Raw genomic sequence first — 57671 nt, forward strand, 5'->3', positions numbered from 1 at the left:
TCCTGAAAATGAAAAATGAAAAAAATACGCCTTGAGATCAAGTCAAGAAAGAAAAAAAAGAACCTGAGTAGTTACAACAAAACATGAGATCTGTAATTTTTATAATCATCACATTGTGTACTGAATAATGGCTATTCACAAGAAAAGTACACATTCAAGGATACAGATGGTAAACACATCAATGCACATGGAGGTGGTATATTATTTCACAAGGGAACGTATTATTGGTATGGTGAAATAAAAGAAGGTGAATCTTACAGTATGCCTTCAGGCTCACGTCGCGTTGATGCTGGAGGGGTATCTTGCTATTCATCCAAAGATTTAAAAAATTGGAAAAATGAAGGTGTCGTATTGGCTGCAAACACAACTGACCCTAACCACGATTTACACATATCTAAAGTTATTGAAAGGCCAAAAGTAGTCTACAATAAGAAAACTAAGAAATATGTGATGTGGATGCATGTCGACTCTGAAGACTACAGTTATGCTCGTTCTGGTGTTGCCGTTAGTGATAAAGCAACAGGACCATTTACGTATATCGAAAGCGTGCGACCGAATGGCTATATTGCACGAGATATGACGTTATTTGTAGATGATGATGGTAAAGCGTATCATTTTTTCTCCTCAGAAGACAACAAAACAATGCATATTGCTTTATTATCCGACGATTACCTTAAACACACAACTACTTATAAAAGAATTTTTATCGAGAAAAGTCGTGAAGCCCCTGCTGTATTTAAATACAAGAAAAGGTATTATATCGTGACATCTGGCCTTACAGGCTGGCACCAAAATGAAGCTAATTATGGCAGTGCGGATGAAATATTAGGCGACTGACAAACTATGGTAATCCATGTAAAGGCAAAGACGCTCATATCCCCTACTATGGTCAAGGTACTTTTGTAATTCCTGTGAATGCTAAAAAAAATAAATTCATTTTCATGGCAGACAAATGGAATGAACGTGACTTAAAATCCTCGACTTACCTTTGGAAAACATTATATGTCAATAACAAGAATGAAGTTGTTATAGGTGAGAATGAAGAATAATTTGACTGTTTAATTATATGTAAATCGCAGAGCTAGACGTTACGTTTACGCTCTGCTTTTCTTTATAATCAGCTACAGTAAAACACTAAATTTTTGTTAAATAAATTTAAATATGATTTCTATTTTGTATATTTAAATAATTAACATGCGGAAGTTATGCTCCGTTATTCCACACAGTCAAAAATTAGAATGACTCAAACAATTAAATTCAACCAGAAAAATTCATTATTCTCCAAAAGTCTTAAACAGAAAACGAATAATTATTTCAGTAGTAACTTTACTAAAAAAACAGGCAACAGAAGAATTTTCATTAAAGCATCTGTCCTCTTAATTTCATTTGCTGTATTATATAGCATTTTAGTCTTTTTCCAACCGCACTGGTTAATCAGCATTCTACTCTGTATGATCTTCGGTGTCAACCTAGCCGCTATTGGATTTAATATCATGCATGATGCGGGACACAATTCATTCTCAGAAAATAAAAGACTGAATACAGTCTTATCTTATAGCCTAAATTTGCTGGGTGGTAATATATATTTTTGGAAATTAAAACATAATATTGCGCACCATACTTATACTAACATTGATGGCGAAGATCATGATATTGAAGTTAAATTCATGCGTATACACCACGACCAAAAGTTAAAGAAACATCATAAATACCAACATTTATATTTTCTAGGATTGTACAGTATTTCGTATTTGGCTTGGATATTCTATCAGGACTATGAGAAATATTTTAGACAGCGTATGTCTCCAAATGCGGATAAATTTAATTTCCCATTGAAGGAAAAAATTATTTTTTGGTCTTCGAAAGTATTTCATTTTATCTTATTCCTTGTTATCCCTATCATGGTATTGGGATGGACAAAAGCGCTATTGGGATTACTAATTTCAGCTATTGTTTGTGGATTATGTTTGGCTATTGTATTCCAGTTAGCCCATGTGGTTGATGGCACTCACTTCAAATCAAACGAGGTGGTAGAAGAAGAATGGATGATTCATCAATTGCAAACGACGGCTAATTTTTCGACGAAGAGCAAAGTTTTGACTTGGCTTTTGGGCGGATTAAATTTCCAGGTTGAGCATCACTTATTTCCTAAGATAAGTCACGTACATTATCCCGAATTAAACAAGATCGTTCGAGAAACTTGCCAAGAACACAACATTCCTTATATAGAATACAAAACATTTTGGCAGGCATTCATGTCGCACATACGCGTGATTAAATTCATGGCAAAACCGACAGCCGCCTAAAAACTCAAAGGTATTAAAGAAATCAAGCTTTAATACCTTTTTTTATCCTATCACTTTTTATGCGGTTCAAACTTGACTACTAGGTTATCTTTTGGCTCTAAACTATCTAAATAGTCGTATATAGCTTCCAAATCCGACACTTTCATACCACCATACATCGTCCAAGGCATAGGTGTATTCCAGTCTGTCGCTTTTAATTTTTCAGCTGCATATGTGCTGTCAACATAATGTTTAAAGCGATTTACAAAAGTTTCCTTTGTCCAAGACCCAATTCCATTTGTCTTGTGCATGGTAATATTTGGTCCACGGACTATACCTGCAGGTTGCTGAAATTCCATACCTCCACCGTATTCTGTACCCTTTACCAACGCACCTTTATCAGTTTGGCTATGACAATCCACACATCCGGCTGCATTAATTACATAAGCTCCATATGCTACACTATCTGAAGGACTAGGGATTTCTGTTAATGAAGCAATTTTAGGAGAAAGATTGACCAAGATATTCACTGGAAAGTCTAATTCTCGCTCTGGAACTTCTGATTCTATATGTTCGAGAGTACGCAAATACGCAATTATGCTATAAATGTCTTCTGTGTCCATAGTGCCATAATTGTGATAAGGCATCACCGAGAACATAGCCTTGCCGTCTTTATTGACACCAGAAGTAATTGCTCTAAAAATTTCTCCATCAGTCCATTCGTTTAAATTGTGTGGCGTGATATTGGGTGAGTAAATTGTCCCTGGAAAACCCATATCAGTACTAAAGCGCTCACCACCTGCCCCTAAATCACCTGCTAAGGGCGCAGAAAATCTTGTCCAATCTCGAGTGCTGTGACAATCCATGCATACAGTGACGTGGTTTGCCAAATATTTACCGCGTTGGATTAGTTCCGCTGTTGAATCAACCGTTAATGTAGGTGCAGGTCCGACATTCGGTAAAAAATAAATGAGATACGTACTCGCAAGGATGAGAATAAGGAGTACAAAGCCGATTACGGCTAATAGTACTTTTAAAATTTTGTTCATAATTTAAGGTTAGATGGTCAGTCGATTAATTAAGCTAACAAAGTAAATTTACTAAAATAATTATATTATTAATATTTTTTTTAATATATAATTAATTTAGTGAATAATTTTCATTTACTATCTCCTTAAATAAAGAAGCCCTATTCGATGAAAATAGGGCTTCAAATTATATTATATAAGTATAACTTATACTTCTAATAATAAACGAGCTGGGTCTTCTAATAGTTGTTTAACACGAACTAAGAAACTTACTGACTCACGACCATCGATGATACGGTGATCATATGATAACGCGATGTACATCATTGGACGGATAACCACTTGACCGTTTTCAGCGATAGGACGTTGCACTATATTGTGCATACCCAAAATTGCTGATTGAGGAGCATTAATAATTGGAGTTGACATCATTGATCCAAATACACCACCATTAGTGATAGTAAATGTACCGCCAGTCATCTCATCAATAGTCAATTTATTATCCCTTGCTTTAGTCGCTAGAGCGATAATTTCTTTTTCAATTCCTTGCAAAGAAAGTTTGTCCGCATTACGAATAACTGGAACTACTAAGCCTTTTGGCGCAGAAACAGCAATAGATACATCAGCGAAATCAGAATATACGATTTCGTTTTCTTCGATACGCGCATTAACTGCAGGCCATTCTCTCAATGCTGTAGTCACAGCTTTAGTAAAGAATGACATGAAACCAAGACCTACACCGTGTTTCTCTTTGAAAATATCTTTGTATTTAGCTCTCAAGTCCATGATAGGCTGCATGTTCACTTCATTGAATGTAGTCAACATAGCAGTTTCGTTTTTCACAGAAACTAAACGCTTAGCGATAGTTTTACGTAAAGAACTCATTTTCTCACGACGCTCATTACGCTCACCAGTTACTGCAGGTGCTGCAGCCGGAGTTACTGTAGCAGGTTTTGCTTCTGCTTTAGGAGCTGCAGGTTTAGCTTGTGCTTTCTCTGCATCTTCTTTAGTAATACGTCCGTCTTTACCTGTACCTTTTATAGTCGAAGCATCAATACCTTTTTCTCTTAAAATTTTTGCCGCAGCAGGAGAAGCTGTACCAGCCGCGTACGAGTCTGGATCTTCTGATGCTTCTTGCGCTTTAGCTGCTGGAGCAGCAGATTCTGTAGCTGCAGGAGCCTCCGCTTTTGCGTCACCAGCAGGAGCATCACCATCTTCGATGGTACATACTACAGCACCGATCTCTAACGTATCGCCTTCTTGTGCGATGATACGTAGAATACCAGCTTTCTCTGCAGGTAATTCAAATGTAGCTTTGTCTGATTCCAATTCAGCGATGTTTTCGTCCATTTCGACGTAATCGCCATCTTGTTTTAGCCATTGGGCTAATGTTACTTCGGTGATCGATTCACCAACGGTAGGGACTTTGATTTCTAAGCTCATGTGTTTATTCTTTAAAACCAACGTTGCAATAGTTCTCTATTACAACGCAGGTCTTTTATTTTTGTTTATGCAAATGCTTTATTAATAATTGCTTCTTGTTGCGCAACATGTTGTTTCATATAACCAGTCGCAGGACTTCCACTTTCGTTTCTTGCGATAACGTCGGTGAATTCGATATCAGTTCTTCTAAATTTGCGGCAAAAATGAGGCCATGCACCCATGTTTTCATTTTCTTCCTGCACCCAAATGAACTCCGTAGCTTTGCTGTATTTTTTATGAATAGCTTGTAATTGTTCTACAGGAGAAGGATATAATTGTTCGATACGAACGATAGCAATATCAGTGCGTTTTTCAGCTTGCTGACGATCCAACAATTCGTAATAAATTTTACCTGAACAGAATAATACACGTTTCACTGAAGCCGCTTTTACTGAAACATCATCAATTACTTCTTGGAAATTAGTTGTTGTAAAGTCAGCTAATGGTGAAACTACTTTAGGGTGACGCAATAAACTTTTTGGTGTGAAAACTACCAAAGGCTTACGGAAGTCACGTACCAATTGACGACGCAACAAGTGGAAATAGTTAGCTGGTGTAGTACAGTTTGCAATGATTAAATTATCATTTGCACACAATTCTAAGAATCTTTCGATACGACCCGAAGAGTGCTCTGGACCTTGACCTTCCATACCATGTGGAAGCATCATAACCAAACCATTCGAACGTTTCCATTTCGTTTCGCCAGAACTTAAATATTGGTCAACTACAATCTGTGCACCGTTATAGAAATCACCAAATTGTGCTTCCCAAACTGTCAAAGCTTGTGGATTTGCCGAAGCATATCCGTATTCAAAACCTAAAACACCATACTCTGATAGTAATGAATTGTAAATATTGAATTTATCTCCACCTTTGATTTGAGCCAAAGGTGCATATTTCTCTTCTGAATCTTCTAAAGTCAATACCGCATGACGGTGTGAAAATGTACCGCGTTGAACGTCCTGTCCAGAGATACGAACACGTTTACCTTCATTTAACAACGTCGCGTATGCCATCAACTCACCCATCGCCCAGTCGTACGAATTTTTTCCAATCATAGCTGCACGATCTTCGTACAATTTTGAAATCTTACGGAAAATCTTCTTGTCTTTTGGCAATGATGTAATTTCTTTGGCTAGCGATAAGAAAGTCTTGTCGTCTACTTTTGTGTCAACTGGAACGAAAATATCCGCTTTTTTAGCTGGACGTAATCCTTTCCATGCACCGCCAAACATTGGAACTTCTTCCACTAAAACTTCTACAGCTTTCGCTTCTTCCAATTGTGTTTGCAAATAGTCTTTGAATTCTTTCTCAACTTGTTTAGCATATTTAGCATCAATAGAACCTTCTGCTTCTAATTTTTTCGCATATACATCTTTTGGATTTGGATGCTTTTCAATTAGTTTGTACAATAATGGTTGAGTGAACTTTGGCTCATCCGCTTCATTGTGACCGAAACGACGGTAACACAATAAATCAATAAACACATCAGTTTTATATTTTTGACGGTATTCTACCGCTAAATTGATTGCATATACTACCGCTTCTGCATCGTCACCATTCACATGGAATACAGGTGAAGACGTGATTTTCGCTACGTCAGTACAGTAAGTTCCCGAACGCGCATCTTTGTAGTTCGTCGTGAAACCTACTTGGTTGTTGATTACAATGTGAACAGTACCACCAGTTTTGTAACCGTCCAATTTGGACATTTGAGTAACCTCATATACAACACCTTGACCTGCAATAGCTGCATCACCGTGAATTAAGATGGGTGCAATTTTTGACGAATCACCATCGTATTTCATGTCAATCTTAGAACGAACCATACCTTCAACGATAGGATCAACTGTCTCTAAGTGTGAAGGATTTGGTGCTAGTGACAAGTGAATTGTCTTACCACTGTCCGTTGTGATATCAGAAGAATAACCTAAGTGATATTTAACGTCACCGCCAAATTGTAATTCAGGATCTTCTTGTTTATACATTTTACCTTCGAACTCAGATAAAATTGTTTTGTAAGGCTTACCCATGATGTTTGCTAATACATTCAAACGACCACGGTGCGCCATACCGATCATAAATTCTTGAATACCTAATTCAGCACCTTTTTCCATTACTGAATCTAATGCAGGCACCAAGCTTTCTGCACCTTCCAAAGAGAAACGTTTTTGTCCTAAGAATTTTGTTCCTAAGAAGCTTTCAAAAACAACAGCTTTATTGATTTTTTGTAAAATACGTTTCTTTTGCTCTACAGAATATTTAGGTTGGTTACGATCCGCTTCCATGCGCTCTTGCAACCATTTAATTTTTTCTGGATTACGAATATATTTGAATTCAGCACCAATCGAACGACAGTATGTATCTTCGATTAATTGGCGAATATCTCGTAATTTTGCTGGACCAATACCGATTTCAATACCTGCATTGAAAACTGTATCCATGTCTGCTTCTGACAAACCAAAAGTTTCTAATTCTTTGCCCGGATAGTATTTACGACGCTCACGAACAGGGTTTGTTTGGGTGAATAAGTGACCACGATCTCTGTAACCATGAATCATATTCAATACATTGATTTCTTTTAAAGCGTGCTCTGAAACATTCTCATCCTCAATAACTACGCCCTCAGAACTCTGACCAAATTCAAAGCCTTCGAAAAATTTTTGCCATCCAAAATCTATCGAATTTGGATCTTGTTTGTACGCTTGATATAAGCCATCAATATAACTTGAATCGGCATTACTCAAATATGTAAGTTTGTCCATTATAATATTACAGTCTATATAATTCGCCAAATTTATGAATTAATATGCAGTTATTTGTATTGAAATTGAAGATTTTGGAGCAGAAAAAGCAAAGTTTTAACTGTTAAAATATTTTTGACTTTTATGAATAATTTTTAGCTTCAAACTTCCTGTTCTTTGGTCTTTTTTATCCTTAACCAGTCCGCATATGACTTATTGTTTTTCAAACTTGTCCCCTCACCTGCAATATGCGACCAAAAACCATAAATAGTAGCAGGCGCATAATCCACCAATTGCTTTTCGAAAAACGCTGCTCCTGTCAACCAAGGCTGCTTAAGTTCATGGATAAAATATAACGCTAGATACTCACGTTCTGCACGAGTAATCATACCTTCATTATTTAGACGATCAATCAAAGAATTAATCTCCGAGTCTTCGGTTTTCCCATCTACAAATGACTCAATCGCCTGCGCATCATCTTCACGTTGTTCAGAAGATTTGAAATAACAGTTGGTAAATTTCTTAAGCATGAAACGGTAGTAATCGCGCCAAAGTAAACCTTCGATGACCAAACTCAATTTTTTCTTATTTTGTGTATTTTGATGTGCTATAAAGAAATGAAAAGCTTGTGCAGGCGACAATACGCCATGTGCTAAATATGGTGACAAAACCGTGTACAAATCTTTATGTTTATCTGGTTCTACCAACACCGCATGCATCGCTTTTTGAGCTGCCAATTCACCATATGACGCCAAATCATCCTTCACCTGAAATGGAAATTCAGTTTTCTCCAAATGTGGTGGTATAGCTATTTGTTTTACATCAGGAAGACAAGCACGAACAAAACTTTCTTTAGCTACTTTCTTCTTAAAAGTATTGAAATCATTAGGGATGTCCTTTATTGGGAAAGGTAAGTCTTCTTTATGGTACATGGTATGACCAATAAAATGCTTTAAATTGCGCTTCACCTGCCATAGTGACTCCTCGACAAGCTCAGAAACACGTGTCTCACGACGTGCTACTTCACGGTGATGATACACTTCATCCACTTCATACTTTTGCACCAATTTAGGGATGATTTCTTCGGGATAACCTTCATAGGTCAAGAGGTCACCACCTACAGATTGTAATTTTTCTTTTAAGGCCGCGACAGAATGCACAATATAATCGTGTCTTAAATCGCCTGTATTAGAAAACCCCTGTTTTCCTACGGCATAATATCGCGGATCGAAAATATAAACAGGAATTACAAAAGTTGATTTTTCAACGGCTGAAAATAACACCTCATTATCAGATGTCCGCAAATCGTTTCGAAACCATACCAATATAACCTTTCTGCTCATCATAAAATCGTGCGAAGTCCCTCTTAATTTAGAATGTTAATGCGTAAAGATATTGTATTTATATGTATAATCGAACTTACGTAGACCAATATTACACTATTCTAACAATAAAAAAATTAAAACAATACGTTATTTAAATCGGTTATCTAAGATAAATAAACAATTTCCTAACTTCGAAAAATGAATGTTATTACCTGTGGACTTAATTCATATCTTGGCAAAGCTTCATTGCAGTATCTATATGATGTCAACTTCCAAACGCACGGAATTGTTCGCGATCAAAACTTATTAATAAGTAAACTGAAAAGACCTACGCAAACACATCTTTATAATTTTGATATAGTACGCTACACTCCACACAGCATTAATCTTAGTCTACCTGCCTGTAAATTGGCTATTTATTTCACACAAACCCCAGAGCTTAATGACATTGTTGGAGCTAATTATGAATTGTTGTCCATTCGGAATTTCATTCAGTTTTCAAAAAGAAACAATTGTAACCGCATCATCTATGTAGGCACGATCTATGACAGAAAATTCTTATCAGAAATAGAAAAGCTCTTTATAGAATTTGAGGTGAATTTTACTATTATCCTTAAAGATGTTGCCATTGGCGAAGGAACTTCTTTTAATGATTTTATGGACAAAATGCTTAAGAATAAAGTTATCTTTCTTTACAAACCACAAAAAAACGTGAGTTTTAGTCCTATCCATTTAGAAGATTTTATGAATTGGATCAAAAGTGTAGACTGGAATTCCAATTACAGCAATGAATATGTAGAATATACAGGCGCTAACCGAATGGAGATTGAACAAGTTATGAATCTTTACCAAGAGAATATTCCTGCCAATAAGAAACATAAGATTATCCCTATCGCGAATAAAAGAATAGCTAAGATTTTCAATAAATATTTTTCGGGGGTATCGTATGATCAATATGCCGAATACATCTCTGAGATTAGTGATCGCTCGGACACTGAGAATATCAAATCTGTCAAAAGTGACATAATAGTATCATCTTCCACTGTCAGGCGCTTTTAAGAGAGTCCATAAGTACATATAAAGTTAAATAATCTCTTATTTTTGCAATTCACAAACACTTCGAAAATTATGGGATACCCAAGTTTAGCAGCATGTGTAGCTGACTTAGAGAAACACGGACATTTGGTACGAATCAAAGAAGAAGTAAATCCTTATTTGGAAATGGCAGCCATACACATGCGCGTTTATGATGCGCAAGGACCAGCTCTATTGTTTGAAAATATAAAAAGCTCTGAATTTCCTGCTGTTTCTAACTTGTTTGGAACACTTGATCGTTCGAAGTTTATGTTTAGAGATACGTTGGATCACATCAAAAAATTAGTTGATGTGAAAATGGATCCCACCGCAGTATTAAAAAATCCCTTTCAATATATTGGTTCTTCTGCTGTTGCATTAGGAGCCTTACCATGGAAAAAGAAATCTGGAGCTCCTATTCTATACGGTAAAACGCAAATCAGCAAGCTACCGCAAATAGTAAACTGGCCAATGGACGGTGGCGCATTTGTGACTATGCCGCAAGTATATACCGAAGATGTGACCAAGCCAGGTATTATGAAAGCGAATTTGGGTATGTATCGCATTCAACTTTCGGGTAATGAATATATCCAAGACCAAGAAATAGGTTTACATTACCAATTACACCGAGGAATCGGTGTTCACCAACAAAAAGCGAATGAATTAGGCAAGCCTTTGAAAGTAAGTATTTTCGTAGGAGGCCCTCCTTCTCACCCACTTTCAGCCGTTATGCCTCTGCCCGAAGGGTTATCTGAAATGATTTTCGCGGGTGCACTAGGAAACAGAAGATTTCGCTATTTCTACGATGAAGAAGGTTTTTGTATTTCGGCAGATGCTGATTTCGTAATCACAGGAACTGTTTATCCTAGTGAGAACAAACCCGAAGGTCCTTTTGGTGATCACATCGGTTACTACAGTTTGATTCACGATTTTCCGTTGATGAAAGTTCATAACGTGTACCACAAAAAAGATCCAATTTGGTCATTTACGGTTGTCGGACGTCCACCGCAGGAAGACACAAGTTTTGGCGCATTAATTCATGAGATAACAGGTTCAGCCATTCCGCAAGAAATAAACGGCTTGAAAGCTGTTCATGCCGTTGATGCCGCAGGTGTGCACCCTCTTCTATTTGCTATTGGACGTGAATCATATACACCCTACCAAACTGTTGAGCGACCGCAAGAGATATTAACTATCGCAAATCAGGTGCTAGGTAAAAATCAATTGAGTTTAGCTAAATACTTAATCATAGCAGCAGCGGAAGATAATCCTAATTTGGATATTCACGATGTGAAAGGATTTTTCACTCATATTCTGGAGCGCATTGATTTAACACGTGATTTACATTTCCAAACGAACACAACCATAGATACATTGGATTACACGGGTGATGGCTTGAATGCTGGATCGAAAGTTGTATTTGCGGCGGCTGGTTCTAAAAAAAGAGAATTAGCAATAGAGCTCCCAGCAGGATTTGAACTTCCACGACCTTTTAATAAGGCAAAATTAGTATTACCGGGAATTATTGCCATTGAAGGTGCTAATTTTACTTCTTATGACAATGAAGAGAGAGTATTAGAAGCTTGGACGAACGCAGCTAAAGACATTAACTTTGAAGGAATCCAATTGATAGTCTTAGTTGACAATGCTGATTTCACAGCTGCTAATGACAATAACTTTGTGTGGGAAACATTTACTAAGTCAAATCCTGCATATGATATTTATGGTATTAAATCGTTTACCAAATTCAAACATTGGGGATGCGAAGGGCCTGTAATTATTGACGCAAGACGCAAACCGCATCATGCACCAGACTTAATAAAAGATGAAACTGTGGAGCGAAATATCGATAGATTATTTGCAAAAGGTGGTTCATTGCACGGAATTGGATTATAAAAAACAAATAACAACAACGCCAGCAAAATTTTGCTGGCGTTGTTGCTTTTATGCAGATTGTTAAATACTGTGAAAATAAAAAATCATATTTTCCTATTTCATAATTTTAGGTAAATAACCTAAGTATGAAAGTCTACTGGTTTGCATACCGACAACTCCTATTTATTAATATTGCCATTTCTGCTGTATTAAGCTTTGGTTCGAGTGTATCTTTCCCTTTTGTGTTCGCCTCATTTGGTTACATCTGTACAATTTTGTTACACCAATTCTTCTATAAAAATTCTTGGTTTATGTATTTAAATATTGGGTATACAAAAACTAGTATATTGATGGGAACATTTTTCATCAATCTTTTTATATCTATCGCATTATCTCCTATATTATGGATTCTATAGAAAAACAACTATATGTAGATTCTGTAGAATTTTCCTACAACGCTCATGTCCCCATATTGACAGGAGTACATATTCAATGTGATATTGGCGAAATTGTAGGTTTGTTGGGTAGAAATGGTTGTGGTAAATCCACTTTAATGAAAATTATTTTTGGTCTGGTAAACCCTAAAAATGCTTTTATCCGGATAAATAATAAAAGATATAAAAAAGGGTATTTGTCCAAAAATATTTGTTATCTCCCCCAACATAATTTCCTGCCAAACTATTTAACTATTTCAGCGGTGATAAGATTAATGGTAAAGGATCTTACTAAGCAGAATGCCTTACTTGAACAGGATGAAATTATTAGCAAAATTCGACATCAAAAAGTAGCTGATTTGTCAGGTGGTGAAAAACGTTACGTAGAATTAATGCTGCTATTGCAGCAGGACGCTGATTTCTATTTATTAGACGAACCATTTTCAGGTGTTTCACCCTACGTACAGGCTCAAATCCAACAAGTAATTTTAGCAAACAGCAACGATAAAGGATTTATTATTTCAGATCATCATTACCACACGGTTTTAGGTATTGCCACGCGAATAGTACTCTTACAAAACGGTGGATGTCGAAAAATTGAATCCAAAAAAGATTTGGAAATGTTTTATGTACCTGAAGGAACATTTGATGAATAACATATCGAATAGATTTATTTAAATTTAATCAGCAGTTATAAATAAAAAACAAATGAAAATTGTCTTATATATTTTAATTAGTACATCTCTATTTTTAAGCTGTACAACAGAAAAACATGTATTAATTGAAGGAGACCTTTATTTCAAAATTATTAATTATCCGACTTTTTATGGTGCACCAGATAGTCTAATATCCAAATTTGTACGTGAATTACAGACTGTAAACAAGGACTCACTAAAAGAACAAGATAAGGAACAATGGAACTTGCTTAAGTTTATGTATGAAAAAAAGTTAATGGAAAAACCCTATATCAACCTTAAACAAGATAATGGTGAGATTGCTATGCTTTATCTCGACTCTACCGATTTTGTCAAATTAAAGAACTATAACCGTCACGATTTACTTAGAGAAAATAAAAAGATTAGAATAATCACAAAAGCTTTACCTGTAAAATTCGAGTCTTGGACTGCATATGAAAATTTGGATATAATTTCCATAAAGAAAACTGATGGAGAGACGGAATGGATGAAATAAATATAAACAAATCATTTTTAAAATATAAGCTTCAGCCTCTTGCCTTGTTTTTCTTATATTCGAAACATTTTTAGTAATATCCTAGAACATAAAGAGAGTCATGATAAAAGCAATAATTATGGTTGGACTTGGAGGTGCACTTGGCAGTATTTTGCGCTACTTGACAGCTGTACTTTTAAATAAGCATTTCCAATCTGCTTTCCCATTAGCAACATTTGCTGTTAATATTTTAGGATGTTTAATCATAGGCGTGTTATTAGGACTTTTTGAAAGACAGTATTTAACAAGCCCTGATTTTAAGTTATTATTGATTACAGGTTTTTGTGGTGGCTACACCACATTTTCGGCATTTTCAGCTGAGAACATACAATTATTAGAGTCGGGACAAACTTTGACAGCCTTTCTTTATATTGGAGCAAGTATTTTCATCGGCTTGTTTGCACTATGGCTTGGACTTAGTATAGTTAAATTGTCCTAAAAATAACTATCCATTTAATAAGGGAACTTTTTCTATTTTTGTCTTAAAGACAAATAAAATGACGCTATCCAAATCCGCTGTTACAACATTATTTCTATTTACCGTTGCATTTGTTCATAATTTATTTGGGCAAGAAGTGGGGACAAAAGTTGATTTTTTGGGGTATGCGGACAATAGAGAATACAAAGCACCATATACAACAGACAAAACGTTTTTCGGAGCCATTATTTCACCTCAAATCTACTTAAAGCTGGATCAAAATCACAAAATCATAGGCGGTATCCATTACAATCAAGACTTTGGCATCAACTCTGAGAATAAAAACAAAGTAAACCCTATTGCTTACTACAATTTTAATTCAGAACGAATAGATTTTGGAATTGGTTTTATACCGAGACACGAAAAACTTAAGAATATTCCATTACTTGTTTTATCAGACACATTGAACTATGATCGACCTAATCTAGAAGGTATGTTTTTCAATTACCGCAACACAAACGTTTCGCAATCCATATTTATAGATTGGTTGAGCAAACAAGGTGCTGAAAACAGAGAAAGATTTATTGCAGGCATCAGCGGAAATTACAAATTTGGCAAAGCTTATTTTGCAAACGATGGTACACTTTACCACAATGCACTTACCAACACCAATAATCCAGACGAGCACATCCAAGATAATGCTGTATTAGTATTAAGATTAGGATTGGATTTTAGTGAAAATACGCTTCTGGATTCACTGACAATTGATGCCGGAACAGTTTTAGGGTTTGACCGTGTACGCACAGAATATTCCAGCAACAGCAAAGCTTTCATCAGTAATATTCAGTTGACCTACAAGAAATTCTTTATACACAATACCCTGTACTTAGGGGAAGCAATTAATCTACCTTATGGCGATTCTTTTTATCACCGCGACAGATACAACCGTCTTGACTTAGGTTGGATTCCTTTCAAAGGCAAAAATATAGATGGCAAATTCACGGCATCATTTCATTTCCGAGACGGCGGAATGGACAATCAACAAGCCTTCACACTACGTTACCGATTTGATCAATCCCTCTGGCAGAAATAAAAATTAAGCTTTCTAAAACCAAATCCAACATCTCGTTATTAATTAAATAACAATAATTAATGACAAAGCACTTACTTTAAAAATTGTATTTTAGTAAGAATCAATACTAGTAGATATGGATGGAATTCTCGATAGACAAAAAGCAAAATTGAAGAGGGCTGCCAAGCTCATGCAGATATTGACCAAATATGGTTTCGAAGATTTCAAATCCAAATTAGACAGCTCGAATAGTACGACCAGCAATGGCGATAAAGTCACGCAAGATGCAGCTTTTTACGAACGTGTTCGACGTGCTATCGAAGAATTGGGACCTACGTACGTAAAGTTTGGGCAAACACTTTCTACTCGGGAAGATTTGTTCCCAACGGCTTTAATAAAGGAATTTAAGAAACTACAGGATAATGTCCTTCCTGAGGAAATTGATTTGATCAAGCATTTGGAAGAAGAATTGGAAATTTCCGCAGCTGATTATTTTACGGAAATTGAAAATGTACCTATCGCATCTGCATCTATCGCACAAACCTACAAAGCAACTTTGCAAACTGGCGAAGACGTTATTCTAAAAGTAAAACGTTCTGGAATAAAAGAAATCGTGCGCGCTGATTTGCTATTGATGAAGGACATCATTGAATTACTTACGAATTACTATTCTGTTGTTCGTGAAATCAACTTGATGCATGTTTTCGATGCTTTTGCCAAAAGTTTACAAGAGGAACTTTCATTTAATAATGAACAGAAGAATATTCAACTGTTTGCACGCAATTTCAGAGGAAATGCAGACATCGAGACGATGAAAGTTTATCCGGAATTGAGCAATGATAATATTTTATGTATATCATTTATTGACGGAGTCAAAATCAACAATAAAGAGGCTATTACAGCTTTACACCTTGATCCAGAGTCGATATTAGACAAATGCTTTAATTTGTATTTGACACAAATGCTGGAACATGGATTATTTCATGCAGACCCTCATCCAGGCAATATTTTAGTAACTAGATCTGGTCAAGTTTCTTTTATAGACTTAGGCGCTGTCGCCAAAATGTCTCCACACGACAAGGAACTTCTGGAAGATTTTGTGGTATATTTTATTTACAAAGACGCTACTCGCCTAGTCAATACATTAAAGAAAATGGCTTTGCATGTAGACATCAAAGATGAAAAACTACTTATTCGGGCTTTTCAAGAATTGTTGGATATCATTAATACGCATTCACTCGAAGAACTAGACATTAAAGCACTGTTTAGTAAATTTTCACACTTGCTGAATGACAACAATATTATAATGCCAGAGCACATTTACTTGCTCGTAAAGGGTATTGTACTGATGGAAGGAATAGGACGAGAATTGTCACCAAGTCTCAATATTGTCGACAAAGTAAAACCCTATATCACAAAAATTGCCACCCAACGTATTTCACCAGAGAAACTGTTGGAAGACAATATCGGTACGCTGTGGGAGATGCGTCGATTGCTGCACACTGCTCCACAATCACTCTCTTCCATGGTCGATAAACTCAATCAAGGCGAATTTAAAGTTGCTGTAAATCATCGTGAATTTGAAAAATATAGAACACAGGAACTACGTAATAATTCGTTGAATAGATTGATATGGGTGTCTACTGCGCTTTTTATTGGCGGTTGTTTATTGGTAAATACCGCACAAACTTCATATTACGGAATCGCGATCATATCTTGGATTTTATGGATCTTATCACTATTAATATTTGGGTTAATGCTCTTAAAAAAATACAAGTTGAATAGTTAATTCACTACACTAAACAGTTGTACTACTTCTTATTTATTTTATATTTTTTGAGGATGGTATTAAAATTTCGATCGTTTATGTAATGTATAAAATGGTGCGATCTCAATCCTGAAAAATCTGTTCTATTCAAGAATTTATAAGACTTGGACAACTCTTCGTAAGAATCACTTTTATACCCCAAATCAGTAGGATTTAATTTATTTGACAACCATCCCACCACTTTTTTCAACATCAAATCTGTTTTATTGGTGGAAATATGAAATGACTTCAACTGAGGAGTGAACAGAACATTATATATACTGTCATCATGTTTTATTTCAAAATCAGCCTTGCCTATCGCGGGTGCCAAGGCAATAGCGTAGATTTTATTTTTCTGATTACGGATAAGGTCATTTTGAAGACTAGCGGTATCCACATAATGGTTTTCGGCGATATCAGACATTTTAGTACTATCGATTAGCGCTGAGCTCAGTGCAGACATTATCACCGAAGCTCCCCGACTATGTGATATCAAATACACTTCTTTATTTGACATCGTATTCAGTATTTTGCGCAAAGCAAATTTACCGACGTACTGGGAATAATCTGAAGCTGTAAACCATGTTTTCAAACTTGAAAATGGATTTTTTGTATACAATCCGTCCCAATAAAACTGAATGACTTCATCAGAATTAGTTAAATTTATTTTTTTCTGAATACGTTCATAATTTCGTGTTACTTCTTTTGCTTTGGCATTGAAGCCATGAATTAAAATAAAAACTCGCTTTTTGGATTGTAAATGATTCCTCAAAAGACGTAAATATTCCATCTCAAATTTTTCCAAATCTTTCGACAAGGATTTTTCTTCAGCTAATTTACTCAAAGAATACGCATTCTTTCTTCCATTTCGTGGAGGCACACCATAGACATTAGTCCAATCTTTTGGATAAAAAGAGCCATACTGATCTACAAATGCAATAGTCGTTCTTGGTGGAATCTGACGATTCGGATTTGCAGAAATAGGCGCATTATGCTGAATGCCACATGAATTACAAGCTAAAAAAAGCAGGAAATAACAGAAAAATCTCATACAATGTAGGTCATAAATAGTCAGATTTGTTCAAAATCCAACTATTATACAAATAACAATAAAATATGTTTTGAAAAACTTTATGCAACAATGATGCATTTAATTTGCAACATTGATGCATTTGTTTTAATTTTGCAGCATAGTTGCAACATAAACAAACAGATGATTCGAGTTTTACTTCTTTCCTTATATACGTTTTTACTACCATTTGGAGCATTAGCGCAAGATAAAATCAATATTTCTGGAAAGGTATTGAATGAAAACACACAAGAAATCGTTGTTCACGCTTATATAAAAATTGGGAATCAAATCACGGTTTTATCAAATCATCAAGGTGAATTCCATCTGAATAACTTGCCCAAAGGCACTTTAAACTTAGATATTTCACACGTTGCCTATTTACCACAGAAACTAAGCATTGAGCTCAATAAAGACAGCATTTTTAATATTTACCTGACACCCAAATCAATTGGTCTGGATGCTGTAGATATTCAAAAAACAGGCTTAACAAATTCTACACATAGCCTCCAAGCCGAGCAACGCATAGAGAGTCAAGGTAAGAACTTAGCAGAAGCTTTATCGGATATTTCGGGCGTGAGCATTTTACGCACAGGAGCAACTATCGCTAAACCAATGATTAACGGTTTATATGGCAATCGTATCATCCTACTTAATAATGGTACACGACATGAAAGTCAGCAGTGGGGATTGGACCACGCTCCAGAAATTGATCCATTTGCACATCAAAAGATTTCTATACTCAAGAATGCTGAAGCACTTCGCTATGGTGCAGATGCATTAGGTGGATTGGTTAAATTAGAGCAAAACGATATTATTAAAGATAAGCTAATAGCCGGTGCTGTTAATATTGGAGCAAATAGTAACGGAAGAGGTGCGTATTTAAATACACAATTAGAGGGAACTAAACAGAATTTCTCTTACCGTGCAGGTATTACAGGAATAATGGCTGGAAATTTAAAAACACCTGATTACTATATCGCTAACACAGGAAAACAAGAATTAAATGGCAACTTATTGTTAGGATATAAAAAAGAAAGGCATGATTTTTCGGCTTTTTTCAGTCATTTCGGAACAGAATTAGGCATTTTTCAAGGTGCACATGTCGGCACTAAGGAAGATATCTTTGCACGCATTGCTCACGGAAAACCTTTTGATACGTATGACTTTTCTTATGAAATTTCTGCGCCAAAACAGCGCGTATCACATCAACTTGCTAAACTTGGTTACACTTATAATCTTGATGATAACCAAAAAATTGAAACGTATTATAGTATTCAACAAAATCATCGTCGTGAATATGACCTCCGTCGTGTCCAGTCTGACGACACGCCGATGGCGGATATTGTGTTAACAACACAACAAGCGGAAGCAGTTTATAAAAATAACTATAGCCAAATCGGTATTTTTGGATCTTTGCAAATAAACAATAATACAGCAGGCACAGGTACTACGCCTATCATTCCTAATTTTGACAACCATAATATTGCATTGTTTGCAAGTCATAAGATTAATTACGGACGAAACCACGTAGAGATAGGCGCACGATACGATTATAAATACTTCGATGCGGCTGGTTATCGTTTTGCATACGATCAAATGAATTCTGATGGATCTATCCCACAGTATTTGCTAAAAGATCAAAGACATTTTAATAATTTCTCGGGAGTTGTTGGAAACTCATTAGCAATCAATCAGCATTTGACGTGGAAAAGTAACTTGTCATTGGCGTGGCGCGCACCTTCAGCAAGTGAACTGTATAGCGATGGAATCCATCACGGTACTGGGACTTATGAGATTGGAAACATTAATCTGGAGTCTGAAAAAGGCTTGAAATCGTTGAATACTGTACAATATAAGAATAAATGGCTTGTAGTTAATGCTGATTTATTTGGTCAATTTATTGACAATTATATATACAGCCAACCTAATCCTGACTCGGTCAGACAAACTATTCGTGGTACCTTCCCTATTTTTCAATATCAACAAGACAATGCAATTTTTTACGGACTAGATTTGCAAGCAATACTTAATCTGCACAAGAATTGGAATTATGAGCTGGCATTCTCTTCTGTTCGCGCAAAGAATACTTCGAAAGATACCTACTTACCTTATATCCCTGCGGACAGAATCCAACAAGCTATTGCTTATAGATTTATGGTGAAAGACAATGACGCTTACTTAAAAATCAAACATCAATACCAAGCGAAGCAAGATCGCTACGAACCCAATTCTGACTTTGCAGCACCTCCTGCAAGCTATCATACATTTGATATATTGGCAAATATGAGTTTCAGAACATCTAATGCAAATAAGATAGGCTTGCTTTTTTCTGTAGAAAACATTTTCAACACAGCATATAAAGACTATTTAGATAGATTTAGATACTACACACATAGTCTCGGCAGAAATACATCTCTAAAAATTAATTATACATTCTAATACGTACATATTATGAAAAATTACATTTTACTAGCCCTAATTAGTGTTTTTACTTTTTCATCTTGTAAAAAAGATGATCCAGTTCAAGAAGTAGATCAAGAGCAATTGAGTACAGCTACACTTATCTTTACACCTGTGGATAAAGAAATTAAAGATGGTAAAACAGTCTACACTCCTAAACAAGATGAAGAGGTACATACGATGAAATTTGAAGGACCGACGTACTTACCAGAAGTTGGCGCACATTTGCACTTACATGTTGGAGAAATATATAAATTAGAATTAAAAACTACGGATTTTGCAGGAAGAGCTTCTGAACAAACATTCTTAAACCGTCATGAAAATCACCAGGCTTTCTTGGTTGGTGCAAATAACACAGAATTAGAGTTGGAATATGGAGATGAAACCAACGTAGGTATTACCGCTTACATCACGGTGAAAAAAGAAAAAGATTCATTTGTGCTCAACTACGTAATGCGTCATTTGAGACCAAATGTGAAACAAAATATCAAAGCAACAGATTGGAACAATGCGAACTACACGCAATTCACAGGAGACAATGATTTAGACTTAAAATTTGAAGCACACTTCGTAGAAGAGGGACACGGAGATTAATATCAAAAACTAATTTGAGTTTCGCATAAAATTGATACTTTTGCGAAACGCCTGCGTAGTTCAATGGATAGAATATCAGATTCCGGTTCTGACGATGTGGGTTCGAATCTCGCCGTGGGCACAAAAAGAAGCTCATTTACGAAAAGTAAATGAGCTTCTTTTGTTTTAAAATAAAGTGAGATTGGATTATTTGGTTTGGTTATAACCAGCCTAATAATATATAAGTATTAAGTAAAAAAGGGTTTTTCATTATGAAAAACCCTTTTACAATTCTTTAAAAAAGAAAAAGCCTAAGAAATTCGAGCGAATTCTTAGGCTTAAAAAACCTCTTTATGAGGTAAATCAACCTAAACCTCAACAAAGGTAATAAAATAATTTATTAAGTTCCAAATACTTACTGCAAAAAATATTATTTATTTAACTATAGGTTCATTAATATTCTGGTTATCAAGCAAATAAATTAATAAAAAAAGGTTTTCAAACGGGGAGAATGAAAACCTTCGATAACCAATTATAAACCTAAATTATGATACACCAAAGATAGTGTACTTTTTACACATATGCAAGTCATTTATAGAAATATTTTTGAATCGAAGATTTTTTGTCACAAAATATACGCTAACAAAGTACTCGCATGAAGAATACACAGACTGAAAATTTCCAAGTTCATCCTAAAATAATGGGTCTAAAAGCTAAAATCAACGATTTATGGTTCATGCAATATTGCTTTATTGCAAATTAAATTTGAATAATGTAACCAAATTCATAATGTAACTATTTTGATACAGTTTAAAATTCATTGCGGGTCACTAAAACTTTTCGACTGTTTATTCTCCTAATGATTCCGTATTTTTGTAAAAAGGAAAACAATCATGTTCACAGGGATAATAGAAACTTTAGGCATAGTAAAAAATATACAACAAGATCAATCTAATATTCACGTTACAATTGAATCATCGCTATCAAATGAGCTAAAAATAGATCAAAGTGTATCACATAATGGTGTTTGCTTAACTGTTGTAGAAATCAATACAAATACACATGTTGTAACTGCTATAGATGAGACTTTACAAAAGACAAATCTTGGTTATTTGCAAGTGGGTGATGTAGTGAATTTAGAGCGTTGTACACAAGCTAATGGACGTTTTGACGGACATATCGTACAAGGCCACGTGGATCAGACTGCTGTATGTATCGAACGCATCGACCAAAATGGAAGTTGGTTGTTCACTTTTCAATATGATCCAGCATTGAATAATATTACAGTGGAAAAAGGATCGATTACGGTAAACGGTATCAGTCTTACTGTCGTAAATTCTCAAAGAGATAGATTTTCGGTAGCTATTATTCCTTATACCATTGAAAACACGAATCTGCAAAATGTAGATGTCGGTACAACTGTTAATTTAGAATTTGATATTGTCGGAAAATACGTTTCAAAAATAATGGCTCTTAGAGGATAAGAGCCATATTATTTATTGTAAGTACGACCCTTGTCGCATCAAGAGTGCGCGATATTTGTTGAAAACTGCTGATTTGGAAATGAAGCCCAAATAATTTCCATTTTTATCAATCACAGGCAAAATCCACACATCTTCACGATTCATTTTCTTCATCACAATATCCATGTTTTCATCTTCACGAACAATATCATTCGGTTTTTGCGCGAGTGCTGCGAAGTTCCGATTAACACCTTCCTCCTCACCTAGTAAGATTGAAAACAATCGTTCACTGTAGATTATACCTAAGAATTTCCCGTTAGGCTCTACAATAGGAAAAATATTTCTTTTGGAATGAATAATATCTGATTTACGAACTTCTGGTGTTTCATCGGGAAATAGCTTAACAAAGTTTGTTTCGATGACATAGCGAAGCTTCATCATGCTCAATACTGTTCTGTCTTTGTCTTCATACGAGATTAAGTCGCCCGAATCGGCCAAAACTTTTGTATAGATGGAATGTTTCATACCATTTCTATTGATTAGGTAAGAAATTGAAGCTACAATCATCAGCGGAACCATTAATGAATAACTTCCTGTCACTTCAGCAATCAGAAATATTCCCGTCAAGGGAGCGTGCATAATACCACTCAATGCACCTGCCATACCTGCCATCACAAAATTTGGAACATTCAGTTCAATAATTCCGGTAAGGTTAATACCATATGCAAAAGCAAACCCCAGAAGTCCACCCATTACTAGACTTGGACCAAAAACTCCACCATTACCCCCACTATTGACTGTAATCAAAGCAGCTAATGATTTTGCAAACAGCGTAAGTGTCGTATAACAGACTATTACCCAACCAATATTTCTAAAATCCGAAAACAAACTATTCTTAACGATAGCATCAAAATGCCCGTTCAAAATCTGTTGTATTGTCAAATACCCTTCTCCATATAATGCAGGAAATATAAAAATCAGTACACCCAGCGACACCCCACTCACCCATACTTTCATATAAGGATTGGCAATAGAGCCTGCCCATTTTTTGACGGCTTGACTGAGTTTTGAAAAGTATATCGTATATATACCGACAATTACAGCCAGTAATAAATAAAACAATAATGCATTAACATCCCAATCGGTTACCGTGGTGTAAAATAGGGGCTCATCGTATAGTATTTTAGAAACAACAGCCGCCAAAGCTGAAGCGATCAACAACGGTATCAAAACTGGTATGGAAAATTCTGTCAAGAGAATCTCAATTGAAAATATCATTCCAGCCAACGGACTATTAAATGCGCCTGAAATACCTGCCGAAGCACCACAAGCTAATAGCATTGTCACTTCCTTATAACTTAATCCAAAGAAACGACCTATATTCGAACCAATCGCCGCACCACTATGCGCTATCGGGGCTTCCAGACCTGATGAGCCACCAAAGCCTACAGTCAATGCTGAGGTAATGATTTGAGAATACACATTGTGCGTTTCTATACGGCTTGATTTCCGTGAAATGGCGTATATAATGGGCGTAATACCATGTTCAAACTTTTTGCCGCGTAAAAACTTACGGAGGTATATAACCGAAAGCAAAATACCGATAAGCGGAAAAATCAAGTAAAGCGAATATTTGTATTGCCAATCTATATCGTCTTGTAAAAATGAAGCGATAGAATGGGTCATCGCTTTCAATAATGATGCAGCAATACCTCCCACTATCCCCACTAGAAAGGCGAGTATAATAATAAAATTTCGATTAGAAACACGCTGCATTCGCCATTTATTCAGCTGTTCTAATTTTTTGGATAACCTACTCATAGTTTACAGGTTAAAACCCATTATTTCTTTTTTTCTTTTCGATTTGAAACGTTCGGGCACAATTTCTAAGATTTCATTAATCAGTGTATTAACAGCTTGTTTCTTTACAAAGTTCTGCGTCGTCACAACAGAAATTTCTCGCACGGGCTCTGGAGCTTTAAAATAACGTACATGCGCTAATTCATCTTCATTATAACTCATGATGCTCAATTCAGGCAAAATGGTTATTCCTGAATTAATATCTACCATCCGTTTCAATGTCTCAACTGACCCCGTATTGTATTCAAAAGTTCCTTCAGAACCGTAATTGTGTTTGTAATTACAAATATTCAACACTTGTCCACGCATACAATGTCCTTCGTTCAACAACCACAATTTTTCTTCGCCTATATCATCTGTACTTAACACTTTCTTTTGATACAAATTGCTTTTTTCAGAAACATAGGCCACAAATGTCTCGTAGAAAATAGGTGTCTCAAGAATATTGCTCTCCGTCAATGGGGTCGAAAGAATGCCGCAATCTAACAAACCTTGTTTTAACTCATGCACAATACGTTCTGTGGTGTATTCCCAAATTTGAAGTTTTACTTTTGGGTATTTTTTCAAAAAAGCTGTAATGACATCTGGTAGCAAATAAGGTGCTACAGTAGGAATTACGCCGACACGTAATTCACCTTCTAGCTCTCCTTTCTTTTCCTGCAAAATTTCATTGATTTTTTTGCTTTCCATCAGCACAATACGTGCCTGCTCAATGATTTTGAGCCCAACTTCTGTAGGTACAACAGGTTGTCTACTTCGGTCGAATATTTTGACCCCGAGCGATTCTTCCAGCTTTTGGATTTGCATACTCAATGTTGGTTGCGTCACAAAACATTTTTCCGCTGCAGCTACAAAACTTCTATAGGTATCTACCGCAACAATATATTCCAGTTGAACTAATGTCATTCTATAAATTTTTCTTATACAAAGGTAAGAAAGTTATAAACAAAACGCATTGAGAGATCTATTTTCTCACCCCATTGCATTCATAGCCTTTGTAAAAGAATTTGTATTTTTGAGCAAATACATTTTAATATGAAATTAAATCTTAATTCAGCAGTATTAACTGCGCTTCTTTTGGGTTCAGCTTCCATGTTTAGCGCTTCCATTCCAGATGAAGGAATGTTTCCATTAAGCGAACTTAGCCGTGCAGGACTAAAAAAAGCAGGACTAAAAATCAGTGAGAAAGATATTTACAATCCCGGACAAATAGGTTTGATAGATGCGCTTGTACAGGTTTCAGGCTGTTCTGGCTCGTTTGTATCTCCTAATGGACTTATAATCACCAATCATCATTGCGCTTTTAGCGCGGTACAATTGGCTTCTACACCAGCCGCTAATTATCTAGAAAATGGATTTGTGGCTACGTCTCAAGAGCAAGAAATCGAAGCCAAAGGATTGACTATTCGTATCACAGATTCATACGAAGATGTATCTGTTCGTGTTTTGAATGCTGTTGCCAACATTTCAGATCCGGTAGAACGCATCAACACTATTAGCAAGATGCGTGAGCAGATAGCGAAAGATGCGGAAGCAAAAGACCCAAGCATCAAAGCAGAAGTGTCAGAAATGTTTATCGGCAAATCGTATGTTTTATTCCGTTACAAAACTATCGAAGATGTACGCTTGGTATATATTCCTAGACAAGATATTGGTGAGTTTGGCGGTGAAACGGACAATTGGGTATGGCCGAGACATACAGGTGATTTTTCATTCTTAAGAGCGTATGTTTCTCCAGATGGCAAACCTGCTAAATATTCTAAAGACAATGTCCCATATCAACCTAAGAAGCATTTAAAAGTAAACCCAAAAGGTGTTGAAGAAAATGATTTCGTATTTATTTTGGGTTATCCTGGTCGCACCTTCAGACATAGGCCCGCACAATTCATTGAATATCAGCAAAAATTTTTATTGCCATTTACGTCAGAATTGAATGATTTTCAAAATCAACAAATGATGTTGGCAGGAAAAAATGATAAAGCTACTGAATTAGCATTAGCAACACGCATCAAGCGTAATGCCAATGTGATGAAAAATTACCGCGGAAAACTAAAAGGTCTACGTAATATTGATTTAGTAAGCACAAAGAAGAAAGAAGATCAAGAACTGGCTAACTTCATCAATTCAAAACCTGAATTGAAATCGAAATATGGTTCATTAATGCAAGATATTGATCAGCATTATCAGTTGGTATTTTCTGATGCAATTCGCGAATTGTGGTTTAACAACTTGTATTCAGGAATTCGCATCATGCATGTTGCAAACATGATTAATTCCTTCAAAATTGCTGTTGCAAATCAAAAAAGTGAAATTGATCGCAAACGAATTTTTGATTTAAACATCGAAAATGTAAAAAAACAATTGGACGCTGACTATGAAAGTTATAACATCATTGCAGACAAAAATATTGCAGCGCGCATGTTTTCTAATGCATTGAACCTAACCGAAAATCATCGCATACATACGATCCAAAAAAGAAATCTTGCAACGAAAGATCAAGCTTCATCATTCATCCAAAACGCAATTGATAAGTCCCAATTAAACTCGAAAGAGAGCTTATACACTACGGTTCTAAAAGATGCTAATTCATTAATTAATTATTCGGATGATATTTTAAATCTTCAAGCAGAGCTTGGCGAAGAATTAGGTATTTTCAGAGAAGAATTAAAACGTCGTGAAGGTGTGTTGAACCGATTGATGGGTGATTATGTCGCGGTAAAAGAAATTTTCCAATCTAAGAACTTCATTCCAGATGCTAACTCCACATTGCGATTGACATTTGGTAATATCAAAGGCTATAGTCCTGCTGATGCGACTTACATGTCACCGTTTACAACAGTGAAAGGCTTGTTGGAAAAAGGGAGCTCTGGTGATCCAGAATTTGCGTATCCACAACCGATCAAAGATGCCTGGTTAGCCAAGAATTTCGGACCATATACCCGTAAAGGAACAAATGATGTTCCTGTGAATATCCTATACAATATGGATACTACGGGTGGTAACTCAGGATCTCCTATCATGAATGCTTATGGCGAATTAATTGGTGTGAATTTTGACCGCTCTTACGACGCAACGATTAACGATTTTGCATGGAATGAGAGCTATAGCCGATCGATTGGTGTAGACATACGCTATGTATTGTGGATTGCAGATAAGATTGACAATGCACAGTTTATTCTAAAAGAAATGGGAATCTAACACTTAGAGGTGCTTTAAGCACCTCTAATACTATAAAAGACGTAAGCATGAAATATATCATTACAATAGCTGGTTTGTTTTGTAGTCTAATGACATTTGGGCAAACAAAAATTGCAAATACGGAAGCTTTACAAAAAATAAATAACGAAAATGTTCAGCTCGTTGATGTACGAACAGATGAGGAATACAGCAAGAAGCATCTTAAAAATTCTATCCATATTAATTGGAATGATAAAGAAAACTTTGATGCTTTAGCCAGTAAATTAGATAAGAAAAAGCCAGTTTATGTGTATTGTTTGTCTGGTGGACGTTCCAATAAAGCTGCACAATATTTGGCACAAAAAGGTTTCGACGTTTTTGATATTGAAGGAGGAATAATGAAATGGGAAGCATCAAATCTACCTTTTGTTTCTGCCAACGAAAAAACAACAGGAATCACCTTTGACGCATACGAATCTCTAACTAAAAGTCATCCAAAAGTACTTGTTAACTTCTATGCGGAGTGGTGTGCTACTTGCAAAGAATTGGCTCCAATAATTGATAAAATAGCTCAAAAGCATGCAGATAATTTGAAGGTAATCAAGATTGACGCCGATGAAAACAAAGATTTACTTAAGCAACTGGGAATCTCAGGAATTCCCCAGTTGTATCTATTTAAAGATGGCAAAAAAACTTGGTCAAAATCTGGTTTAACTACTCTTAAAACTTTAGAGAAAAAATTAAAATAATAATGAATACAGCTACACTTATCATCGCTACATTATTTGGAAGTAGTGCCATCATCTTAGGCGCTTTTGGTGCTCATGCATTCAAGAAACTGATTTCAGCCGAAAAGTTAGCATCGTTTGAAGTAGGTGTTCGTTATCAAATGTATTCGGCATTGATTTTACTGATTCTTGGATTTCAATTGGATTTTGATATTTATAGTGAACGCCTAGCTGTATATGGTATTACCGCAGGAACGATTCTTTTCTCTTTTAGCATTTACTTTCTGTCATTCGCTGAATATTGGAATAAGAATTTGAAATTCTTGGGTCCCATTACTCCTCTTGGTGGTTTGCTTATGCTAATTGGATGGATATCTTTAATGATTTCATTTTTGAGATAAGTGTAATTTTGATTGAATAACGTATTTAGAGTACAATAACAATATCTCTCAGAAGTTTTGGATTGTATTCGAATTTACATAGCCATTTCTGAACTTATAAATTCAGAGTTGGCTTTTTTTATAAATAATTATTAAATTAACCATAAATAAATGATTATGAAAAGTATACCAAGCGAACAACACCAAGAATTACTTACCATTTTAGAGAAAAGATTTTTAAAAAACATGCATCGTCATCCTTCTCTAAACTGGGAAGACATATACAATAAATTAAAAAATGATTCCCAAAAGCTAAATTCATTATATAGAATGGAAGAAACTGGTGGAGAACCAGATGTAGTTCAATTAACTGAAGATAACGAGGGTATTAATTTCGTTGACTGCTCTGCAGAGACGCCAAAAGGGAGGAGAAGTATATGCTATGATCATGAGGCATTGGAATCAAGAAAGCAATATAAACCTGAGGATTCAGCAATAAATATGGCTCAAGGAATGGGAATTCAATTATTGAATGAAAATCTATATTTCCAACTTCAAAAAGTCGGTGAATTTGATTTGAAAACATCGAGTTGGCTCTTAACACCTAATGACGTTCGCTCAAAAGGAGGTGCCCTATTTGGTGATAATAGATTTGGAAGAGTTTTTATATATCACAATGGAGCAGATTCATATTATGGTGTAAGAGGATTTAGAGGAATATTGAAATTGTAAACAATCTTACCAATTAACCTGTTCAATATTGAGATGCTTAGCGGTTATGAAATTGATTAATGTGAAAGATTATTCTTAAATTCATAGAATACAACTCTACAAATATGCATCTACAACACAGAGTTATATAGAACTAAATTATATGATATTGAAAAAACTTGGGTTGACAAACAGAAATAAAATCAAGACAACAACGCTAATTTTTTCGGTTCTTTGTTTGATATTACTTACCAATCTTCAGGAAAGAATGATGATAAAACGTCTCAATGAGACTGTTACATCAATTTATGAGGACAGGGTGGTGGTTGGAAATTATATATTGCAACTGTCTAATTATATAGAGGAAATTGTGCAATCTTTAAAATCAAATCCTTCGAATAACAGCTATTTAATTAATTTACTATCAAAGATTGATTCCATTAATATAGCTTATGATAAAACTTTCTTGACCGTAAAAGAAAAGATTAATTTCATACAATTCACACAGATTTCCGAAGAAATGAAGAAATCGATTGAAAATGGAAATTTCACAGATGCACTTAATAATGGATTACAGGCGGAGAATATTCTCAGGGTTTTATCATCAATACAAGTTGAAGAAGGTAAAGATAAATTAGACGAGGTATTAGCAATGACTAATACACGAAGTATTCTATCCTATCTTGAGATTGTTATTATTATTGTAATTTCTATTTTAATTCAGAAAATAATATTATCAACAAAACCCTTAATCATCAAAAAAACAGAAAATGATCATAATTTGAATTGAACATTCCTAATATTATTTAGTAAATGGCCCAAATATTTTTAACAAATTTTACTAAAATATTTAATTTATGTATCTTGCCGCTCTGTAACTGAATCCCAATGGTTACCTAATTCTATCTATTGATTAAAAGACATGAGTAAAATATCAGTATTATATGTAGATGACGAAGAGAATAACTTGTTCTCATTCAAAGCGAATTTCAGATTAAAATATAAGGTTCACACTGCTATTAGTGGTAAAGATGCCTTAGAAATTCTAAAAAAAGAAGCTATTGACATTATTATTACAGACCAAAGGATGCCTGAGATGACCGGTGTCGAATTTTTGGAGAAAGTAATTGATATTAATGCAGAGCCTATGCGCATATTGTTAACAGGATATACGGATATGGGCGCAGTAATTGATGCGGTGAATAAAGGGAAAATTTTCCATTACCTAACTAAACCTTGGAATGAATCAGAATTGGATGAGACTATCCAAAGAGCTTATCAAATATATTCAGACAGAAAATCAACATTAGATCAATTCTCAAAATTAGAAGTCTCTAATGAACAGCTAGAATTTCTATTAAGACAAAAGCTTTTGTCTTAATAGAAGCTATTTGCTAGGAATATTTACAATAAATTCTGTGCCTTTTAATAATTCAGACTCAATTTCTATTGTTCCCTGAATCTTGAGTAATGCTGCACTTACATTGTAAAGACCAAATCCCATACCTTGGGATTGGTTACTCGCTCGATAGAATAATTTAAAGATTTCTTCTTTAGCATCTGCGGGAATACCAATACCATTATCTTTCACTCTAATGGTCAAATTACCTTTTGAAACTGTGATTGAAACATGTATAAACTGATCCTCTTGCAAATCATTTTGGTATTTAAATGCATTGCTCAGCAAATTATGTATTATTAATTCAATTAATGATAAATCATTTTTGAAATTTGTATTTTGATCAACATCAACTCTAAAGTCAATTTTTGTCTTCTGAACTGAAACTTGATAAAATTCCTTAAGCGTGTTAGCTAATAAATGAAAATCAATATCCACAAGTAGCAATTCACCTCTCCTTAGTAAATAATAGTCCCTCAAGCTATCAATATATTGATCAAGCTTTAGAATTGAGCCTTGCATTAATAATAAGAGGTTGTGTATATCCTTTACTTTATCGTAACCTAAAGCATAAGTGATCGCTGAAAGCACGCCAGTAAGTGGATCACGAAGATCGTGACTTACACTATATGCAAATTTATCTAATTCATCGTAAGCTTTTTGTAACTCCTGATTCCTTATATCTAATAGAGATGTTGTTATATAGAATTTGTTTGCCTCTTGAATGGATGAAATAATCTCTTCATTCATCCACGGTTTACGAACGAACTTAAAAATATTTCCTTTATTAATCGCATCAATAACCACACTCATATCCGCATATGCAGTCAACAATATACGAATCGGACGAGGAAATTTTACTTTGATTCTCTCCAAAAAGTCAACCCCCAACTCATCAGGCATGCGTTGATCACAGAATATTATTCTTATATCTGGATTTTCTGTTAAAATCGTCTCTGCCTCCTTGGTATTAGAAGCAATATGAATTTTATAATCAATTCTGAAGTTCGCTTTAAACCCCAAAAGATTGTTTAATTCATCGTCAACGTATAGAATTTCAATTTTTTCCATAATATGAATATTTACTTCGGTGATTGCTTAATAGGTAAGATGACATTAAAGATAGTACCACCGCCGATATTGTTTTCAATCAAAATTTTGCCATTATGATTTTCTATGGTTTTATAAGCAATTGACATGCCTAATCCCGTGCCTTCTCCCACATCTTTTGTCGTAAAGAATGGTTCAAAAATTTTATGCTTAATATCATCTGGAATACCTATCCCATTATCCGTTATCTTAATAAACACAGAAGAACCATTATCGATTAGTCCAGTTTCAATTTTTAATACCCCCTCAGATGTAGATTGGAATTTTTTATCTAATGCGTAAATGGCATTTGTTATAATATTTAAGAAAACTTGATTCAATTTTCCTGCATGACACTCAATTAATGGAATGTCTCCGTATTCTTTTATAACTGTAATTTTATCTTTGACTAAAGTATTCAATATTACCATAGTCGACTCTATGCCTTCATTTATATCCGAAAATTTCCAAGTATCTTCGTCTACTCTTGAAAATACACGCAGACTTTTAACTATTTCTGCAGTTCTACTTGCCCCTTCAAACATTCCTTTCAATAAATATTCAACCTCAACTTTAAGGTAATCCAGATCCAATTCGTCTTTATAATCGGCTATTAACTTAGCTTTATCTTCTGGTAAAATTTCATTATTTAAAGCCAATTTTTCAAATTTATCAACAGCATCCCACAGCATATCCATATCTCTACGCAATGGCGCGACATTAGACGTAACAAAGTTAATAGGGTTATTAATTTCGTGTGCAACTCCTGCTGTCAATTGACCTAATGAAGCCATCTTCTCTGCTTCTACAAGTTGTGATTGTGTTTCTTTTAGATGATCAAGAGTGGTCTGTAAAGAATCATTACTTTCTGTCAACTCGCGAGTGCGCTCATCAACTTTTTGTTCCAATAATACATTTTGCTCTTTAACTAAGCGTTCGTTCTCCAGCGAAACTGCCAACTCACGTGCTTGTGATTCCTCATTTTCTTTGCGGTATATATTTATTTTGTCTCCAAGAGCGAATGAAAGTAAAATAGCCTCAATTACCGATCCGATCTGTACTGATCTTAATGTAAAAAAATTATGCGGTAGAATGTTATAATCTTTTAATACGTACACTAATACACTTATTAAAAATATACACCATGCAAATAGAAAATACTTCGTTTGCCTATACTTTTCGCGAGACAATCTAAATGCTAAAATTAGTACAATAGTAGATCCACCTCCTGCTACAAAATTGACCATCTTATATGCAGGAGTTATTATTCCAGCAATAAGTAAAATTATAGCCACTACATATCCAACAATGAATACATTTAATAAAACATTAAATTTTGGTGATTCTTGAGCAGTTTGTAAAAACGATTTGACGAAGAAAATCGCAGCTATACCCGATATTGCACCAGAAAATGTTAGCAATCGACTTGTTACCCATTTATTATCCAAGTCGAGTAATGGCTCAAGCAATCCTAAAATTGCCATTTGTGCTACAACTACCCAAAATATATAATTTACATAAGTATAATAGTGTGCCTCTCTTGTAGAAAAATAAAGGAAAATATTATACAGGATCATGGAGAGCATTAGTCCTATATAAATGGCAGAAAATATATCCGATTGTAAGAGTGAATTAAACAAACTCTTGGGCGTATGAATAGAAATCGGTGCAGAAAGCTGTGTATGACTAAAGAGCTTAAAATAGCATTCAACTTCTTCACCCTTTTTTAAAGGCAATTCAAATAAATAATATTGGTGATTGAACCCCAAATTATCTCCCTTTCCACCAACACGAGAGTCTATACTATCTACGATACCGTCTTTAATCCAATAAAAAACAACATTATCAATATTAGTTTGTGATAAATTAATAACCAATTCATTAACATCAGAATAATTTTTGAGAGAAAATTTAATCCAATTATTTGCTCCGTCCACACCCAAATTAGGTACTTCTTCATCACTTGCAATGAATTTTTCGTTTAGCAGTCTAACTTCATCAAATGTCAACGACCTTGTTTGGTCTTTTAAAATAGAAATATTCTTCCCTATATATTCTCCACAATTTTCAATTGAAAACGTTACGTAATCATTTGCATTTGCAAAAGACGAATAAGCAAAGACGAATAATAAAAAAAGAATAGCTCTAAAATTCATAGGACAACAATTGTTTTATAGATTATTATTATCTCTGATAATTTTCTCAACGTCTATATAATATCTTCCTGAAGGAACAGCTTGATCAAGCAGTAATCCACGACATACAGTCGTAGTAATGCTGCCACCTAACACTACCTCCGACGCCAACTGGGGCCATGAAGCTAATGTTTTATTAATTTCAGGAACTGACAATTTCATTCTTTCTGATAGATTTGGAGCATCAACTATTTTCATTAGATAACCCATCTTCTCTTCTTTTGATAAAGTGTTGATGTTATCGCTAGTCAATCCCTCAGCTAAACCATGGATTAGCGGCCTGTTCGGCTCTAAATCAAAACGTTCAATATCCAACATCCCTTTATCATTGGTATCCATCACTACAGGAATCTGTGCTGCACGCGCTTTCAAACGACTATTAATCTTTACTTCAAAACTATCACAAACTTCTACTAACACATCAATACCTCCATTCCCGGTCAAAAAATCATCAAAATTAGATTCCACAACACCCTCTGGAAAGATTTCCACATGTATATAAGGATCTATTTCTGCTATTTCTCGGGCTGCAATTACAACCTTTGGTACAGCCAAATTAAAAACTCCTGTGCGTAATCTATTCATATTACTAAGATCCAAAGAATCAAAATCAGCTAATCTTAATTTACCACAGATACGCTCCATAGCGATTGTCAATGCAATAGATTGTCCGACAGATAGTCCAATGATCCCTATAGTTTTAGTTGTTAATTTACGCTGTTCCTCCTTCGTTATTTTAAGCTGATTGCGATTGGTTCTCACTTCAATGAAATCATCTTCCTCAAGAATATGGACCAATGTTTTTCGCCATGGATAATATACCCAAACTCCAAAATCAGCTACATTTTTATTTTTTAAAATAGTACTTCTTAATTTTTCAGATTCTTCTACCCCAACTCCCATCGGATACCGGCAACGAATAAGTTCTGTTATTTGTCTTTCTATTTCATCAAATACGAAAGCAACATTTTCACTATTTTTAAGTTCATCTAATAGTTTCTTTTCTTCAATATTTGAAGTTCTAAAGAAGATTGGTTTATAAGGAAATTGATTTTCCAAAAGATCTTTCATATATTATGTATTCAAAACTCCTTTACATTATTTGTATATCACTATCATCTAGATCCTTGTCCAACTTTGTTCTTTTAGGTAGATTTGCAATAATTTCATTTAAGTTCCATTGACCTTTAAAATCTAACTCTAATTGGTATTGGATTTCTATCTCTTTAGAACGTAGTACTTCAATCCTCGTGCAGTTCAAATTATTACGCAAATCCAAAATTGCATTCTTATCCTCATCAGAAGCTAAACCCAATGTGGTAATGTCCTCTAATACCATAGTAGTAGCCAAAAGATCTAATTTGGGATAGTAAAATGTACCATTATTTCCGATACTCGTCTCTTGTCTATATCCTACACTTTTCGTTAAGTTAATCGTATAGGGAGCACATAGCGCAAATAAAGATTTGATTCCAATTTGCTCAGATATAGCAATTGCAGCTCTAGTAAGGAAAATACTTCCGATACCGTATCCTGCAATTTCCCTTGAATTCCAAAGACCACAACCTTCACCTGTTCCTTCTTGCGCATATTCCCACACCAAATCAAAAATCTTTGGGTCTAATTTCCCAGTTGCCTCTTCAATAGGAAGAGGTTGTGTGCCACCGGCTACATGAATACGAGCGCCACCATACACATTCTCTCCATCCAAAGATTCTACTATCAAGACAAATGCTGCAGGATTATACATCCAATCATTTTTGGAGGAGGTAACTTTTTTTACACCTATTGCAGTAAGTACATGTTCATGCCCTGCAATAAAACGTTCACAAGTTTTTGGATCGTCTATGGCTCTAAAAGCCCTTAATCGAACGACTGGTCTTCCCTCTTTAAAAACTAATGCCACTGTAAATATTTAATAAGGTGTATATATTGATTTGTAATTAAACTAAAGCAACTACTATTCATGGATTAAGTTATATTCTGATTATACTCATCCAATAATTTATAAATGCCTTCTCTGTCTATTGGTTTTATAATGTATTCTTTGATAAACTGATATTCCTGTAATTTCCCTAAGTCTAATGAACTCTTGGAAGAACTAACAATGTATATTGTAGTGGTATGAATAAAATCAAAATTATTAACAACCAGATTTTCGATCAATTCCCATCCATTCATAAATGGCATATTGATATCAACAAAAAGCATATCTGGAAACAAATTGGGAGTATCCTTAATAGATGAAAAATGATCCCAAGCGGCTTTACCATTCGAAAAAATTTCGACGTCTATTTCTCTAGAAGGATAATCTTCCAAAAATTTTTTGAATAAGAAACAGAAGATAGCATTATCTTCTACTAGCGTTACGCGCATAGGATTCATAGGTAATAAACACCAAATGTGTTCTAAAATATGTGAGTATCATACCATAATTAGCAATGATAACGTTGTCATCATTAAATAATAATCAGCACGTTAATACCAATAAAATTCTAGAATACAAAAGGTTAGATTGAAAAGACTACACAAAAATAATCTTAAAATTGTTTTTCATATCAAATATAACTAATCTTCGAATATCAAAATTAGTTTCACGCAAAATACAAAAACTTTTTATATCCGCATAACTTAACAAAAACATTAAAAAGTAATTTATATATCTTGCGAAATAGCATATCCAGCAGCCCAAGCCCATTGAAAGTTGTAGCCGCCCAGCCAACCTGTGATGTCTACTGCTTCGCCACCAAAATACAAACCCGGATTTTTCTTTGATTCTAAAGTTTTAGGATTTAGCTCAGTGGTGGAAATCCCTCCACGCATAACTTCCGCTTTATCGTAACCTTTATCCCCAGCAGGTTTGACTTTGAACTTATGAATATTTTCGATTATTAATTTGGCATCAACCTTACTTAATGAAGCAATTTTTACATCCAATGGCAAGAATTTACCTAAAGCATCAACCATTTTTCTAGTAAAAAAATCGTTTAACATCTGTCCAACAAGACGCTTTCCACCATTATTACGTTCTTGCTTGATAACATCCTCCAATTTGAATTTTGGCAACAAGTCGATGGTAAAGGTTTCTCCAGCTTTCCAATAAGATGAAATCTGCAAAATAGCGGGTCCGCTCAACCCCCAATGGGTGAATAGAATATTCTCTTCGAAGGAGATTTTGTCATTATAAACCCGCGCAAAGACCGAATTTCCAGAAAGTGAAGCATACCAGTCTGCATTTTTCCCTGTGATGGTCAATGGTACCAAAGCGGGTGCAGTTTGTACAATTTCAAGATTAAATTGACGCGCTACGCGCAATGCAAAATCCGAAGCACCTAATTTGTGCACAGGCAAACCACCAGAGGCAAAAACTACTTTTTGAGCTGTTAATTTTTCTTCTTTACCATTACGAATAATGGAAAGCTCATATCCTTGATCAACTTTATCGACAGCTTTGACTAAGGTATTAAGCCACAAATCTTGTCCTGTTTCGTATAACAACTTGGTAAACGTTGCTACAATATCTTTTGCTTTATTTGTCGTAGGAAATAGTTGACCCAAAGTTTTTTCCTGTGGTTTTATTCCACCAAAATTTTCAAAAAACTGAATGGTGTCTTCTACTGTCCATTGCGAAAAAACAGCATTCAAAAATTTGGGATTTTCGGAAACGAAATTTTCTATAGAAGTTCCAAGGTTGGTATAATTACAACGTCCTCCTCCGGAGATGAGAATTTTAGCGCCAGGCTTATCATTTCCTTCAAGAACCAATGTCTTCTTCCCTAACAAACCTGCCTGCGCAGCACACATCAATCCACACGCTCCAGCTCCAATAATTATTGCATCGTAATTCGCCACTATGTTTTCTACTTAGAATGCCAAAGATAGGTCGTCTTGCCAAATATGACAAGTTTATAGAAATGAAAAATCCCGAAGCATCTTTAACTTCGGGATTTCATCTTTAATATTTTGAAGAAATAAGCTCTCCTTCTACAGTTACTGTTCGTCTTTCTCGAGAGGAGATATCTCCCAATTCAAGAATACGGATTACATCGCGGGCTTCTTCTGGCTTGATGAATAATGCTTCCTCACCACGCAATGTCGCAACAATATTTTTATAAAAATCCTGTCCCGTACCGATCTCACTTAAAACATACTCGTGCACATCTTCTCCATTTTCTAATAGGGAAAGTGAACCTTGTATTTCTGCAGATTCCACACCCCAGTCTGCTTTAGACTCCGGGCGAACGCCTGCACGAAGCAAATTTTCCTGTGGATCAACTCCTTTTTTCACAAAAGAACCATTCATCCCATAAATAGCAAATCTTGGAGTTGGCTCTTTCGCTAGCATTTGACCTCTTAAAATAACTTTAAGACGCGGATAAGACAATATGTATTCGAAATCATCGATTGCTTCTGCGCCATCACGTTGTACGCGTAAATCCGCAAAAACATACTCTGGATGCCCGAATAATTGCAAAGCTTGATCGATCAAATGTGCACCCAAATCAAAATGAATTCCAGAACCTGGACCTGCTTGTTCACGCCATGCTCCTTCTCTCAAAAAATTACGAAAACGATCAAATCGTGCTTCATAACTTACTACTCTGCCTAATCTTCCCTCAGCAAGTAGACGTTTCACAGTTTTGAAATCCGAATGAAAGCGTGCATTGTGATGTACAGATAATAACAAGCCTTTGGCTTTAGCTAGTTCAATTAATTCATCCGCTTCGACTGTGGTATTCGTAAAAGGCTTTTCGACGATGACATGCTTTCCAGCTTCCAAAGCTTGCTTGGTCAGACTGTAATGCACATCATTGGACGTTGCTACCACTACAATATCCACTTCAGAATCATTGATTATTTCATCTGCCGAAAGGACGCCAATAGCTTCTGGATAGCGTTCAGCTAACATTTTTTGTTGCTCTTCTTTACGAGCGGTAACCTTATATAATTCTAAATCTGGATTACTTGCAATAAATGGTGCATGAAATACATGTCCACCAATTGAAAACCCTATTAAACCTACTTTGTATCTCTTCATAGTTTTATTCTGGTGCATATAAGATGCCAAATATACTTAGGTATTAGCGCAAAAAAAATAATCTAACCAAAATGGTTAGATTATTTCTCAATTATATCTTGAATAGTTATTACATTCTTTCAGGAACCTGGATTCCTAATAAACGCATAGATCTTGCAATAATTTTAGCTGCTGCAGCGGACAAATGTAAGCGAAAAGTTTTTACATCTGCATCTTCTGCTTTTAAAATCGTTTCTTCGTGATAGAATTTGTTGTACAATTTGGCAATCTCATAAGCATAATTTGCTAATTGTGCAGGACTAAACTCTTTTGCCGCGATTTCAATTACACTTGGGAATTGTCCCAAAGCCTGAATCAAATCACGTTCGTACGATGAAATATTAGGAGGAATAGCTATTGCTGCATCAGAATTAAATTCAGCTTTGCGCAATACTGACTTGATACGAGCGTGCGTATATTGAATAAATGGTCCTGTATGACCTTGGAAATCCACGGATTCGTTCGGATCAAATAACAATCGTTTTTTAGGATCAACTTTCAACAAGAAATATTTCAAAGCTCCCATGCCGATTGTATCGTAAAGTGCTGCCTTTTGTTCTTCAGAAAAATCTTCAGTTTTTCCTAATTCTTCAGTACGTGATTTAGCCGTCTCCACCATTTCAGCCATCAAATCATCGGCATCTACGACTGTTCCTTCGCGCGATTTCATCTTTCCAGAGGGTAAATCCACCATACCATATGATAAATGGAATAAACCATCTGCCCAAGATTTGCCTAGTTTTTTTAGAATAGTAAACAACACTTTGAAGTGGTAATCTTGTTCATTACCTACTACATAAATAGACTCACTCATTCCGAATTCGTCGTATTTTAATTGTGCTGTACCCAAATCTTGTGTGATGTAAACGGATGTTCCATCACCGCGCAACACCAATTTTTGGTCTAAACCTTCATCCGTCAAATCAATCCACACCGAGTTGTCTTCTTTTTTGAAGAAAACACCGCTGTCCAGACCTTCTTGGATAATATCTTTGCCTAATAAATAGGTGTTTGATTCGTAATAAAATTTATCAAAATCAACGCCCAATTGCTTGTATGTTTTCTCAAAACCTGCATACACCCAACCGTTCATTTTCGACCAAAGCGCGATTACTTCTTCATTTCCAGCTTCCCATTGACGCAACATTTCTTGCGTCTCCAACATCAAAGGCGCATTTTTCTTCGCCTCGTCTTCCGTTTGACCTTCCGCTTTTAAAGCTTCGATTTCTTTTTTGTATTCTTTATCGAAGACTACATAATATTTACCCACTAAATGATCACCTTTCAAGCCTGAAGATTCTGGTGTTTCACCATTTCCGAACTTCTGCCAAGCCAACATCGACTTACAAATATGCACACCACGGTCGTTTACCAAATTTGCTTTGATAATATCATAACCGTAAGCTTTCAAAATCTCTGCTACCGAATAGCCTAACAGATTGTTGCGGATATGACCCAAGTGCAATGGTTTATTAGTATTAGGTGAAGAATATTCCACCATCAATTTTTTACCATTTGCAGGAAATTGACCAAAATTTTCAGCAGCAATAGTCTCATTCAACAAAGCAATCCAATACGAATCCGATAATGAGATATTCAAAAATCCCTTTATCACATTAAAAGCCGAAATAGCTTCAATATTTTGTTGCAAATACTCCCCTATTTCTGTACCTGTTTGCTCTGGTGATTTTTTAGAGAAGCGAGTTACGGGAAAAGTAACGATAGTAATTTGACCTTCAAATTCTTTTCTTGTCTCTTGCAGAGAAATTTGCGATTCTGGAATATCAGCACCATAAAGCGCTTTGACAGCGGCAACAGTTTGTTGAACTAGTGTATCTTGTATCGAATTCGTCATGTAATTATTGCGTAATAATTCTATCTTTCTGATAATGAACGGGAAAAATAACACCCAATGTATTTAGGTATTCATTATGAAAGTATATCTTTGCAAAAATAATAAAAAATGCAGAGCTATCAGGAATTTCTTGACTTAAGTGTTGGTTTTCCCCAAGACGGATTCGAAATCATCGACGACGAATTGTATTTCCACGATTTGAATTTGATGGAAATGATTGAAACGTATGGCACGCCATTGCGTTTTACGTACCTACCTATTGTCAGCAAAAAAATACAACAAGCGAAAATCTTGTTTCAAACCGCGATTTTGAAACACAACTATCGCGGTTCGTATAAGTATTGTTATTGTACAAAGTCGTCGCACTTCAAACACATCGTAGAAGAAGCGTTGAAAAATGATATCCACTTGGAGACTTCATCTGCATTTGATATGCCGATGATTGATTCATTGGAGCGTCAGGGCACGGTAACGAAAGACATTACGGTGATTTGTAATGGTTTCAAAACGTATCAATACAAACAGTACATCATAGATATGATCCATGATGGCTACACGAATATCATTCCTGTATTGGATAACAAGGAAGAATTCAATTTGTATGATGATGAAATTGAATTGGATGAGCCATGTGCTTTGGGTATTCGTATTGCTTCAGAAGAGCAGCCTGATTCCCAATTTTATACGTCTCGTTTAGGTATTCGTCAGGAGGACGTTATTGATTTTTACAACAACAAAATCGCGGATAACCCGAACTTCAAAGTTAAGTTATTACACTTCTTTATCAATTCTGGTATCTCGGATACGCCGTATTACTGGAATGAGTTGGAGAAATATGTGACGCTTTACTGTAAATTCAAGAAAATCAATTCAGATTTGGATACATTGGATATTGGCGGTGGTATGCCTTTCAAAGATTCATTGGTTCATGATTTTGATTATGAATACATGGTCAATGAAATTGTAAACCGTATCAAACAAATCTGTGCGCACCACGAAGTAATGGAACCAGATATCATTACGGAATTTGGTAAATATACAGTTGCTGAGGCTTCAGGTATCTTGTACAAAGTACTGGGTCGTAAACAACAAAATGACCGTGAAAGATGGTTTATGATTGATGGTTCATTCATCACGAACTTACCGGACGTATGGGCATTGAACCAAAAATATATTTTGCTACCAATCAACAATTGGGATTCAGAATACGAACGCGTAAACTTAGGTGGTATTACTTGCGATGGTCAAGATTACTACAATCAAGAAGCACACATGAACTCGGTATTTATGCCTAAAACACGTAAAGTACAGTACTTGGGATTTTTTCATACAGGGGCTTACCAAGATGTATTGTCAGGTTATGGTGGTATTCACCACTGTTTGTTGCCTTCTCCTAAGCACGTATTGATACGTCGCAACAGAGACGAAACTTTCAACTATGAAGTTTTCGGTGAAGAGCAAAACTCGAAACAAGTAATGAAACTATTGGGCTACCAATAGAAAATATAAACGAAACGCTGTTCCTATCGAACAGCGTTTTTGGTTTATGACTAATGGAAAACTTAGACTATTTAATTGCGACAGGTACAAATACGATTTCTTTGTAACCATCTTTTTCATACAATACACCGATTGAGTTTTTCTTTACTAATACAATATCACTATAGGCTGCGTATGCCCCACCTTTATAACCTTCTGGACTTTTAGCCACAACTTTGTTGAAGTACCAAGTTTTACCTTGATCCTTCGATAAACGCAAAGTCAGGTTATCTCTTTTACTTTGATCAGCTGCATTACTATGCGCTAATATAAATTTCTTTCCTTTTTTCCACGACAACACCGATGCTTGATTTATAGGATCAGGAAGGTTAGCATCTGGTTCTGAAGAAACCCAAGTTTGACCACCATCGTTAGAAACCGAAATCACTCTTTGTTTTGGTGTCAATTGTTGATTACGCGAAGTCATATAGACCGAATTCTCGCCAATTTGAGCAGCTAATGATTCGTTTGTCCCTGGATAAGGAACTTTCTCACTCAACTTGAATGTCTTTCCGTGATCGTCCGAGTAATAAGCGTGCGCATTCCAATCTTTATTTTGCGGCTGTGGATCTCCAGCATTGTGGTTTCCTGCTATATAAATTCTACCTTTATTCGGTCCAGATACAAATTGAAAACCATGACCGGGTGTATTCGCATAGGTTCGCCAATCTTCTTTAAAATTATACGCTGGATTAATTTGCGGTTGTTTAGGACGGTGTGCTTGAGTCGTAATATTCACCGCTTCTGACCACGTTTTTCCAGCATCTGATGATACTTTGTACCACACTTCACGCAAACCTTTGCCTTTACGAACGTCACCTTCGTGATCGTTTCCTGTGTTGTAAAATAAGAAAAGTCGACCTTGTGGATAAGCAGGATCCAATAAATCAACTACAGGAGCTGGATTACCAGCTTGCAATTTGTCATAATCTACCGCCACTTGCAATGTTCCCCAAGTTTTACCGCCATCTTTACTGATTTTGTAGACAATATCCACATTACCAAAATCACCAGCGTGATCTACACGTCCTTCAGAAAAAGCAATTAACTCACCAGATTTTCCCTTCACGATAGCTGGAATACGGTAACTTGCATAGCCGTCTTCACCAGATTTAAAAACGGTTACTTCTTGTGCCATTAGCACAAAAGAAGCCGTGATTGCACAAAAACTTAAAAATAGTTTCTTCATAGTATTTATAATGTTTATTTTTTATTTCTTTTCTACTGGAACAAACGTAAACATCCATTTGGATGGATTGTCCCATGTTCTACCTCTAAATTCTGCTACTGGAAGTTTTAATAACACCTCATTCCAACCTTTTTTTAACGTAATCATTGTCGGAGCTCGATAAGAATAACCTTCATCAACTAAAGGAACTTCTGATTGCCCTTGCTGACCTGCATTTTGCCATTTCGGCGGCGTAATACGAACACCATTCACATAGGCTTGACTACCCTTATTATCCCAATTGCCCAGTTCTGGTGTATCGGTCAAATAAGACCTCGAGAAATTATTAAAATCAATCCAGAAAGGCTTTATTCCGTTAGCATCAGACCAAATTTTTGTACGAGCGTAATAAGTAGTATTCTTTATTGGATTGGAAATTGCTCCTTCAATTATATCACCAAACCAGTGCTTCAAAATAACAGTCCCTCCTTCTACGACTTTGGTAACCTCATGTTGTGCAAACGGATTTTTTTCTATTGCAAAACTTTTATTTACATCACCTAAATTATCAAAAGGCCCAATTAATTCCCATTTGGTTCCTAATTGCGAAACATACGGAAATGGCTTTTCTGCAAAATACAACTTCTTATGACTTAATAGACGTTTTTCAAAATCTACAAAATCACCATAGTCCGAATCTTCCGAAGGAACAATATTAGCCATCCATCCTGCTCGACCTCCACCTTGCCAAATGCGCTCGGCGAAAGTTAAAATAGCCGGATAAATAGCACTGTGGTAAAACATATCAATTGGTTTTTCCACAGCACGATCTGGCCATGAACACAAAGTCGCTCCAATGAAGTTCTTATGTTCCTTATCGACTTCACCAATTTTACGGTGAAATAATGTAGTCACTGTTTCCAAAGGATCCATATGATTGATGTAAAAATGCTTGGATTCGATGTATATTTTATCGCCTTTTTCCTCGACCAATTTTGGTCCGCCCATCCACATTTGGCGAATAGTCTGCGGCTCCAAATTACTTCCAGGATCCCAACCAATTGTCTTCTTATACCCTAAATTCTCAACAAACTTTGTGATTTCAGGCATGAAATTTTTATTCGTAATCTTCACTTCATCCCCGCCGATATGGATGACATCTAATTCAGGAAAGTTCTGACGAAATTCGGTTAACAATTCCTTGATGTATATCATTCCAGAATCCGATTGCATATCCACGCCAAAGAATCTTTTGAAGGCAGCACTATGGCCCGGCATATCTATCTCTGGTAGAAACGTAATATGACTTTCTTTACAATATTGGATTAAATCTTTGAAATCTTGCTTCGAGTAATAATGACCTTTCCATCGTGTCATTACTAAAGCATCTGTCAAACCTGGATATTTGTCACTCGCCAAGCGCCAAGCTATATCTTCAGTAAAATGAAAATGTAGCACGTTCAACTTGTATTGTGCCATGACATCGATTTGCTCTTTGATCATATCTACAGGTTGAAAATTACGACCGACATCAATCAAATAAGCACGCCATGAAAACGCAGGCTCATCTTGAATGCTAGCAAATTGAATCTTATGATTCAATACCGAAAATTGCTTTAAGGTTTGAAGTCCATAAAATATTCCAGCAGCAGTTTTTGCCGTAATATTAATCTCGTTACTGTTAATTAGTAAGTTATAGGCTTCATTTTTACCTTTTAAATTAGGTTGAATATTTAAAGTAACTGTTGGAATTCGTTTTTTAAGCGGTTTATTTACAATATTAATACCCCAAGATTTAAAAATATTCTTCAGAGTTTCGTACTCAGACGTAAGCGTTGAATTGGTCCTTTTAATGTAAACACCATTACTCAAATCGAAGTTTTCTTGTCCCCAAACAGCATGAATAGGCTTGGGGATAATGTTATCTTGTGCTTTTGCAACTCTACTAGTTGCCGTCCAAACAATTACTAGTACAAGTAGATTTATTGCTTTTATCATTATTCAAATATTTCTTTAATAGCATATAACAATACCATTCCTGACGAGGCAAATGAAATGGGCCTTTAAATAAATTTCCTTTAGCAGTTTGCGCTACGGAACCATCTCTATGCAAATAGCCAAACCATTCGCCATTTTCTTTATCATGAAAATGTTTATAGGCGTATTCGTGGATTTGTTTGTGCATTACTGCATATTTTTCATCCTTTGTGATTTCATAAGCCAATAAAGTTGCGATGATAGTTTCATTCTGTGGCCACCAGAATTTCATGTCTTGCCAATATTCCTGCACTGGTTTATCATACACATCTTTGAAATATAAAATACCACCATGCTCAGCGTCCCAGCCTCGCTCCCACATGTAATCCAGCATACGACAGCCAAGATCAATTAACTTCATATCGCTTTTTCGATGTTTTGCCTCATGAAGGATAAACCAAGCGCCTTCTATTGCATGCCCTGGATTTAATGTACGTGCATCGATATGATCAATTATTTCCCCATCTAACCCCACTTGTTCCATCACACAACGGATATCATCTTTTACAAAGTATTTTTCGATACGTTCGATACAGTACGTTATTGTCTCCTCACAGCGATCATCACCTATTGATTCGCGGAGTTGCTGTGCTGTATTCAACATAATCATTGGAATACCTATCCCTTGAGTCGGTCTAGTTGATTCAAATTTAGGTTCCATTTGCTTTTCGCCGTATAGGTAAGAAAGACAAGTTCCGAAAATTTCTCGCGCCAAATCAGCCGCTTCTTCATTTCCTGAAGCTTTAGCGTATGCTGCAAATGCAATGACCGCGAATGTTTCGGAGAAAAAATATCGACGCATGCGTATTGGATTTCCTTCTCTATCCACGTGAAAATACATTTTTCCGTTCTCGGCAAAACACTTGTTTTTCAAAAACTCATAACCAATTTTCGCACCATCCAACCATGCTTGTTTTGGTTCAACTGTGTTATACAAAGTAGCTAGCAACCAACATGCACGCCCTTGAATCCAAACCGCTTTGTCTGTATCGATCAAGGATCCATCTGCATCGCGCATAAGCAGATATCCTCCATGTTCCAAATCATACGAACGTGGAAACCAAAATGGAACGGTATCTTCAAGAAGTTGGCTTTGGTAAAACTTTGCCAAATCTTTTAAATGTTCATCTGTATATTTCATCTCAATCAATTTTTAAATTAAAGGTGGACACAGGTACTGCTGTATCACTTATTAAATTTCCAGTTGTAAATGGCGAATAGCCATATTGGATGTTAATCACATCGTTTAGAATGGGAATTCTCAATGTATTGCCTTCTACACGTGCCGAGCGAACCTCAAGTATATTACCGTCAACTTTAAAAAGTTGTAAATCATTGATAGAATCACCATTTGAAAGTTTTAAAGTCTTACAATGATTAAATTCAATAATAATTTCGTTGTCAGCTTTTCTATACGAAATAGGCTGAGGCGAATCAGCAACAATATTTTCATGGTAAGTATGCTGACGTATCAAATTGGTTAATCGCTTTCCAATTACTAATTTATTCTTCGGATGCACGTCTGTCAGATGCCCAACGTCAGAACTAATTGCCATATAGCAATTAGAAATATCATTACTAAGCAAACGTTGTGAATCACGAAATACCGACCAAGAAGGTCTATTCATACTAGAGAGTTGCACAAAATAAAATGGCAAATCAGTCTGAAAAGTTTTACGCCATGATTCTACCATTGTCTTGAACAAGTATGCATGATGCTCTATATTGTGCGCATTGCTCTCACCTTGATACCACATTACAGCATTGATTTTTGTATCCTTCCATTTAGAAATTCCAGCTTCAAAATTGTAAGCCGGATCGTAAGGGTGACGCTGATGTTTCCTATTCGAAGCCTCCATATTTTTAGCGCCACGTTCGCGACAAAAGTCTTGCACAAAATCAGAAGTTTTCCAAGTATGAATATAAGTCGCAAGTAGATTGTCATGCTCTAAAACCGATCGTGGAATCCAAGACTCTGTATTAGATCCTCCTACCGAAATATCAATAATTCCAATGGGAACTTGCTGTGATTTATATAGCTCCAGAGCTGTCATATACGCTATTGCCGAAAAATTTTGTACAGCGTCTATAGAAGATTTTTGCCAATTTCCGGAGAAATATTGCAACTCATTAACTTTATCCAATTGCTCTGCATCCCAAACGATATTGGAGGTTTCAATCAAATTTTTATTCTTAAAAACTCTTATTTTTTCAAATGATTGCACCATATTCAAAATAGAATCCGCACCTAAAGCGTGTTGTAATTCAAAAGCCATATTTGACTGACCTGAAGACAAATAAACATCTCCAAATAACACATCAGTTAATTCAATTTTCGAATTCCTTGTGCGTACTTTGATGCTAAAAGGTCCTCCTGCCGATTGAGCAGGAAGATCTATTTCCCAATTCCCAATTCTATTAGAGATAGTGTGGTATTTTTTATTTTTGAATTCGATAGTTACAGTTTCATTTGCAGAAGCTTTGCCTATAATTTTATTGATTACTTCGCGTTGCAATACCATATGATTTCCAAATGTCTCATGCAGCGATAAGGCTTGCTGAATAGGTTTTATATATGGCGCAACATTTTCTGCGATTAATAGCGCTCCTCTACTATTTGGATGCAAATAATCATCAAATAGATCAATACGTGCTGCCAATACAGAATGATTATCAATCAATGTAGCATCCTGCGCTTTTGCTATTTGCGGAATCAATGCTTGAATTTGATCAAACCAATCTCGCGTTCCTGATAAAAATCGACGATGTCCACTAAAAATTGGTGTCATCGTACAGATGAATATTTCAACTTTTGGATTGATTTTCCTAAAATCATTTATAAGCTGACTATAATCACCTAAAAATTCATTCTTATAATTTGGCCAATTTCTCGGATCCGTATCATTCAAACCTAAAGCAATCACGATTACATCAGGTCCAAAAGATAAAGCCTTAGTATAAGCTTTGGTTTTGTGGTAAGGATTATGCCCCTTTCTTAACAATGTGGCACCGGAATGCCCGAAATTACCAACCACAAATCCTGATCCCAGCAACTTTTGCAATTGTGCTGGATAGTTAAGTGTCGAATCACTAATTCCATACCCTTCAGTGACCGAATCGCCAATACAAGCTACACGCTTTTGCGCTTTGATAGGTAAAACCAAAGAGCAAAAGCTAATTAAAAGCAAGGTGATTTTAACTAGGTTGCTCATTGTGTTTAGGACGTAAAACAGATAATTGTATAATCAATACTACAAACACAATAACAGCTAATAGCGCAAAATCAGAACCTAGATTACCTTCGTCAGCAGAAGCTCCCAGTAAATTAGTAATATATGCCCCAGCAAAGACGCCAACCATGTTCATAATCCCGTAAGCTGTCGCACGATATTTGGCAGATACAAATTGGCAAAGAATAGGCATATTATTCGCATCAAACATCCCAAAACCAAATCCAAACATCAGTCCTGCGCAAACAATTGCCCAAATCGTAGTCCCATAACCAATAAGAAATACTGCAGGAATTGTTAATGCCAAACCTATTGCGCTGGTATATATACGACCTCTAATATTTTTTTGAACCCACTTATCCGAAAGAATACCACCGAAAATTACGCCTACAAATGATGAAAATGCGATAGTAATAGTAGATAATGGACCTGCTTTTTCCATTGGAATATTAAGGTTGTCGGCAAATAATGTTGGCAACCAGTTTTTCGTAGCCCATCCAGGTAAACTTGGAACTGCGAAATACAAAAGGATTACCCAGAAAGCGATATTGCTAAATAGAATCGGTATTCCTTTCAACACGGAAGTGCGATCTTCGGTAACTTTTTCTGGTTTTACGCGAGCTTGTGTCTCGAAAAGTGTAAATACTAAAATTAATGCATAGACAATTCCCACTAGACCAAATAATATAAACGTATTCTGCCAAGAATAATTGGATGCAACAGTAGCTCCAAAACCTCCCAAAGCTTGTCCAAAATACAAGCCTGTCATATGAATACCTACAGCTAATGATCTGGATTTGTCACTGTGGTAATCCGCAATCAAGGATAATCCCGCTGGAATATAAATAGCCTCGCTCACGCCCATTACTGCACGCAGCGCATACAATTGGTCATACGATGTCGCATAGCCCATCAAAAGCGTGACACCAGACCATACGAATAGACTAGAAATAATCAACCATTTTCTATTCAATTTATCAGCCAAAACCCCAGCAACTGGACTCATACAGCCGTAGATCCATAAGAATACAGCCATTAGATTGCCAAATACCGCAGCACTTTCTAGCGACACAATATCCATCGCCATAGCTGGACGCATAGTTGATAAAATTTGCCTATCCATATAGTTGAGCAGTGCGACAAACCAAAGTAAGCCGACTACGACCCAAGGATATATTTTACTATTTTTCATAATCAAGGTTTATATGGTCTTTTATTTAATCTTACCCACTAAGATTTGATTGGTTCGAACTCCCGCTCGCACCTCACCGCTCGGAATAATTATGTTACCATTTTTGATAATTACTGTCGTGGTCACTGGACTTTCTCCTTGCAGTTTATTTGAAGATTTCCAAGTTTTGTCTGCTAAATTGTAAGTCCATACATTCGTAGAAAATCCTGGATGCGAACATTGCATATTATTCTTTTTCACTATAAGTTCAGTCTTTTTATTATCGTCAGATTCTAGATTTATAGCACCGATTAATTCTTCTACTTGATGAAAAGTGTGGGCATTATCGCCTCCTATCACTATCAGGTTGCCATTGTAATAACCTCCTGTTCCAGCTGCTAAAGTCTCTGGCAATCTATCTAAAAGTGTTATTTTTTTTGAAGACAGGTTTAATTCGAATACCTCATCGTACATATCGCTTTTAGCATTTGTATTCCTTTTGCGCCCACCTATGATATAGATATTTTCTTTTTCATCAGAAGTAATGACAGCATGAGTAAGAGGTTTTGCTAATTCAGCAAATACTTCCCAATTGGAATTAGCTTCCTCAAACTTTAATCTATATACTTTATCCGAAACTAAATCTGCATTCTCCCCGCCCACAAAATAAATGTAGTCATTTACACGAGTGACGCCACCATTGGTTAGTTGCTTTGGTAATGATGGTAACTGAACACGTTGAAAAGAATCATTCTCTAAAAAATACCGAAACACATCAGCAGTAGCTGTTCCATTTCTTTCCCCACCAACAGAATATATTGAATTTTCAATAGAAATATTAGCGGCATACGCCACACTGTCGCCAAATGACTGCGTATTAGAAACTGTAAAGCCATTATTGCGATCTTGAGTAAAGAGATAAACATCTTTGCTGTATGCCTTTTGACCTCCATCCCATGGCATTCCATTGGGAAAGTTTGCTCCGCCAGCTACTACCAATACATCTCCGATAATACCTGTAACTGGCCCTGCTACGCCAATGTGTTCCTGATTATCGACTCCCACAGGCAATTTGCCCGCAATGGTCCAATCTATTTCCAAATTAGTTTCCCTCATATCACATGCCGATACCACCACACAACAAAGTATCCAACCAAGACGACTCATTAGAATTTTGATTTAAAAGTTTCGAAGTCCAAAGTCGCAACATCATCTTTAAATTTTTCAAATGATTCTGCGCTCATATTTGCAATCGGCAGTCTAAATTCACCACAATCAACGCCAATCAATTTCATATATGCCTTGCCTGTAGCAATTCCACCATACTTACCCAACAAACGAATCATATCAATTGATTTTTGTTGTAAAGCATTTGCCTCTTGCAAATTACCCTCTTGATAAGCTTTCATTAGATCGTGGTATAATGGTGCAGCATAATTGTAGGTACTTCCAACTGCACCTGTACAACCTAAGACCAGTGATGACAACATATTCTCATCTCTACCCCAAAGCATATTGTATTTTCCATTCTCAAAGTTCATACACGACAAGAAATCCATAAAATCTTCGTGTGTATATTTTATTCCTGAGAAGGTTGTAATTTTTCCATCGATTTCTTTCAACAAATCATACATTGCATAATTGCCACCTGTTAACACAGGAATATGGTAATAATAGAATGCTGTATTCGGAGCTACGGATGCAATTTCTGCACAACATTTAGCTAATTGGACGACATTTGCAGGCTTAAAATAGTATGGCGATGTAAATGATATAGCGTCCGCACCAGCTTCTTCAGATATTCGAGCTAATTCTTTACATTCTTTGATATTGGTTCCCCCCAAAAACATCATCAACGCGAAATCTCCATCTTCTTTAGTTAGGCTTGTCCACGCTTTCAACACCTTAACTTTCTCATCGAAAGTCAAAGAAACACCTTCACCCGTAGAACCACATATAAATGCGCCAGTCACGCCGTTGGACTTAAGAAGTTGATAGTAAGAAGGAATTATATCCAAATTCAACTCTCCAACCTCATTCATTGGAGTAAACGGTGCTGCAATTAAGCCATCAATTTTTTTGTTATTCATATTTATTTAGTCTTTAACATATCTAAAGGCAATATGTCATACATAACAAATATATAACATACTGCCTAACTTACAAAGTTTACGTACCAGAATAACCTGGATTTTGGTCACCTGCTAATGTTGGGTCTGCCGCCATTGTACCAATATCGACTGGCCACAATATTTTGTGCATTTGTCCTTCGATATTATCCAATACACCCACTAATGGAATATCTTTACGAAATACTAAAGGTTGTCCATTTGCGTCTTGCATTCTTCTTAAGTCATACCAACGTTTACCTTCAAATACAAATTCCTTTGAACGTTCTCGAAATATTGCAAGCTCATTTGATTCGAAATTCCCATGTACAAACTGAGGTGCTGTTCCACTGTAAGCCCTATTACGTACGAGCATAATTTCATTGGTAGGATCTTCTCCCAATTTATTTTTGATTTCTGCTAATAATAGATGAGCGTCAGACAGTCTATAAACTGGATAATCATCGGCATAAGTACGCACGCCATTAACAAAAGTTCCTAAGAATTTACGCAATACAGCGGCGCGGTTAGCATCTTTATTGAGATTTAAAAATGTAGTGTTCTTACGTTGATCATTTTGATCATAAGTGTCATACAAATCGATTTTATACTCGTAACGTATCAGTGTTCCACTTGACGCAATCTGCAATGGATCATTCGATACTGCTACGCCATTGTGATCAACAAAGCCCGTTAAGTTATCAGATTGTTGATATATAAAATTGGCAACTAAGCCATTGGTCGCCTCACCTACCTGATAGCGAATTGCAAAAATAATCTCTGCGTTCCCTTTTGAAGCAGGAACACTGGATGAATTGAATACATTTGCAAAATTACTCTGCAAAGCAAATCGTGGTATTACATATTCCACCGCAGCTTTGGCTGTTTGTAAATCCGCAGATACATTTGAAGGTGCTGTTCCATCAATGTTTACCTTAGCTGACCACAAATAAACTTCTGTTTTTAGCATTTGTGTAGCTGCTAGCGACCATTGTCCTTTTTGTGCTTTGATCGTGTAATCGTTATTGAACGATTGTGTAGACTTATCAATATCTGCTTTGATAAAGTCTAAGGTTTCTTTTTCTGTTTTCGTTCTTGGGGTATAAGCCTCTTCAGCAGAGCTTGGTGTATTAATAGCAACTTTCGGTTCTGTAACAAGTGGCACTCGACCATACGTACGGAACAAATGAAAGTAATAAAAAGCACGCAATCCATATGCTTGACCTAAGAAATATCCCTTTTGGTCATCAGCTAGGTAGGTTGAATTCTCAACTTGATAGATAAAATTATTGATCTGAAAAATTTGAGAATATAAACCCGCCCAAGAACTGTATCCTGGTGAACTCTCACGGATATCTTGTGTGATTAGACCTTGTGAATTTAAAGTAGAAGTCCCCGTAAATCCAGTACCTGTTTTAAATGTTCCTCCTCTAATTTCTCCTAAATTCCATATGGTATTTTGAGCGCTTCGCAATTGTGCATGTAGACCAATCATTGCGCCATTTACTTGATCAGCATTTTTCCAAAAGCTTCCACTAGCGAAATAATCTTCAGGAGCAAGATCTAATTCAAATTGATTACAACTTGTGTTTATTAAAAATGCAGAAGCTATAGCTATTGATAAAAATATTTTTCTCATGGTAGTAATCTTAAAATATTAATTGTACACCTAAAATAACAGTTCGTGGTAATGGATAACCTCCACCTCCTTGACCTACACTTCCACTCTCAGCAGAGAATAAAGTATTCTTTGTCCAATAGTGTAGATTTTGACCTGTCAACGAAACATTTAATGCTTCTAACCTACTTTTTTGTAGCAATGAGCTTGGCAATTTATAGGCTATGGATATTTCTCTAAAAGCTAAATAATCACCTTTGTTGTAGAACATACTGCTTTCACGACTTGTATTATTTTTGAAATTTTGGTCTGCCCAGTAATATGTTGGATATTTAGCATTTGGATTTTCTAATGACCAAGTATCATATACGTAGTTTGTAGTATTAAATGTTCCTTGCATCATTCCTGCAAACCACACCTTTGGTCCGTCATAGGCAACAAATCCTAAAGCATAATCAAATCGTGCACTTAAACTCAAATCTTTCCATCTTGTATTTAAACCAAAACCGCCAGTCCAACGTGGTACAGTTCTGCCCTGGTATACACGATCATTGGAGTTAATTATGCCGTCGCCATTCACATCCTTCCACATAACATCACCTAATGCAATTGGGAAATGTAAATTTTTATCACTATCACTCATCGCAGCATATACATCTGGGTGAACTAATGCTCTTGCACCACCCAAATCTTTTATTTTACTGGCATAATTGTCCAAGTCTGCTTGTGTACGAATTATTCCTTCAGCTTGATAAGCGTATGCTACGTTTGGATCTTGACCTTCTTGATTACCACCTACCCATATCAACTCTTTTGTCGTTGGATCATACACTTGAAAACCGCCTTGACGATTGTTCTCAACACCATTGTATGGAAGCTTCAAAATTTTGTTTGCATTATAAGCTGTATTCCAATTGAATGAAAGATCATAATTTTGCTGACGAAGAATATTATAATTCAAATCAATCTCCACACCTTGATTTTCCATATCGCCATTATTCGTTGTGATACTTGTAAAACCGGCAGATACAGGTAAAACTAATGTTGCAATCTTATCAGAAGTAGTACGATGATAATACGCAAGGGATAAATCTAGTTTATTTAACAAGCGTGCATCAAATCCTACTTCTTTTGTAATCAAACTTTCCCACTTCAAATTTGGAATACTCAAGCTCGTCATTTGATAGCCAATAGTACCATCATAAGCTGATGTGCCGTACGCACCTTGTAAAGTGTAATTACCAATTCCACCAACATTACCATTCGCACCATAACTTGCTTTTAACTTCAATGTATTCAGCACATTATCAGAGCTCATGAATTCTTTTGCAAAATCCTCATTGTGAACATTCCATCCTACAGAGATACCAGGAAAAGTTCCCCATCTGTTGTTTAACAAGGTAGAATAACCATCACGACGTGCTGTCAATGTCAATAAATAACGTTGTGCATAATCATAGTTGATACGACCAAAGAATGAATTGATGCGCTGTCTATTATGATAAGAATCGATTCCACGCATATTAGCATCACTCTTTGTCAACCCCAAATCCATGAAGTCGTCTGTAGGTGCTCCAGATCCAGATGCAGAAAACCCTGTACTATACGCGTCGAAAAATTCCCAACCCAACATAGCAGATACATTATGATTATCAGCTAAAGTTTTATCATATCTTAATACAGCATTGTATGTCTGATTGAAAGATTTATCGTATGATGCCGATGATGAACGTATTCTTACCCAGTTACCAGGACTAGACATATAATCCTTATTAAATCCTTCGTAATTCGTCTGATTGATAAACCAGTTACCACTTGCTCTTAACTTCAAATTGTCCACTAAATTGACTACAAATGCTTGTGACATGGTAAACTTTTGGTTTAGATTGCGACGAATAAATTTATCATCAGTTACTGCAGGATTTCCGTCTTGCCAATCACGTCCCAACAACAATTCTCCATTTGCATTGCGTCCACGCATTGTAGGTGGCGCACCAAGTGCTCTAGTCATATAATTACCTTCGCCATTTGCTTGATCTCTCCATTTGGTATGTGCGAAATTCAGACTTGAATTTGATTCCAACCAGGGTTTAATTTTATAATCACCATTCAAAATATAGGTAAGACGATCATAAAAAGAATTTATAGTAGATCCCTGTTGATAATATTTACCTAAGCTCGAATAATATTTACCCTTATCATTTCCACCTGTGAATGCTAAATTATAATCTTGTGTTACAGGACTTTTTTTCAAGGCATAGTCTGTATAATCAAAATTCGTAAAGATTAATTCACGTCCCGTAACAGGATCTATCATGGTTTGCCAACCTTGCTCTAATAATTCTCGATTTGTATCATCTAAGAACATGGTGCTCCACACAGCTGTATTTACTTTATTACCATCAAGAATATTCCCGTTAGCATCTTTATACAAATTTCCTGTTCCAAATGGCCCAACTGAGGTTAATTGATTCAAAGTGTTAGGTAAATATTGACCAGATATTGCAATACCCTTTCTAGACCAATACAAATATTCTTCTGCACTCAAAAATTCAAAAGGAATATTTAGTTTATCCACTCCCGTTTTTGAGCGTAGGGTAATATTAGATAGGCCCTCCTTTCCACGCTTAGTGGTTATCAAAACAACTCCGTTAGCTGCGCGAGCACCATAAATAGCTGTTGCAGAAGCATCTTTCAACACATCAATAGACTCAATATCATCTTGATTGATATCCTGAAAACCAGAACGAATCAATCCATCAACTATGACTAATGGTGAACCTCCGCCTCCATAGGTCGTACCACCTCGCAATACGATATTCGGAACTGCACCAGGTCGTCCAGATGTCTGTTGTACACGTACACCAGGAATGGTACCAGCTAATGCAGATGCAGGGTTCGAACGTACCCCTGTCTCCAGCACTCTTTTATCTAGCCTTGATACAGAACCTGTTAAATTTGATTTTTTAATAGAACCATACCCCAACACATAAACTTCTTCAATTTCTTCGTCATTAACTGATAAGATTACAGTCAAGAAATTTAAATTTTCTACGGATTGAGTTTTTGAAAAGTAGCCGATTGAGCTGATCTTCAGCACATCACCGACTTTCGCAGTGATAGTGAATTCACCACTGCTTCCTGATTTGGTCGTTACTTTCTGACTTTCATTAACAATTGATACTCCCGTTAATGCCTCCCCAAGTTCAGATTGTACCAAACCTTTTAATTCGGTTTGCCCAAAGGCAAACACCTGCATAAAGCAAAAAGAAAGAAATAATAGAATCTTTCGCATAATTTTTGGTTTTAAAATACAACAATAAAATTATTATGTATTACATAATAAAACAAATGTATAACATAATGCCATTTATCCAAATTTTAAATGTAAAAAATTTATATATTTGTTGTTTATTAAGAGATTCATTATGAGTTATTCCACTTCTGATCATAAGGATGTTCTAAAGAACATAGACACTTCGAGTTTAGTAGATAAAGCTGAGCACGCAATTGTTGAATATATCAAAGGCAATAAGCTGAAAGTAGGTGATATATTACCTAAGGAGTTAGAACTTACTGAAAAGTTTGGGGTAAGTCGTACTGTAGTTCGTGAAGCACTATTGCGCCTTAAAAGTATTGGTCTTATAGAATCCAAAAAGCACAAGGGCGCTGTAATTACCAATCCAGATGTTCTTGGATCTTTCAAAAAAGTTTTTCATCCTTCATTATTAGATAATAGCACGTTGAAAGATCTTTTCGAAATGCGACTTGCGTTAGAAGTTGGTATAGCTGATTTTATCATCAATAAGATTACTGATCAAGACATCATCGAATTAGAATCCCTCACAGAGGAGATTGTGTCTGGTGATACAGCTTTAGCTTGGAATATAGAGGATGAGAAAAAATTTCACGGAAAACTATATGAAATTTCAGGAAATGGAATGTTGTTGGAACTTCAAGAAATGCTGATACCGATTTTTCAATATG

Annotated in this window: 44 protein-coding genes and 1 tRNA gene (1 of these 45 running past the window's edge); 21 read left to right on the forward strand and 24 right to left on the reverse strand. The window is 35.8% G+C overall.

The window, feature by feature from the left end:
• Positions 1-261: 261 nt before the first annotated feature.
• Positions 262-837: a glycoside hydrolase family 43 protein gene (locus GOQ16_RS17625; protein ID WP_204987462.1), complete on the forward strand. Its 576-nt coding sequence runs from the start codon at positions 262-264 to the stop codon at positions 835-837.
• A 401-nt stretch (positions 838-1238) separates the two neighbouring features.
• Complete coding sequence (locus GOQ16_RS10335) at positions 1239-2306, forward strand: fatty acid desaturase family protein (RefSeq protein ID WP_160069205.1); 1068 nt, start codon at positions 1239-1241, stop codon at positions 2304-2306.
• A gap of 50 nt (positions 2307-2356) precedes the next feature.
• Here GOQ16_RS10335 and GOQ16_RS10340 read toward each other — a convergent pair whose 3' ends face one another.
• The 4 genes from GOQ16_RS10340 to GOQ16_RS10355 form a co-directional block, all read right to left on the reverse strand.
• Entirely contained in the window at positions 2357-3334 is a 978-nt protein-coding gene (locus GOQ16_RS10340; RefSeq protein WP_160069206.1) for a c-type cytochrome, read from the reverse strand.
• A 186-nt stretch (positions 3335-3520) separates the two neighbouring features.
• The gene (gene odhB, locus GOQ16_RS10345) at positions 3521-4756 is read right to left on the reverse strand and encodes a 2-oxoglutarate dehydrogenase complex dihydrolipoyllysine-residue succinyltransferase (protein ID WP_160069207.1); all 1236 of its coding nucleotides are present in this window, start codon (positions 4754-4756) and stop codon (positions 3521-3523) included.
• A gap of 65 nt (positions 4757-4821) precedes the next feature.
• Entirely contained in the window at positions 4822-7560 is a 2739-nt protein-coding gene (locus GOQ16_RS10350) for a 2-oxoglutarate dehydrogenase E1 component (protein ID WP_160069208.1), read from the reverse strand.
• A gap of 140 nt (positions 7561-7700) precedes the next feature.
• Positions 7701-8885 (reverse strand): deoxyribodipyrimidine photo-lyase, encoded by a 1185-nt coding sequence (locus GOQ16_RS10355; protein ID WP_160069209.1) that lies wholly within the window; start codon positions 8883-8885, stop codon positions 7701-7703.
• Between the two features lie 177 nt (positions 8886-9062).
• On the opposite strand from GOQ16_RS10355, the gene GOQ16_RS10360 reads away from it, so the two are divergent.
• The 7 genes from GOQ16_RS10360 to GOQ16_RS10390 all read left to right on the forward strand — a co-directional run bounded on the left by GOQ16_RS10360 (position 9063) and on the right by GOQ16_RS10390 (position 16756).
• Positions 9063-9923, forward strand: coding sequence for a hypothetical protein (locus tag GOQ16_RS10360; protein ID WP_160069210.1), 861 nt, complete (start codon positions 9063-9065; stop codon positions 9921-9923).
• A 69-nt stretch (positions 9924-9992) separates the two neighbouring features.
• The gene (locus GOQ16_RS10365) at positions 9993-11834 is read left to right on the forward strand and encodes a UbiD family decarboxylase (RefSeq protein ID WP_160069211.1); all 1842 of its coding nucleotides are present in this window, start codon (positions 9993-9995) and stop codon (positions 11832-11834) included.
• A gap of 382 nt (positions 11835-12216) precedes the next feature.
• On the forward strand, positions 12217-12903 hold the full coding sequence (locus GOQ16_RS10370; RefSeq protein WP_160069212.1) for an ATP-binding cassette domain-containing protein: 687 nt from the start codon (positions 12217-12219) through the stop codon (positions 12901-12903).
• Between the two features lie 52 nt (positions 12904-12955).
• Positions 12956-13438: a hypothetical protein gene (locus tag GOQ16_RS10375; protein WP_160069213.1), complete on the forward strand. Its 483-nt coding sequence runs from the start codon at positions 12956-12958 to the stop codon at positions 13436-13438.
• Positions 13439-13538: 100 nt separating this feature from the next.
• Positions 13539-13916, forward strand: coding sequence for a fluoride efflux transporter CrcB (gene crcB / locus GOQ16_RS10380; protein ID WP_160069214.1), 378 nt, complete (start codon positions 13539-13541; stop codon positions 13914-13916).
• A 58-nt stretch (positions 13917-13974) separates the two neighbouring features.
• On the forward strand, positions 13975-14988 hold the full coding sequence (locus tag GOQ16_RS10385) for a lipid A deacylase (protein ID WP_160069215.1): 1014 nt from the start codon (positions 13975-13977) through the stop codon (positions 14986-14988).
• 115 nt (positions 14989-15103) lie between these two features.
• A complete protein-coding gene (locus GOQ16_RS10390; protein WP_160069216.1) occupies positions 15104-16756 on the forward strand; it encodes an ABC1 kinase family protein in 1653 nt (550 codons plus the stop codon).
• Positions 16757-16778: 22 nt separating this feature from the next.
• Here GOQ16_RS10390 and GOQ16_RS10395 read toward each other — a convergent pair whose 3' ends face one another.
• A complete protein-coding gene (locus GOQ16_RS10395; protein ID WP_160069217.1) occupies positions 16779-17825 on the reverse strand; it encodes an alpha/beta hydrolase in 1047 nt (348 codons plus the stop codon).
• Between the two features lie 162 nt (positions 17826-17987).
• On the opposite strand from GOQ16_RS10395, the gene GOQ16_RS10400 reads away from it, so the two are divergent.
• The 4 genes from GOQ16_RS10400 (at position 17988) to GOQ16_RS10415 (ending at position 22363) form a co-directional block, all read left to right on the forward strand.
• Entirely contained in the window at positions 17988-20285 is a 2298-nt protein-coding gene (locus tag GOQ16_RS10400; RefSeq protein ID WP_160069218.1) for a TonB-dependent receptor, read from the forward strand.
• 12 nt (positions 20286-20297) lie between these two features.
• Entirely contained in the window at positions 20298-20900 is a 603-nt protein-coding gene (locus tag GOQ16_RS10405; RefSeq protein WP_160069219.1) for a hypothetical protein, read from the forward strand.
• Between the two features lie 49 nt (positions 20901-20949).
• Positions 20950-21021, forward strand: a tRNA-Arg gene (locus GOQ16_RS10410).
• Positions 21022-21772: 751 nt separating this feature from the next.
• The gene (locus GOQ16_RS10415; protein WP_160069220.1) at positions 21773-22363 is read left to right on the forward strand and encodes a riboflavin synthase; all 591 of its coding nucleotides are present in this window, start codon (positions 21773-21775) and stop codon (positions 22361-22363) included.
• Positions 22364-22375: 12 nt separating this feature from the next.
• Here GOQ16_RS10415 and GOQ16_RS10420 read toward each other — a convergent pair whose 3' ends face one another.
• Together GOQ16_RS10420 and GOQ16_RS10425 are read right to left on the reverse strand one after the other, a co-directional pair.
• Positions 22376-24163 (reverse strand): chloride channel protein, encoded by a 1788-nt coding sequence (locus GOQ16_RS10420; protein WP_160069221.1) that lies wholly within the window; start codon positions 24161-24163, stop codon positions 22376-22378.
• Positions 24164-24166: 3 nt separating this feature from the next.
• The gene (locus GOQ16_RS10425; RefSeq protein WP_160069222.1) at positions 24167-25108 is read right to left on the reverse strand and encodes a hydrogen peroxide-inducible genes activator; all 942 of its coding nucleotides are present in this window, start codon (positions 25106-25108) and stop codon (positions 24167-24169) included.
• A gap of 129 nt (positions 25109-25237) precedes the next feature.
• On the opposite strand from GOQ16_RS10425, the gene GOQ16_RS10430 reads away from it, so the two are divergent.
• The 6 genes from GOQ16_RS10430 to GOQ16_RS10455 all read left to right on the forward strand — a co-directional run bounded on the left by GOQ16_RS10430 (position 25238) and on the right by GOQ16_RS10455 (position 30579).
• Positions 25238-27400, forward strand: a complete 2163-nt coding sequence (locus tag GOQ16_RS10430; protein WP_160069223.1) for a S46 family peptidase — start codon at positions 25238-25240, stop codon at positions 27398-27400.
• Positions 27401-27447: 47 nt separating this feature from the next.
• Positions 27448-28128: a thioredoxin domain-containing protein gene (locus GOQ16_RS10435; RefSeq protein ID WP_160069224.1), complete on the forward strand. Its 681-nt coding sequence runs from the start codon at positions 27448-27450 to the stop codon at positions 28126-28128.
• A gap of 2 nt (positions 28129-28130) precedes the next feature.
• Entirely contained in the window at positions 28131-28508 is a 378-nt protein-coding gene (locus GOQ16_RS10440) for a DUF423 domain-containing protein (protein ID WP_160069225.1), read from the forward strand.
• Between the two features lie 156 nt (positions 28509-28664).
• Positions 28665-29219, forward strand: coding sequence for a DUF4256 domain-containing protein (locus GOQ16_RS10445; protein ID WP_204987463.1), 555 nt, complete (start codon positions 28665-28667; stop codon positions 29217-29219).
• A 148-nt stretch (positions 29220-29367) separates the two neighbouring features.
• A complete protein-coding gene (locus tag GOQ16_RS10450) occupies positions 29368-29988 on the forward strand; it encodes an MCP four helix bundle domain-containing protein (RefSeq protein WP_160069227.1) in 621 nt (206 codons plus the stop codon).
• Positions 29989-30120: 132 nt separating this feature from the next.
• A complete protein-coding gene (locus GOQ16_RS10455) occupies positions 30121-30579 on the forward strand; it encodes a response regulator (protein ID WP_160069228.1) in 459 nt (152 codons plus the stop codon).
• 6 nt (positions 30580-30585) lie between these two features.
• Here GOQ16_RS10455 and GOQ16_RS10460 read toward each other — a convergent pair whose 3' ends face one another.
• From GOQ16_RS10460 to argS, 8 genes are all read right to left on the reverse strand, one after another.
• Positions 30586-31668 carry a hybrid sensor histidine kinase/response regulator gene (locus GOQ16_RS10460; protein WP_240141010.1) on the reverse strand — a complete coding sequence of 361 codons (1083 nt, stop codon included), beginning with the start codon at positions 31666-31668 and terminating at the stop codon, positions 30586-30588.
• 11 nt (positions 31669-31679) lie between these two features.
• Positions 31680-33842, reverse strand: coding sequence for a sensor histidine kinase (locus tag GOQ16_RS18035; RefSeq protein ID WP_160069229.1), 2163 nt, complete (start codon positions 33840-33842; stop codon positions 31680-31682).
• 15 nt (positions 33843-33857) lie between these two features.
• Complete coding sequence (locus GOQ16_RS10470) at positions 33858-34952, reverse strand: ThiF family adenylyltransferase (RefSeq protein ID WP_160069230.1); 1095 nt, start codon at positions 34950-34952, stop codon at positions 33858-33860.
• 22 nt (positions 34953-34974) lie between these two features.
• A complete protein-coding gene (locus GOQ16_RS10475) occupies positions 34975-35787 on the reverse strand; it encodes a hypothetical protein (protein WP_160069231.1) in 813 nt (270 codons plus the stop codon).
• 65 nt (positions 35788-35852) lie between these two features.
• Positions 35853-36257, reverse strand: coding sequence for a response regulator (locus tag GOQ16_RS10480; protein ID WP_160069232.1), 405 nt, complete (start codon positions 36255-36257; stop codon positions 35853-35855).
• Between the two features lie 279 nt (positions 36258-36536).
• Entirely contained in the window at positions 36537-37736 is a 1200-nt protein-coding gene (locus GOQ16_RS10485; RefSeq protein WP_160069253.1) for a BaiN/RdsA family NAD(P)/FAD-dependent oxidoreductase, read from the reverse strand.
• Positions 37737-37836: 100 nt separating this feature from the next.
• Positions 37837-38919, reverse strand: coding sequence for a Gfo/Idh/MocA family oxidoreductase (locus GOQ16_RS10490; protein ID WP_160069233.1), 1083 nt, complete (start codon positions 38917-38919; stop codon positions 37837-37839).
• A gap of 109 nt (positions 38920-39028) precedes the next feature.
• Positions 39029-40813, reverse strand: coding sequence for an arginine--tRNA ligase (argS, locus tag GOQ16_RS10495; protein ID WP_160069234.1), 1785 nt, complete (start codon positions 40811-40813; stop codon positions 39029-39031).
• A 108-nt stretch (positions 40814-40921) separates the two neighbouring features.
• Between argS and GOQ16_RS10500 the strand changes: the two genes are divergently transcribed.
• Positions 40922-42313 carry a type III PLP-dependent enzyme domain-containing protein gene (locus GOQ16_RS10500; protein WP_160069235.1) on the forward strand — a complete coding sequence of 464 codons (1392 nt, stop codon included), beginning with the start codon at positions 40922-40924 and terminating at the stop codon, positions 42311-42313.
• A gap of 67 nt (positions 42314-42380) precedes the next feature.
• On the opposite strand, the gene GOQ16_RS10505 is transcribed toward GOQ16_RS10500, so the two are convergent.
• The 9 genes from GOQ16_RS10505 to GOQ16_RS10545 form a co-directional block, all read right to left on the reverse strand.
• Positions 42381-43541 carry a sialidase family protein gene (locus GOQ16_RS10505; RefSeq protein WP_160069236.1) on the reverse strand — a complete coding sequence of 387 codons (1161 nt, stop codon included), beginning with the start codon at positions 43539-43541 and terminating at the stop codon, positions 42381-42383.
• A 21-nt stretch (positions 43542-43562) separates the two neighbouring features.
• Positions 43563-45518 carry a family 20 glycosylhydrolase gene (locus GOQ16_RS10510; RefSeq protein ID WP_160069237.1) on the reverse strand — a complete coding sequence of 652 codons (1956 nt, stop codon included), beginning with the start codon at positions 45516-45518 and terminating at the stop codon, positions 43563-43565.
• Positions 45466-46698 (reverse strand): AGE family epimerase/isomerase, encoded by a 1233-nt coding sequence (locus GOQ16_RS10515; RefSeq protein ID WP_160069238.1) that lies wholly within the window; start codon positions 46696-46698, stop codon positions 45466-45468. Before GOQ16_RS10515 ends, GOQ16_RS10510 begins: the two co-directional genes overlap by 53 nt.
• 1 nt (position 46699) lies before the next feature.
• Positions 46700-48769: a GDSL-type esterase/lipase family protein gene (locus GOQ16_RS10520; protein WP_160069239.1), complete on the reverse strand. Its 2070-nt coding sequence runs from the start codon at positions 48767-48769 to the stop codon at positions 46700-46702.
• On the reverse strand, positions 48753-49979 hold the full coding sequence (locus GOQ16_RS10525; RefSeq protein WP_160069240.1) for an MFS transporter: 1227 nt from the start codon (positions 49977-49979) through the stop codon (positions 48753-48755). Before GOQ16_RS10525 ends, GOQ16_RS10520 begins: the two co-directional genes overlap by 17 nt.
• A gap of 21 nt (positions 49980-50000) precedes the next feature.
• A complete protein-coding gene (locus tag GOQ16_RS10530; RefSeq protein WP_160069241.1) occupies positions 50001-51125 on the reverse strand; it encodes a hypothetical protein in 1125 nt (374 codons plus the stop codon).
• Complete coding sequence (locus GOQ16_RS10535; RefSeq protein ID WP_160069242.1) at positions 51125-52048, reverse strand: dihydrodipicolinate synthase family protein; 924 nt, start codon at positions 52046-52048, stop codon at positions 51125-51127. Before GOQ16_RS10535 ends, GOQ16_RS10530 begins: the two co-directional genes overlap by 1 nt.
• 79 nt (positions 52049-52127) lie before the next feature.
• Positions 52128-53705 (reverse strand): RagB/SusD family nutrient uptake outer membrane protein, encoded by a 1578-nt coding sequence (locus GOQ16_RS10540; protein WP_160069243.1) that lies wholly within the window; start codon positions 53703-53705, stop codon positions 52128-52130.
• A 10-nt stretch (positions 53706-53715) separates the two neighbouring features.
• Positions 53716-56979: a SusC/RagA family TonB-linked outer membrane protein gene (locus GOQ16_RS10545; RefSeq protein ID WP_160069244.1), complete on the reverse strand. Its 3264-nt coding sequence runs from the start codon at positions 56977-56979 to the stop codon at positions 53716-53718.
• A gap of 133 nt (positions 56980-57112) precedes the next feature.
• On the opposite strand from GOQ16_RS10545, the gene GOQ16_RS10550 reads away from it, so the two are divergent.
• Positions 57113-57671: the 5' portion of a FadR/GntR family transcriptional regulator gene (locus tag GOQ16_RS10550; RefSeq protein WP_160069245.1), read on the forward strand. 155 nt of this gene lie beyond the right edge of the window; the window shows 559 of its 714 coding nt (coding positions 1-559); the start codon lies at positions 57113-57115; its stop codon lies off the right edge, out of view.

Origin of the sequence: Sphingobacterium bovisgrunnientis, from assembly GCF_009829085.1 — a bacterium.
Lineage (GTDB): Bacteria > Bacteroidota > Bacteroidia > Sphingobacteriales > Sphingobacteriaceae > Sphingobacterium > Sphingobacterium bovisgrunnientis.

Bases quoted from the DNA above. Each gene is read 5' to 3' on its own strand.
- GOQ16_RS17625 (WP_204987462.1), top strand. From the start codon at position 262: ATGCCTTCAGGCTCACGTCGCGTTGATGCTGGAGGGGTATCTTGCTAT.
- GOQ16_RS10335 (WP_160069205.1), top strand. From the start codon at position 1,239: ATGACTCAAACAATTAAATTCAACCAGAAAAATTCATTATTCTCCAAA.
- GOQ16_RS10340 (WP_160069206.1), bottom strand. From the start codon at position 3,334: ATGAACAAAATTTTAAAAGTACTATTAGCCGTAATCGGCTTTGTACTC.
- odhB (WP_160069207.1), bottom strand. From the start codon at position 4,756: ATGAGCTTAGAAATCAAAGTCCCTACCGTTGGTGAATCGATCACCGAA.
- GOQ16_RS10350 (WP_160069208.1), bottom strand. From the start codon at position 7,560: ATGGACAAACTTACATATTTGAGTAATGCCGATTCAAGTTATATTGAT.
- GOQ16_RS10355 (WP_160069209.1), bottom strand. From the start codon at position 8,885: ATGATGAGCAGAAAGGTTATATTGGTATGGTTTCGAAACGATTTGCGG.
- GOQ16_RS10360 (WP_160069210.1), top strand. From the start codon at position 9,063: ATGAATGTTATTACCTGTGGACTTAATTCATATCTTGGCAAAGCTTCA.
- GOQ16_RS10365 (WP_160069211.1), top strand. From the start codon at position 9,993: ATGGGATACCCAAGTTTAGCAGCATGTGTAGCTGACTTAGAGAAACAC.
- GOQ16_RS10370 (WP_160069212.1), top strand. From the start codon at position 12,217: ATGGATTCTATAGAAAAACAACTATATGTAGATTCTGTAGAATTTTCC.
- GOQ16_RS10375 (WP_160069213.1), top strand. From the start codon at position 12,956: ATGAAAATTGTCTTATATATTTTAATTAGTACATCTCTATTTTTAAGC.
- crcB (WP_160069214.1), top strand. From the start codon at position 13,539: ATGATAAAAGCAATAATTATGGTTGGACTTGGAGGTGCACTTGGCAGT.
- GOQ16_RS10385 (WP_160069215.1), top strand. From the start codon at position 13,975: ATGACGCTATCCAAATCCGCTGTTACAACATTATTTCTATTTACCGTT.
- GOQ16_RS10390 (WP_160069216.1), top strand. From the start codon at position 15,104: ATGGATGGAATTCTCGATAGACAAAAAGCAAAATTGAAGAGGGCTGCC.
- GOQ16_RS10395 (WP_160069217.1), bottom strand. From the start codon at position 17,825: ATGAGATTTTTCTGTTATTTCCTGCTTTTTTTAGCTTGTAATTCATGT.
- GOQ16_RS10400 (WP_160069218.1), top strand. From the start codon at position 17,988: ATGATTCGAGTTTTACTTCTTTCCTTATATACGTTTTTACTACCATTT.
- GOQ16_RS10405 (WP_160069219.1), top strand. From the start codon at position 20,298: ATGAAAAATTACATTTTACTAGCCCTAATTAGTGTTTTTACTTTTTCA.
- GOQ16_RS10415 (WP_160069220.1), top strand. From the start codon at position 21,773: ATGTTCACAGGGATAATAGAAACTTTAGGCATAGTAAAAAATATACAA.
- GOQ16_RS10420 (WP_160069221.1), bottom strand. From the start codon at position 24,163: ATGAGTAGGTTATCCAAAAAATTAGAACAGCTGAATAAATGGCGAATG.
- GOQ16_RS10425 (WP_160069222.1), bottom strand. From the start codon at position 25,108: ATGACATTAGTTCAACTGGAATATATTGTTGCGGTAGATACCTATAGA.
- GOQ16_RS10430 (WP_160069223.1), top strand. From the start codon at position 25,238: ATGAAATTAAATCTTAATTCAGCAGTATTAACTGCGCTTCTTTTGGGT.
- GOQ16_RS10435 (WP_160069224.1), top strand. From the start codon at position 27,448: ATGAAATATATCATTACAATAGCTGGTTTGTTTTGTAGTCTAATGACA.
- GOQ16_RS10440 (WP_160069225.1), top strand. From the start codon at position 28,131: ATGAATACAGCTACACTTATCATCGCTACATTATTTGGAAGTAGTGCC.
- GOQ16_RS10445 (WP_204987463.1), top strand. From the start codon at position 28,665: ATGAAAAGTATACCAAGCGAACAACACCAAGAATTACTTACCATTTTA.
- GOQ16_RS10455 (WP_160069228.1), top strand. From the start codon at position 30,121: ATGAGTAAAATATCAGTATTATATGTAGATGACGAAGAGAATAACTTG.
- GOQ16_RS10460 (WP_240141010.1), bottom strand. From the start codon at position 31,668: ATGGAAAAAATTGAAATTCTATACGTTGACGATGAATTAAACAATCTT.
- GOQ16_RS18035 (WP_160069229.1), bottom strand. From the start codon at position 33,842: ATGAATTTTAGAGCTATTCTTTTTTTATTATTCGTCTTTGCTTATTCG.
- GOQ16_RS10470 (WP_160069230.1), bottom strand. From the start codon at position 34,952: ATGAAAGATCTTTTGGAAAATCAATTTCCTTATAAACCAATCTTCTTT.
- GOQ16_RS10480 (WP_160069232.1), bottom strand. From the start codon at position 36,257: ATGCGCGTAACGCTAGTAGAAGATAATGCTATCTTCTGTTTCTTATTC.
- GOQ16_RS10490 (WP_160069233.1), bottom strand. From the start codon at position 38,919: ATGAAGAGATACAAAGTAGGTTTAATAGGGTTTTCAATTGGTGGACAT.
- argS (WP_160069234.1), bottom strand. From the start codon at position 40,813: ATGACGAATTCGATACAAGATACACTAGTTCAACAAACTGTTGCCGCT.
- GOQ16_RS10500 (WP_160069235.1), top strand. From the start codon at position 40,922: ATGCAGAGCTATCAGGAATTTCTTGACTTAAGTGTTGGTTTTCCCCAA.
- GOQ16_RS10505 (WP_160069236.1), bottom strand. From the start codon at position 43,541: ATGAAGAAACTATTTTTAAGTTTTTGTGCAATCACGGCTTCTTTTGTG.
- GOQ16_RS10510 (WP_160069237.1), bottom strand. From the start codon at position 45,518: ATGATAAAAGCAATAAATCTACTTGTACTAGTAATTGTTTGGACGGCA.
- GOQ16_RS10515 (WP_160069238.1), bottom strand. From the start codon at position 46,698: ATGAAATATACAGATGAACATTTAAAAGATTTGGCAAAGTTTTACCAA.
- GOQ16_RS10520 (WP_160069239.1), bottom strand. From the start codon at position 48,769: ATGAGCAACCTAGTTAAAATCACCTTGCTTTTAATTAGCTTTTGCTCT.
- GOQ16_RS10525 (WP_160069240.1), bottom strand. From the start codon at position 49,979: ATGAAAAATAGTAAAATATATCCTTGGGTCGTAGTCGGCTTACTTTGG.
- GOQ16_RS10530 (WP_160069241.1), bottom strand. From the start codon at position 51,125: ATGAGTCGTCTTGGTTGGATACTTTGTTGTGTGGTGGTATCGGCATGT.
- GOQ16_RS10535 (WP_160069242.1), bottom strand. From the start codon at position 52,048: ATGAATAACAAAAAAATTGATGGCTTAATTGCAGCACCGTTTACTCCA.
- GOQ16_RS10540 (WP_160069243.1), bottom strand. From the start codon at position 53,705: ATGAGAAAAATATTTTTATCAATAGCTATAGCTTCTGCATTTTTAATA.
- GOQ16_RS10545 (WP_160069244.1), bottom strand. From the start codon at position 56,979: ATGCGAAAGATTCTATTATTTCTTTCTTTTTGCTTTATGCAGGTGTTT.